Here is a 56,563-nt window from a genome sequence, read left to right as displayed (position 1 = left end):
ACTATCTGCTGCGCGAATGGAAGTACAAGCCGGCCGCCATTTTCAGCTATGGCGGCGTCTCCGGCGGCCTGCGCGCGGCGCAGGCGCTGAAGCCGCTTTTGACGTCGGTGGGGATCATGCCGATCCCGGAAGGCGTCGCACTGCCGATGTACCAGAAGCTGCTCGACGAGAACGGCGCCTTCAACGCCAGCGAACAGGTGACCGGCGGTGCCAGGACCATGCTGGACGAGCTATCGCGCTGGAGCGAGGCGTTGAAACCCATGCGCGCTGCCTGAAAGAGCCGTCCTCGGCCAAACGCCCCGGCTTGCCCGCGCCATAAAGAGGTGGAATGGTCGGCAAAGGACTGAGCCGGGGGCGGTTCGACTTGCGCTTGCTGTTTGCCTTGCTGCTGATGATTGCGACCACCGCCACCGCGGTGGCGGAACGGCGCGTGGCGCTGGTCATGGCGGAGGACGACTATCGGCTGGTCCGGCCGCTGGCCAACCCCATCCATGACGGCGAGGCGATGGAAGCCGCACTTAAGAAGCTCGGCTTCGAGGTCGTGCTTGAAACCAACCGGGACCTTCGGCGCATGCGGCGCGCGCTCGACGACTTTCGCGAGGATGCCAAGGGCGCCGATGTCGCGCTGGTCTATTTCTCCGGCCATGGCGTCGAAATCTCAGGCGACAACCGGTTGCTGCCGGTCGACGCCGACGCGTCTTCGCTCGATCAACTGAACAAGACCAGCCTGCCGCTGGAGGAGGTGCGCGATGCCGTCGCCGCGACCGCCAAGGTCGGGCTGATCGTGCTCGACGCCTGCCGCAGCGATCCTTTCTCGGCAAGCGCCGGCGAAGGGCGTGGCGCGACTTCGCTGGCGAAGGATGTCGCCGACAAGGTCAAGCCGGGCCTCGGCCGCGTCGGCCGCGCGGAGAATATCCTGTTCGCCTTTTCGGCCGCACCTGGGGAGACGGCCGCCGATGGAAGCGGAGAGAACTCCCCCTTCACGACGGCGCTGACCAAATATCTTGGCACGGACGGGTTGGAGATCCGCTCGGTGCTGACGCTGGTGCAGCAGGAGGTCTATGACCTCTCGCGCGGCAAGCAGTTGCCCTATGTCGAAAGCGGCCTGCCGAAACTGTTCTTTGCCGCCGCGGCCAAGGAACAGCTGCCAGAGCGCGAGCGGCTGCTGCTCGCCATGGCCGACGTGACCCCCGAAATGCGCGGTGAGGTCGAACAGATCGCCAGCGATGCCGATATGCCGCTGGCGCCTCTCTATGGCGCGCTGATCAGTTCCGACACCAGCCATCTCTCCGCCGACAGCCTGAACGCCCGGCTGCGCGAGGCCGCCGACGCCTTCGTCAAGGTGCGCAGCGAAATGAAGACACTCGCCTCCGACGATCCGCAAGTGACGGAACTGCGCCGGCAAGCGGAGGAACAGCTTTCGCTGGGCGCCTTCGACGGCGCTCGCGCTCTTCTGGCCAAAGCGGCCGACATCGACAATGTTTCGCGCCAGGCGCTGAAGGTCAATTTCGTCAGCCGCACCCTGTCCGAGGCAGCGACGCGTTTCCTATCCGGTGGCGCGGCGCGCGCCGACCTCGACTACGCCACGGCCATTGGTGACTATGAATCGGTACTGGCGCTCTATGGCGAGGCCGGGCAAACCGCGCTCAACCTGGAACAGGCCGACCGCCAGAGCCGCACGCTGGAGGAACTCGGTATCCTTTATACGACAGTGGGCAATGTCGAGGCGGCCGGCCGCGCCTTTACCGCGCTGTTGGCCAACCTCGAGCAGCGGTCGCGTCAGGAAACCGACCCCAGCGTCAAGCGCGATCTTGCCATCAGCCACATCAAGCTCGCCAACACTGAGATGGTGCAAGGCGACCTGCCGACTTCCCTGGAGCATTATGAGGCGGCCCGGGACATGCTGCAGGACCTGACCGCAAGCGTGCCGGACGAGAAAGGCTGGCTCGGTGATCTTGCCATGGCCAATGACAAGATCGGCAACGTGCTGGCGACGCAGGGCGATGTGGGTGCGGCGGCCAAGGCCTACCAGCAAAGCCTGTCGATCAAGCAGAAATTGGCCGATGCCGAGCCTTACAACGCCTATCTGCTTCGCGACCTGACCATAACCTATGATGAAATCGGCGACCTTGCCCGGACCGCCGGACAGTTGGACAGCGCCCAGGCGGCCTTTGAAGAGAGCCTGAGAATTCGGCTTGTGCTGGTCGAGAACAAACCCGATGACTCCGAGCGCCAGCGGGCTGTTTCTGTCAGCCATGAGAGGATCGGGGACCTGCTGCGCCAGCGCGGGGACGCGGCCGGTGCGCTCGTGGCCTACAACAAGAGCCAGGCCATCGCCGAGGAACTGGTGCGCCGTGACCCCAACGATACCGACTTGAAGCGCGACCTGTCGATCAATTACGCCAAGGTCGGCAACGCGCTCAACGACCAGGAGAACTGGCCGGCGGCGCTGGCTTCCTATCAGCAAGCGCTGGCCGTAGCGCGTGAGCTTGCCGCTGATGACCCTGGCAACACCGAGTGGCAGCGCGATCTGTCGGTCTGCCTGGAAAAACTTGCCGGTGTGCTTGATGCCCAGGGCGATGTCAGCGGCGCACTGCAAAACTATCAAGACAGTTTTGCCATTGCCGATCGGCTGGCCAAGCTTGACCCCGCCAATTCCGACTGGCAACGCGACCTGTCGATTACGCTCTCGGAAATCGGCATGCTGGAGGTCAAACAGCACCATTTTGAGGGCTCCAAGAAGGCCTTCGAAGCCAGCCTCGGCATCCGCCAGCAGCTGGCCCAGTCCGATCCGAACAATGCCACCTGGCAATTTGATCTGGTGCAGGCCTACATCAATTATGCGTATGTCGCGAAGGATCCGAAGGCTGCGCTGACCAAGGCGCTAAACCTGACGCTGGAGCTCGACCGCACCGGCCGGCTGGCGCCAAGAGACAAACCGACGATCAAATATTTGCGCGGCCTTCTCGCCAAATTCAACGCCCGGAAAAAATAGCCGACTGCCGGCTCGGGATTTGGGCCGGAAATGCCCGCAAACCTTGGAAAAACCGCCTTTAGCGCCTATATCTACGCTATATCAGACGCGCGATTCGGGGCCGATTTTTCGCGCTGTACAAGCGGCATCTAGACAATAGGTTTTCATGAGCGACCAGACCGAGAACACCAACGGCGCCGAAGCCGAATACGGCGCCGATTCCATCAAGGTTTTGAAGGGCTTGGACGCTGTCCGCAAACGCCCCGGCATGTATATCGGCGACACGGACGACGGTTCGGGCCTGCATCACATGGTCTACGAGGTGGTCGACAACGCCATCGACGAGGCCCTGGCCGGCCACGCCGACCTCGTCACCGTGACGCTCAACCCCGATGGTTCGGTGACGGTGATCGACAATGGCCGCGGCATTCCGACCGATATCCACACCGGCGAAGGCATTTCGGCGGCCGAAGTGATCATGACGCAGCTGCATGCCGGCGGCAAGTTCGACCAGAACTCCTACAAGGTGTCGGGCGGCCTGCATGGCGTCGGCGTCTCGGTGGTCAACGCCCTGTCGGCCTGGCTGAAGCTCAAGATCCGCCGCAACGGCCAGATCTTCGAAATGAGCTTCACACATGGCAATGCCGATGCGCCGTTGAAGGCGACCGGCAGCTACGAGCAGGACAAGCAGCCGGGCACCTATGAGGGTCGCAGCGGCAGCTCGATCACCTTCTTCCCGTCGGCCGAGACCTTCACCATGGTCGAGTTCGATTTCGGTACGCTGGAACACCGGCTGCGCGAGCTCGCCTTCCTCAATTCCGGCGTGCGCATCATTCTGACCGACGCCCGCCACGCTGATATCGTGCGGCATGAACTGCATTACGATGGCGGTCTCGAGGAGTTCGTCAAATATCTCGACCGGGTCAAGAAGCCGCTGATCGAGAAGCCGATCGCCATCAAGGCCGAGCGCGACGGCATCACCGTCGAAGTGGCGATGTGGTGGAACGACAGCTACCACGAGAACGTGCTGGCCTTCACCAACAACATCCCGCAGCGTGATGGCGGCACCCATTTGGCCGGTTTCCGTGGCGCGCTGACGCGCCAGATCACCGGCTATGGCGAGTCTTCGGGCCTGACCAAGAAGGAAAAGGTCTCGCTGATCGGCGACGACTGCCGCGAAGGGCTGACGGCGGTGCTGTCGGTCAAGGTTCCCGATCCGAAATTCTCCTCGCAGACAAAGGACAAGCTGGTTTCCTCCGAAGTCCGCCCGGTGGTCGAGGGATTGGTCAACGAGGCGCTCGGCACCTGGCTGGAAGAGCATCCGACCGAAGGCAAGGTGGTCATCGACAAGGTGATCCAGGCCGCGGCGGCGCGCGAAGCCGCGCGCAAGGCGCGCGACATTACCCGCAAGAGCTCGCTCGGCGTCACGTCCTTGCCCGGCAAGCTGGCCGACTGCCAGGAACGCGATCCGGCGAAATCCGAAATCTTCATCGTCGAGGGTGATTCGGCCGGCGGCTCGGCCAAGGGCGGCCGTTCGCGCCAGAACCAGGCCATCCTTCCCCTGCGCGGCAAGATCCTCAATGTCGAGCGGGCGCGTTTCGACCGCATGCTCGGCTCCGACATGATCGGCACGCTGATCACGGCGCTCGGCACCTCGATCGGCAAGGACGAATTCAACGCCGACAAGCTGCGCTACCACAAGATCATCCTGATGACCGACGCCGACGTCGACGGCGCCCATATCAGGACCTTGCTGCTCACCTTCTTCTTCCGGCAGATGCCGGAGCTGATCGAGCGCGGCCATCTCTACATCGCCCAGCCGCCGCTCTATAAGGTGACGCGCGGCAAGAGTTCGCAATACATCAAGAACGAGAGCGCCTTCGAGGAGTTCCTGATCGAGTCCGGGCTGGAGGAAGCTTCGCTGACGCTGGGCTCGGGCGAAGTGCGGACCGGGCAGGATCTGCGCGGTGCGGTCGACGATGCGCTGGCGGTGCGCCAGCTCATCAACGGCCTGCACACGCGCTACAACAGGGGCGTGGTCGAACAGGCGTCGATCGCCGGCGGGCTCAACCCCGACGTCTTTAGCGATCTGGGCCGTGCCAACGCCATGGCGGAGCGGATCGCGCAACGCCTCGACATCATTGCCGAGGACACCGAGCGCGGCTGGACCGGCCGGATGTCGACCTCGAATGACGGCAGCGGCGGCTATGTCTTCGAGCGCACCGTGCGCAGCGTCAAGGAGTACGCCCATCTCGACATGGGGCTGATCAATTCGGCCGACGCCCGCCAGCTCGACCGCTACGCGCAGCGCCTCACCGAGGTCTACGGGGCGCCGCCGGTGCTGCGCCGCAAGGATGTGTCCGAAACCGTCTCGGGGCCGCTGGCGCTGCTCAACGCGGTTTTTGCGACCGGCCGCAAGGGCCTGACCATGCAGCGCTATAAGGGTCTCGGCGAGATGAATGCCGAGCAATTGTGGGAAACCACGCTCGACCCGAACGTGCGCTCGCTGCTGCAGGTCAAGGTCAACGATGCGACCGATGCCGACAGCCTGTTCTCGCGGCTGATGGGCGACGAGGTCGAGCCGCGGCGCGAATTCATCCAGGACAACGCGCTGTCGGTGGCCAATCTGGATATTTGATCTCGGTATCTGGCAATTGGCGCGCCACTGCGCGCCAATTGTTCCATCGCAGGCAAACAAAATCATTTTATGGCCCTGCGGAACGGAAGGTCTCTCGGGACATTGTGACAACATCGATCACAATTCCTGACAGGAGGTCTTCATGGGACGTGGCATTTTGCTCTGGTTGCTCGGTATTCCGATCCCGATCATCATCCTCATCATGCTGTTCGTACGGTAGGGGGCGTTGATGCAGCCCACCGTATCGACTATCGATCTGTCCGCTTCAGAAGAATCCTCCGCTACGGCCGTCAGCTGGGGTCCGATCATTGCCGGCGCCTTCGCGGCCTCGACCTTGACCTTCATCCTCATGCTGCTCGGCTCCGGGCTTGGGCTAAGCATGGTTTCGCCCTGGTCGGGCTCCGGCGCGTCGATCACCACCTTCGCGGTATCGACCGCGGTCTGGTTGGTCATCGTGCAGTGGCTGTCCTCCGGCGTCGGCGGCTACCTTGCCGGACGCCTGCGCACCAAATGGGTCGGCATCCATACCGATGAGGTCTATTTCCGCGACACCGCTCACGGCTTCCTTGCCTGGGCGCTGGCCACCTTGCTGGTCGTCGGCGTGCTTGGCTCGGCGCTCTCCGCAGCAGTTGGTACAGGCGTGCAGGCGGTGTCGACCGTAGCGTCGGGCGCCGCCATGGGTGCATCGGCTGGTGCCCCAGCCAATGCCGGCGGCGCATCCGCCGACAATGCGACCTCCTACCTGGTGGATTCGCTGTTCAGGCCGGCCGATCCAAGCAAGCTCGCGGCAGCCAGTGCGGACAGCAATGCGGCCGCGGCTGGGCAGGCCTCACGCATCCTCGTCGCCAGTGCTGCGACGGGCGAGATTTCGGCCGACGACAAAGCCTATCTGTCGCAGCTGGTTGCCGCCCGTACCGGCCTTTCCGAGCCCGACGCCAAGGCCCGCGTCGATGCCCTGGTCGCCAAGGTCGAGGACGCCAAGGTCAAGGCCAAGCAGGCGGCCGACACCGCCAGGAAGGCCAGCGCGACCTTTGCCCTGCTCGGCGCCTTGTCGCTGGTCATCGGCGCCTTCATCGCCAGTGCGGCGGCCGCACTCGGCGGCAGGCAGCGCGACGAAGAGGAAGCGGTTTTCCTGACCAACCGCTGAACGCGGCCCTGCGCCAGAAGTGAAAGAGCCCGGCTCCAAAGCCGGGCTCTTTGCTATTTCCGCATATCGGCCGGATCAGTGATCCATGGCCTTGACGATTTCCTCGGTCATCTTCTTGGCATCGCCGAGCAGCATCATGGTGCCGTCCTTGTAGAACAGCGTGTTGTCGATGCCGGCATAGCCGGAGCCGAGCGAGCGCTTGACGAATAGGCAGGTGCGCGCCTTGTCGACGTCAAGGATCGGCATGCCATAGATCGGCGACGACTTGTCGTCGCGCGCGGACGGGTTGGTGACGTCGTTGGCGCCGATGACATAGGCGACATCGGCCTGCGCGAACTCCGAATTGATGTCCTCGAGCTCGAACACTTCGTCATATGGCACGTTGGCTTCGGCCAAGAGCACGTTCATGTGGCCGGGCATGCGGCCGGCAACCGGGTGGATGGCGTACTTCACGTCGACGCCGTTGGCCTTGAGCTTGTCGGCCATCTCGCGCAACGCATGCTGCGCCTGGGCGACCGCCATGCCGTAGCCCGGCACGATGATGACTTTTTGGGCGTTCATCATCAGATATGCTGCGTCGTCGGCCGAGCCCTGCTTGACCGTGCGCTCGATGCCGTCGTCGGCCGCTGCCGCCGTTTCACCACCGAAACCGCCGAGGATGACCGAGATAAAGCTTCGGTTCATGCCCTTGCACATGATGTAGGACAGGATCGCGCCGGACGAGCCGACCAGCGCGCCGGTGATGATCAGCGCCAGATTGCCGAGCGTGAAGCCGAGTGCTGCCGCCGCCCAGCCCGAATAGGAATTGAGCATCGAGACGACCACCGGCATGTCGGCGCCACCGATCGGGATGATCAAGAGGATGCCGAGCACCAGCGAGGCGGCGACGATCAGCCAGAACACCAGCTTCGATTCCGTGGTGACCAAAAGCACGATCAGCACGATGAGCGCGACGCCGAGGGCCGCGTTGATGAAGTGACGGCCGCCGATCATGATCGGCTTGCCGGACATGCGGCCATCGAGCTTCAGGAAGGCGATGACCGAGCCGGTGAAGGTGATGGCGCCGATGGCGACGCCGAGGCTCATCTCGATCAGAGCCTGGGCATGGATGTCGCCGGCGGTGCCGATGCCGAAGCTTTCCGGCGCATAGATGGCCGCCGCCGCGACCATGACGGCGGCGAGACCGACCAGCGAGTGGAAGGCGGCGACCAGCTGCGGCATCGAGGTCATGGCGATGCGCCGCGCGGTGACGGCGCCGACGCCGCCACCGATGGCAAGGCCGAGCACGATGAGGCCAAAGCGGCCCGCGGACGGGGTTGCCAGCGCCAGCGTGGTGGCAATGGCGATGCCCATGCCGACCATGCCATAGAGATTGCCCTGGCGGCTGGTGGTCGGATGCGACAGGCCGCGCAGCGCCATGATGAACAGGACGCCGGAGACGAGATAGAGGAAGGACGCGAAGTTGGCGTTCATGGCGCTCTACTTGTCCTTCTTCTTGTACATGGCCAGCATGCGCTGGGTGACCAGGAAGCCGCCGAAGATGTTGACCGAGACCAGCATCAGCGCGACGAAACCGAAGCCGGCGGCGACACCAGAAGCGGCGATGCCGACGGCGAGCAACGCACCGACGACGATGACCGATGAGATGGCGTTGGTGACGGCCATCAGCGGCGTGTGCAACGCGGGGGTCACCGACCAGACGACATAGTAGCCGACGAAGATTGCCAGCACGAATATGGCAAAGCGGAAGACGAAGGGATCGATTGCGCCACCGGACAGAGCATGCGCGGCATCACCCGCCGCCTCGGCGCCGCCTGGCGCATTGGCGAGATTCTGCACCGCCAGCCGGACAGCGGCGGAGGCCTGGTCGAGCTGGTCGAGGGCTTTCTGCAGGGTCTGATCCATCACGCGGTGCCTTTCGACTTGGGCGAGGACGATTTGGATGCGGCGGTTTTCTTGGGTGCGGCCTTCTTGGGCGCAACCGAGGCATCGGCGACCATGGTCGTGGCCGGGATCGCGGCCGGTTCGACATAAGGCTGCTGGTCCGCCTTGGCGAAGGCCGGATGAACCACCTTGCCGCCATCGGTCAGCATGGTGGCCTTGACCAGTTCGTCATCGCGCTTGATGGCCAGCGTCTTGGTGGTCTTGTCGACCAGCGTCTCGAGGAAGGCGAACAGGTTCTTGGCATAGAGCAGCGAGGCCGATGCGGCGACACGGCCTGGCACGTTGAGGTGGCCGACGATCTTTACGCCATTGGCCGTCGTCACCACCTGACCCGGCTGAGCACCTTCGACATTGCCGCCACGTTCGACGGCGAGGTCGACGAGCACCGAGCCCGGCTTCATCGAGGCGACCATCGCCGCCGAAACCAGCTTCGGCGCCGGCCGGCCGGGGATCAGCGCCGTGGTGATGACGATATCCTGCTTGGCGATGTGCTCGGCGGTGAGTGCCGCCTGCTTGGCCTGGTATTCCTTCGACATTTCCTTGGCGTAGCCGCCGGCGGTCTCGGCCGCCTTGAACTCGTCGTCCTCGACGGCAAGGAATTTCGCGCCGAGCGAGGCGACCTGTTCCTTGGCGGCGGGGCGCACGTCGGTGGCGGTGACAACGGCACCAAGGCGGCGCGCCGTGGCGATCGCCTGCAGGCCGGCGACGCCGACGCCCATGATGAAGATTTTCGCCGCCGGCACCGTGCCGGCCGCGGTCATCATCATCGGCAAGGCGCGATCATATTCCGAGGCGCCGTCGATCACCGCCTGATAGCCGGCTAGATTGGCCTGGCTGGACAGCACGTCCATCGACTGCGCGCGGGTGATGCGCGGCATGAATTCCATCGAGAAGGCGGTGACACCGGCCTTTGCCAGCGCGGCGACGGCGGCATCGTTGCCGTAGGGATCCATGATGGCAATCACGGCGGCGCCGGATTTGTAGCTCTTCAGCTCGGCATCCGTCGGCCGGCGGACCTTCAGCACGACATCGGCCTTGCCGGCATCCGAGGCCTTGCCGATGACGGCACCTGCCTTGGCGAACTCTTCGTCGGGGATGCGCGACCTCGTGCCGGCGCCGGTTTCGACTATCACGTCGAAACCAAGTCCCGCCAACCGCTTGACCGTATCGGGCGAAGCCGCGACACGCGGCTCGTTCGCCTCAAGCTCACGAGGGATGAAAACCGTCTGTCCCACCGCATGATCCTTTCGGCTGGAACCTGTTTGCGCAAAGTGTCGGCCGGAATATCCGGCAACGTCAATGGCAACTGGGTTTTGGAAGGTCTATCGCAGAATGAAGGCGCCGACGGCCATGATCAGGGCGAACAGGATAAGTGCCGAGAAGAAACCGCCCGCGAAGAAGCCGAAAGCCATCGCCAGAAGCAGCGCGCCGCAGAAAAGCGATCCGTATTTGGCCAGAGCGAGAAAGCCCGCATAGGTGCGGTCATGCTCGGCATAGTCCATCTTCGCGCCCAGTTCGACAGGACCGGTCGGCGAGTGATCAGCCATAGGAATACCCCTTCGAAGACATCTTTCTGGCACATAGCGAAAAGCCGGGCCGAGAGCAATGGCGCTATTGCCGCATTGGAGCCGACAACTGCCTCAAGGGAAAATTGAAACTGCCGGCCAGTTCGGCGAAGGGAGGCTTTTGCGGCAGGCTTGCCCGGCAGCCCTCAGCCGGCGAGGTGCGGGAAAAGCCCGAGCAGTCCAACGACGATCAGATAGAGCGCGACGATGTAGTTCAGCAGCCGCGGCATGATCAGGATCAGCACGCCGGCGATCAGCGAGATAAGCGGTGTGAGCGCGAGCTGGGAAATGTGCATGTCGGGGTCCTTCTGGCATGCCGCCGGGATGACAAAGACGGAGCGACGGCGCTCCGCCGTCATCAGAACGCGAATCTGGCCGGAAGGCTCCAGACGCCTCGCAAAAAACGAGGGCCTCAGGCGGCGGCGCGATAGTATTTCGCGGTCGGCACGACCGACAAGGGTGTCAGCCGGTTGATGGCCGGATTGCCGAACATCAGCCGCTGTTCCATGGGCGTCGACCTGAAGAAGGGGAACCGTTCGAGCGTCAGGCGCATATTTTCGCCGGCAGGGATTTCGAACAGGGCGATGCGGGTGAGAACGCCCGGAAACTCCTTGGCCTCCGTCCTCTGCACCGCATTGAAATAACGCGAATAAAAATTGGAATGCTCGACCTTGACCGGCGTCAGCACCGAGTCCTGGCCGAAATAGAGCGAGGCCACCATGGCAAGCCTGAGCGTCAGGAACGGCAGCACTCCTGGAGCGGGCGCCGCGTCTGGATCGGTTGCAAACCGGGTTCCGTCGATAAAGGTTTCTCCGCGGGCAAGTCGCTCGATCAGTATCTCCGGATAAGCATCGACGGAGGGCGAATTCGGGTGCTCGCGAGAAATGTAATGGAAGCGGATCGTGCTGACCAATTCGCCGTAGCAATAGACACCGAACCGGTAGGAATTGGGCAGATTGTCCCAGCGATCCTCGAACATCCCGCTGGCGATTGGGCCGCACATGCCCGAGCGCAGATAGGATTTGTAGCGAAGCCGGTAAATCGCCTCCAAATCCTCGCCTCCGGTAATAAGGCGATAATCGACATGCTCCAGCAGTTGCATCATCGATCGATTCAACACGGAATCGCCGGCAGACGCATTCCTTGCAGCCGTTGCAGCATCCATCATCTGTCCTCGAATTCCGCCTGTGAATACGTCTATTCGAGTCAAAATGAGACACAAGCCGAAATTTGGATGTTGTTGATTTACCTTATGTTAACCTTAACAACCAAACTCGGCATCACTTGGTTCCAGCGGCTGAGTTCAATCCATTCCCCAGCGAGCTCTGAACGACCCTTCTCGGCGGCATTGCGCAAAAGCAAATCGCAGCGGGCGGATGACCTGAGCAAGTCGCCTGAGGTCGATATCAAGGACGGTGCTTGAAACGAAAGGAATTATACGCGCGGCGAAATGACGGAGCTAAACGGCTGTCCGTTTGCCGGCGCGACGCAGGTCGGCGGCGAATGGCCAGGTGACATTCGACATCGTCTCGATACCCGACGCACTGAGCGCGGCACCGAACAGGAAGCCCTGCACGAGATCGGGTTTGACCTGCAGGGCCAGGATCTTGAGCTGCTCGAAGGTCTCGACGCCTTCGACGGTCACGGAAAGCCCCAGTGGCCGTGACAGATTGACGATGCCCTTGAGCAGTTCCAGCGAACGCGAGCTCTGGGTAACGTCCATCAGGAACGAGCGGTCGATCTTGATCTTGTCGAGCGGCAGCTTGTGGAGGTAGCTCAGGCTCGAATAGCCGGTGCCGAAGTCGTCGAGCGCTATGCGAACACCGATCTGCTTCAGCTCCTCGATATACTGGCGCGTCAGCGACTTGTCGTCGAGCAGCGCCGTTTCGGTGACCTCGATCTCCAGCCGGCGGGCGGCGAGGCCCGAACTCGCCAGCGCATCGCGAACCTTCTGTATGACGTCGCGGCTGCGGAAATCCTTGGCCGAGAGGTTGACCGAGACGCTTGTCTGATCCGGCCATTTGGCGCATTCGGTGCAGGCTGCCTGCAGCACGAAAGTGCTGATCTCGGATATGATGCCCATTTCCTCGGCCAGCGGAATGAAGATGCTCGGCGAAATCGGTCCAAGGTCGGGATGATCCCAGCGGCACAGCGCCTCGCAACTGGCGATGCGCATGGTGTTCATCGCCACGATCGGCTGATAGACGACGCGCAGGCTCTTGCTTTCCACCGCGCTGCGCAGATCCGCCTTCATCAGCTGCCGATTGCGGAACGCGGCGTCCATTGCCGCCTCGAACAGCCGCCAGCCGTTCTTGCCAAGCTCCTTGGCCTTGTAAAGCGCCAGATCCGCCTTGACGATCATGGCGTCGACATCGCTGTCCCTGACCCGTGCCAATACCGCACCGCCACTGGTCTGGATGCGCAGCCCATGGCCGGCGACGTCGACCTCGCCCTGCAATGCCGCGAAGATCTCGTCGATCTGCGTGGTCAGATGGCTCTCATCCTCGATGCGGTCGAAGAAGATCATGAACTCGTCGCCGCCGAAACGGCTGACGGTGATCCCTTGCCCGGCAACGGCGGCAAGACGCTCGGCGACCGCGTAGATCAATCCGTCGCCGATCGGATGGCCGAGCGTGTCGTTGACGCTCTTGAAATCGTCGAGGTCGAGCACGGCCAGGCCGCAGAAACGGTCGCGATCGCCTGAAGCCATCGCCTCGCCGACCAGTTCGTGGAAATAAGCGCGATTGGGCAGGCCGGTGAGGTTGTCGTAACGCGCCATGAAGCGGATCTTGTCCTCCGCCTCGACGCGCGCCGTCACATCCTCGAAGGTGATGACACCGAGTTCCTGGCTGCCTTCGCGGGCCGAGAATTCATAATGCTGGCCATTGGCCAGCGACACCAGAACCTTGCGGTCGCGGCCCTCGCGCAAGGCCCGCGTCAGCTGGGCCTCGATGTAGCGGCAGTCCTTCGGCGCCAGCATGCCGCCGGCGACGCCGCGCATCAAAAGACCATGGATCGACCGCCCGAGCAGCGCATTCGCGGACTTGAGCGACATCAGATGGGCAGCTTCGGCATTGGCCACCGCCACCCGGCCATTGGGACCGAGCATGACAAGGCCGTGCGACATGGTGTTGAGGGCGCGGTCGAACCTTAACGCGAGCTTCCTCGCTTCCTTGTGGCCGATGACCGCCGAGAAAAGCACGTTGCGGACGTGGTCGGCGCTGTTGATCGTGATGAAAGTCAACGGAATGATCATCAACCCGAGAACGACCGAGGGGACATCCATGCGCAGCAACAGCGCGAGTGCCGCCGGACCAATGAACGTCACGGAAAAAATCCGCACCATGAGCGGAGAGCCGTAGTTGCGGCCTACAACCGTCACCAAGGTTGCGATGGCCAGCGACGTCGCGGCCAGTTCGGCAAAGGGATCGGGATATACATAGATTGATAGGAAACACAGCGCGCCCAGGCCGAGCCCCTGCAGACTGCCCTTCAGGATATAGGTGCGCTCCCACCGCCGCGCCTCTTCGACATTGGCTATTACGCCGCCCGCCTTCCGGAAGCCGCGAATGCCGGAGTAGCGGAAAAGGCTGATGGACAGCAGACCAAAAGAAAAACCCAGGAACAAAGGGTTGTGCGTACGCAAGTAGATCATGAATCCGAGGATCCAGTAGCATACGCCACCGATCACCAGCATGTGGGCGTTGTCGAACAACGACCGCACGAACTGGATATAAACATCCGCTGGGATGTTCTCGGTTTTTGTTCTGCCCATATTGTCGGCCCAACGCTAAGCCTTGTCATGTCACACCCGCCTTAAGAAAGGCTTAGAAGAGTGACTTCGACTGAGGTGCCAAGGGTCCGCAAATGCCGGACAGGCCAGGAAAATCAAGCTTCAGGTAAACAAGGCGTATCCATCACTCCGCGGCCTGGAGTTCCGCCCGCGTCGGCGGGCTCGACAGGCGATCGAGCAGCCTTTGACGCTCGCCCGCGGCCTTTTCCGCACTGGCCTGCCGAACATGGCCATAACCACGGATGAGCGCGGGGACCGAAACGAGAGCGACCGCCGCATCGGCCTTATTAGGCGCCAGCGACCTGGCGACGAGCTCAAGATCGCTCTCATATTGCGCCAAAAGCTGCCGTTCCATGCGCCTTTCGGCGGCATAGCCGAACAGGTCGAAAGCGGTGCCGCGCAGGCCCTTCAGCGCCGCCAGCAGCCGAAAACCCTTCATCATCCAGGGACCGAAGCTCGACTTCCTCGGTTTGCCGTCATTGCCGCGACGGCCCATGATCGGCGGGGCGAGATGGAATTCGAGTTTTTCATAGCTCTGGAACTGCTTGCCAAGCTCGGCGGCGAAGGAGCCGTCGGTATAGAGCCGCGCCACCTCGTACTCGTCCTTGATCGCCATCAGCTTGAACAGGTTCCTGGCCGCCGCCTCGGTCACGGCGGTCGAGCCGGGCACGGCCCGGGTCTCGGCGGCGCGCAGCAGCGCCAGCCTGTCGGAATAGCGCTTGGCATAGGCGGCGTTCTGGTAGGCGGTCAGGAAGGCGACACGGCGGGCAATGATCTCGTCCAGGGTCTGCGCGACCGGGGCGGTCTCTCCCGCCTTGCCCGGCTGGGCGACGAGACCGCGCACGAAATCCGGCTGGTGCGCCGCGCGGCGGCCCCAGCGGAAGGCGGCGATGTTCATCGCCACCGCTTCGCCGTTGAGCTCGATCGCCCTCTCGACAGCCTCGGCCGACAGCGGCAGGCCGCCATGCTGGAAGGCAAAGCCAAGCATGAACATGTTGGCGCCGAGCGAATTGCCGAACAGCGCCGTGGCGGTGCGGGTGGCGTCGAAGAAATGCGCCCTGTCGTCGCCGGCGGCGGCGCGGATCGCCTTCTTCAGGCGTTCGATCGGCAAGGAGAAATCCGCCGAGCGGGCGAACTCGCCAGGCATGATCTCGGCGGTGTTGGCGAGGAAGATCGTATGGCCCTCGCGCACCGCGGTCAGCACTTTCTTGGCGCCCGACACGACGAGGTCGCAACCAAGCACGAGGTCGGCCTTGCCCGCCGAAACGCGGATGGCATGGATGTCGTCCGGCGTGCGGGCGATGCGGACGTGGGTGAACACCGAGCCGCCCTTCTGGGCGAGGCCGGCCATGTCGATCATGCCGCAGCCCTTCTCCTCGAGATGGGCCGCCATGCCGAGCACGGCGCCGACGGTGACGACGCCAGTGCCGCCGACGCCATCGATGATCGCTGCCCAGCCTTGCTCGCCAAGCGGGAACTCGGCCGGCGTCGGCACTCCGTCAAGCGGATCGGTCTTGCCGGCAAGGCCCTCGGCCTTACGGATCTTGGCGCCATGCACAGTGACGAAGGACGGGCAGAAGCCGTTGACGCAGGAAAAGTCCTTGTTGCAGCTCGACTGGTCGATCTTGCGCTTGCGGCCGAATTCGGTCTCGACCGGCTGGATCGAGACGCAGTTCGACTGCACGCCGCAATCGCCGCAGCCCTCGCAGACCAGCTCGTTGATGAAGACGCGCTTGTCGGGATCGGGAAAGGTGCCGCGCTTGCGGCGCCGGCGTTTTTCGGCCGCGCAGGTCTGGTCGTAGAGCAGGATCGAGACGCCTTTGACGTCGCGTAGCTCGCGCTGGACGAGATCGAGGTCGTCGCGGTGGTGGATGGTGGCGCCGGCCGGGAATTCAGCCTTGCCGGCATATTTGTCCGGCTCGTCGGTGACGATGGCGATGCGGTCGACGCCCTCGGCTCGCACCTGCCTGGCGATCATGTCCACCGTCAGGCCACCTTCATGCGGCTGGCCGCCGGTCATTGCCACGGCATCATTATAGAGGATCTTGTAGGTGATGTTGGCCTCGCTCGACAAAGCGAAGCGGATCGCCAGCGTGCCGGAATGATTGTAGGTGCCGTCGCCAAGATTCTGGAAGATGTGGCCGCGCTTCGAGAACGGCGCCTGGCCGACCCATTGCGCGCCCTCGCCGCCCATGGCCGTGAAGCCCAGCGTGTTGCGGTCCATCCAAAGCGCCATGAAATGGCAGCCGATGCCGGCGGCGGCGATCGAACCGTCCGGCACCTTGGTCGAGGAATTGTGCGGACAGCCCGAACAGAAGAAGGGCGTGCGGGAACCAATGTCGGTGGCGTCCGCCAGCATCGCCTGGAACTGGCGCAGCTTGCCCACCCGCGCCGAGATCTCCTCTGACGGGCCGATGGTCTTGACGATCCTCTCGCCAAGGGCAATGGCGATCTCGTTGGGATCAAGCGCGCCCTTGGCCGGAAACAGCCAGTCGCCGCGCTCGTCCTTCTTACCGACGATGACCGGCTGCGAGGCTGTGCCGTAAAGGCTTTCGCGCAGCTGCACCTCGATCAGCGAACGCTTCTCCTCGACGACGACGATGGTATCGAGGCCACGCGCAAAGTCGGCGATGTGATGCAGGTCGAGCGGCCACGGGCAGCCGACCTTGAACAGCCGCACGCCGATGCGGTTGGCGGCGGCCTCGTCGATGCCGATATCCTCCAGCGCCTGGCGGACATCGAGGTAGCTCTTGCCCAGCGTGATGATGCCGAGCTTGGGGTTGCGGCCGCCCGAATAGACGATGCGGTTCAGCCCGTTGGCATGGATGAAGGCGGAGGCCGCGGCGCGCTTGTATTCGTGCAGCCGCTCCTCCTGGCCCAGCATGTCGATCTCGTGGCGGATGTTGAGGCCGCCCGGCGGCATGTCGAACTCCGGCACGACGATGTTCAACCGCTCGAGCGAGGCATCGACCGAGGCCGTCGATTCGATGTTGTCCTTGACGCATTTGATCGCCGCCCAGGTGCCGGCGAAACGCGACATGGCAAAGCCGTACAGCCCGTAATCGATGATCTCCTGGACGCCGGCCGGGTTGAGGATCGGAACCATGGTGTCGACGAAGAGGAATTCGGTGGCGTGCGCGTTGGTCGAGGATTCGGCCATGTGGTCGTCGCCCATGAGCGCGAGCACGCCGCCATGTTTGGACGAGCCGGCGAGATTGGCGTGACGGAACACGTCGCCGGAACGATCGACGCCCGGGCCTTTGCCGTACCAGACGGAAAAGACACCGTCATGGGTGCCCTCGCCCAGCAACTCCGTCTGCTGCGTTCCCCAGCAGGCGGTGGCGGCAAGCTCCTCGTTGAGGCCGGGCTGGAAGACGATGTCGGCCCCGGCGAGCTGCTTCTTCGCCTTCCACAGCTGCATGTCGAGGCCGCCTAGCGGCGAGCCGCGATAACCGGAGACGAAGCCGGCCGTGTTCAGGCCGGCGCGACGGTCGCGCTCGCGCTGCATCAGGAGCATGCGGATGACCGCCTGCGCGCCGGACAGGAAGATGCGCTCCTTCCCGAGGTCGAACTTGTCGTCGAGCGCGACATCATGCAGCGTCATCAGGCATTTCCTCTGCGAAGGCCGCGTGGGAGCAGGCAGCCAACGTCGGGGTCGGATGACGCATCCTTTCTCCCCTTGCAAGTGAGGTCAAACAAAATCGCAGGGGCCAGGCAACGCGCAACAAACAGTCCGGCGGGTGCTGGAGCGCGCACGAAACCGAGCGCCGAAAGCGCTGCGGCGCACGAAAACTCCGGCCGGAACCGGTGCCCTCGGAAGGCGTCAGCCGGCTTTCGAGCAGTCCGGCTTCGGCTCGCCAGGCAGCTTGCCGTCGGGATGGCCGGCGAGGTCGGGATTGGCGGTATAGAGCTGGTCCATGACCAGCGGCCGGTCGGGCAGGATCGACTGGTCTTCCGTCGACATCAGCGTGGTGTCGATCTTCTGCAGGACCGCGCCGTCGGCGCCCTTGATGCTGATGGCGATGGCATAGGGCTTGTTCTTGACGACGCAGGTCAGCGCCGGGCTCTCCAGGCTGACCTTGTCGAGCTTCGGCCAGACCTTCTGCTCGACCACCAGGGGCGCGCCGCCGGCGGGATTCTGGAAGCTGGCGACCGCCACCTGACCCTCGCCCATCGGCTGCAAGGGCCTCAGCGTCACGACATAGGTCGCCCTTGCGAGACGGTAGTTGAAGACGAATATCTTGCCGGAAACCTCGAACAGCTTGCCCTCGCCGCCGGTGTCGCGGCAGGCGCCGAGGCTCGCTGCGGCAATCAGCATGGCGCCGGCAACGAGCGCGCGTGAAAATCCTCTAGGCATCCCTGACCTCATGGGCCGCCATGCGACGGCGGCGATAGTGACGACTTGCCTTCTGCCGGTTGCCGCACACCGCCATGTCGCACCAAAGCCGGCTGGAATTGCGGCTTCGGTCGACGAACAGCCAGGTGCAGTTGGGGCAGATCCTGAGCCGCGCGACCGTGTCGTCGCGCAGCAGCGAAAGGGCCGAGACCGCCAGCGCCGCCTCGAAAGGGATCGGCACCAGGGGATCGCCGAACGGCCTTCCCGGCGCGCCGATCTCGGTCCGGCTGCCGGCCAGGCCCTCGGCGCAGGCGCGCAGGAAATCGGGCAGGTCGGCGGTGGCGACCGCGCCATTCGACACAGCGCCGCGAAACAGCCGGTCGGTCGTCTCGCGGATCGACAGCACGACAGGCGCGATTGCCGTCGGCGAAGACACCGTCAGCCGCCGGTCACCGAGTTCGGCGGCGCGAAAGCCGCTGGCCGCGTCGGCGAAGCGGGCGATTTCGGCCGGATCGTCGAAACGGTCGAACGTGCGCTCCGGATCGCCGCGCAGCACGACGGTGTTCGCCGTATCGAGCGCAAGCAGGCCGCCGGTGAAGCGGTGTGGGGTCCAGGCAACTGTCATGGCTCAAAATCTAACCGATAAATCGCATTTGACAAGTTAGATTCAGCGATGCAAACCTCCGCGGCGCACGGTATCGTCGCGTTTGTCTCGAGCATTCCGTCGTCCCAAACCGCTGTCGGCGAGATGCTTTTGGTGTTGTTGAGCATGCTCTATTTCTTCCAGCAGGTGCTGAACGGGCTGCATTCCGGCGCGCTCTATGCGTTGCTCGCCTTCGGCTACGTGCTGATCAACGGCATCCTGCACCGTACCAACCTCGCCTATGGCGCGCTGTTCGCCTTCTGCGGCCAGGCAATGATTCTGAGCGTCGCCTTCGGCTACCAGGTGCTGTGGCTGACCCTGTTGGCGTCGGTGCTGTTCGGCGTCGTCGCGGCATTCCTCTATGCGGCGCTGATCAGCCATGTCCTGTCGCGCAGCGTCTTCGAACCGCTGGCAGACCGCTCGCCCAACGCTATCGTGGTGACGACGCTCGGCATCCTGATCGTCCTATCGGAAGCAAGCCGCATCGCGGCCGACACGCATGATCTTTGGCTGCCGCCAATGCTGGCACAGCCCATCGTTTTCGCCGAAGGCGGCGGCTTCAAGGCGACGCTGACGCTGATCCAGGTGCTCGACTGCGCGGTGGTGCTGGCAGCGGTCGCACTCGCCACATTTGCCTTTGCCCGCTCCAGCTTCGGCCGGCGCTGGCGCGCCGTCTCCGACGACCCGCGCGCGGCCGCACTGTGCGGTGTCGATGTGCGCGGGGTGTTCCGCCATGCCGTGCTGCTCGGCGGCTTCTGCGCCGCGCTGGCCGGCGTCATGGCCAGCCTCTACTACGGCAATGTCAGCTTCGGTTCCGGCCTCGTCTATGGCTTGAAGATCCTGTTCGTGACGGCGGTCGGCGGCTATCTCTCGCCGTCACGGGCGGCCCTGGGCGCCGCCGCCTTCGGCATGGCCGAATCACTGTGGGCCGGCTATTTCCCGCTCGAATGGCGCGATGCGTGGATGTATCTGTTCCTGGTGGCCATGCTGATCCTGATCGGTGCCGGCCGCGACACCGGCAAGGTCGTCTGAACCATCAGACTTTGGTTGCATGACGCCGGGGCAGCCCCCCAGTCTGCGCCCCTCGCCTTCAGTTGACGCTGTTTTGTTGCTCCCATCCTTGTTGACCCGTCAGTCCACGCGCGGCATACCGTTGGACCAAGCGGCGTGACGGAATAAGGGGGAGCCGACACGCCTCCGACAAAGGGAGGAATGCATGGCAGGGCTTCTCGCTCTATCCAGGGCGATCGATCGCGCCAACGAATTCATCGGCAAATCGGTATCCTGGCTTATCCTGCTGGCGATCCTGGTGAGTGCGGCCAACGCCGTCATCCGCAAGATCTTCGACATTTCGTCGAATGCGTGGCTGGAGCTGCAGTGGTACCTGTTCGGCGCCGCCTTCATGCTGGCCGCCGCCTATACGCTGAAGCAGAACGAGCATATCCGCATCGATGTCGTCTACGGCCTGTTTTCACGTCGCGTACAGCACTGGATCGACCTTCTCGGCCATCTCCTCTTCCTGATGCCGTTCGTGACGCTGATGGTCGTCTATTTCGTTCCCTACGTGTCACTGTCGTTCCGCAGCGGCGAGATGTCCAACAATTCCGGCGGCCTTATCATCTGGCCGGCCAAGGCCATCCTGCTGGTCGGCTTTTTCCTGCTGGCCCTGCAGGGCATCTCCGAAATCATCAAGAAGATCGCCATCATGCGCGGCGACATGGACGACCCCAATCCGTTCATATCGGCACATGAGCAAGCCGAGCTCGAAGCCAAGGCACTGGCCGACGAGGTGCGCTCATGATGGAATTCATCGCCCAGAACATGGCGCCGATCATGTTCGCCTCGCTGATCATCTTCCTGCTGATCGGCTACCCCGTGGCCTTCTCGCTGGCCGCCAACGGCTTGATGTTCTTCTTCATCGGTGTGCTCCTCTCGCCCTATTCCGGTGGATCGATCAATCTCGCCTGGCCGCTTCTGCACGCACTGCCGGATAATTTCTACGGTAGCCGGGTGATGTCGAACGACACGCTGCTGGCCATTCCGTTCTTCACCTTCATGGGCATCGTGCTCGAACGATCAGGGATGGCCGAGGATCTGCTCGACACGATCGGCCAGCTGTTTGGACCGATACGCGGCGGCCTCGCCTATGCGGTGATCTTCGTCGGCGCGCTGCTGGCGGCGACCACCGGGGTCGTGGCGGCATCCGTCATCGCCATGGGGCTGATCTCGCTGCCGATCATGCTGCGCTATGGCTATGACCGCCGGCTGGCGTCCGGCGTCATTGCCGCCTCCGGCACGCTGGCCCAGATCATCCCGCCATCGCTGGTGCTGATCGTGCTGGCCGACCAGCTCGGTCGCTCCGTTGGCGACATGTATGCCGGCGCGCTGATCCCGGGCCTGGTGCTCACCGGTCTCTACGCGCTCTACATCCTCATCGTATCGATCTTCCGGCCGAAAATGGTGCCGGCGCTGCCACTCGAGGCACGCACGCTCGGCCACGGTGTTCTGTCGCTGCTGGTGGCGCTGGTGGTGGCGGTGGCCATCTCCTATGCCGCGTATCGCTATCTCGCCCCAGCCCATGGCGACAATGCCGACATTCTCGGCGCCACCGTAGGGGTGCTCTTCATCTACATCGTGGCAATTGCCGACAAGCGCCTGAACTTCAACATGATGTCCAGGCTGGCGCAGCAGGTGGTCATCGTGCTGATCCCGCCGCTGGCACTGATCTTCCTGGTGCTTGGCACCATCTTCCTCGGCATCGCCACCCCGACCGAGGGCGGCGCCATGGGTTCTGTCGGCGCGTTGGTCATGGCGGCGGCAAAGGGTCGGCTGTCGCTGGACGTGATCAAGCAGGCACTGACCTCGACGACGCGGCTGTCGTCCTTCGTGCTGTTCATCCTGATCGGCGCGCGCGTGTTCTCGCTCACCTTCTACGGCGTCAACGGCCACATCTGGGTCGAACACCTTTTGATCTCGCTGCCGGGCGGCGAAGTCGGCTTCCTGATCGGCGTCAACATCCTCGTGTTCTTCCTGGCCTTCTTCCTCGATTTCTTCGAACTGGCCTTCATCATCGTGCCGCTGCTGGCGCCGGCGGCCGACAAGCTCGGCATCGACCTGATCTGGTTCGGCGTGCTGCTCGGCGTCAACATGCAGACCAGCTTCATGCATCCGCCCTTCGGCTTCGCGCTGTTCTACCTGCGCTCGGTCGCCGCCCGCGTGCCCTATCTCGACCGGCTTACCGGCAAAAAGATCGAACCGGTGACGACCGGCCAGATCTATTGGGGCGCGGTGCCCTTCGTGCTGATCCAGGTGGTGATGATCGGGCTGACCATCGCCTTCCCGCAAATGGTGATGCGCTACAAGGGCACGGTGATCGATCCAGGCACGATCGACTACAAGGTGCCGGAAGTGCCCGGCCTGTCGCCGCTCGGTACACCGCCGGCTGGTGGCACGGCCCCTGCCAATGGCGGCAGCGCACCGGCCGCGCCCGGCACGCCGGATCTGTCGCAACCACCGAGTTTCGGCGATGCGCCGCCGGCCAAGCCGGCGGCACCGGCGCCGGACCTTTCGCAGCCGCCGAGCTTCAACTGATGGGGACGGCGCCATGAAAGCCGTGCGGCTGGAAGCGGTTGGCAGCATCGCGCTGCGCGAGGTCGACAAACCTGTCGCCGGCCCGGACGAGCTTCTGGTGCGCATCGAAGCCTGCGGCGTCTGCGGCACCGACCGGCATCTTTTCCATGGTGAATTTCCGTGCCGGCCGCCGGTGACGCCCGGACATGAATTTTCGGGCATCATCGAGGCGATCGGCAACGCCGTCTCCGGCTTTGTCGTCGGCGACCGCGTCACCGGCGATCCCAACATCGCCTGTGGACGGTGCCCGCATTGCCATGCCGGCCGGGTCAATCTCTGCCGCAATCTCAACGCCATCGGCATCCATCGCGACGGCGGCTTTGCCGAATATGTGATTCTGCCGCAGGAACAGGCTTTCATCCTGCCCGCCGAATTGCCGCCGACGCATGGCGCCTTCTGCGAGCCGCTCGGCTGCTGCCTGCATGGCGTCGACCTTGCAGAAATCAGGCCGGGCAGTTCGGCGATCGTGCTGGGCGGCGGTGTGATCGGTCTGCTGACCGTGCAATTGGCAAGACTGGCCGGCGCCACGACCATCATCCTGTCGACCAGGCAGGCTTCCCGGCGCGCGCTTGCCGAGTCGCTCGGCGCGACGGCGACGGTCGATCCCGCTGCCGGCGACGTCATTGACGCCATCGCGGGAGCCGCAGGCCTGATGCCCGGCGGCGCCGACGTGGTGTTCGAATGCGCTGGCGTGCGCGACACCGTCGAGCAGTCGATGCGGCTGGCAAGGGCCGGCGGCACGGTCGTCATTGTCGGCGTGACGCCGCAAGGCATGAAGGCGGAATTCGAGCCATTCGACCTGCTGTTTCGGGAATTGAAGGTGGTCGGCTCGTTCCTCAATCCGTACACGCATCGCCGCGCCGCCGAATTGATCGCTTCCGGCGCGATCGAGATCGACCGGCTGATCTCCAGGCAGGTGCCGCTCGAAGAGGCGGCCGATGTGATCGCCAACCCGCCGGCGCCCGGCGAGGTCAAGGTGCTGGTGGTGCCGTGACGGGGTTGAGCCAAGGACCGGTCGCGCCGGACCCGCTTGCCGTCACGCTGCCGATCGGCTATCCAGCCGGCGCCGAAAAAGACATGACCGGTAAGGTAGTCCGGTCTCTTCCGTTCCAGGACGGAGGCCTGTTCGCCGCATGAATATGCGGGAGAACCCGCGGCCGGCAAGCGAGGCGAAAGCCCGTGGGCCGGTTGGGTCATGTCCGGATTTTCTGATGTCACGGTCCCGCCGGTTCCCGGTCCGCAGCCAAGCCTGTCCGCGTTTCAACCGCAACAGGACAAAGACCATGAAACTGAACCATCTCAACCTCATCACATCGGAAGTCGCGGCTCTTGCCGCCTTCTTCGCCAGCCATTTCGGCTTCGAACTTGTCGCCATGCGCGGCAAGGATGCCTTCGCCATCCTGCGCGGAGCCGACGGCTTTGCCCTCAACCTGATGACGCCGGGCAAGGGAAAACCCTCCGCGTATCCGGACGGCTCTCACGTCGGCTTTTTTGTCGGCAGCCCAGAGCTTGTACACGCCAAGCAGGCCGAATTGACCGAAGCAGGCTTCGCGCCGGGCGAAGTCGAGGACCTGACGCGCGGCGGCTTCAAGTCCACAACCTTCTACTGCCATGCACCGGGCGGAATACTGGTCGAGGTCGGTTCCGCACAGGCCTGAAAAGAAAGACCCCGGGCGTGTCGCCCGGGGTCTCTTCAACAAACGCGGTGGGCCAGTTTTACAGCTTGCCGTTGCGCTGCTGGACCATCATGAAGGTGTCGTAATTGTACTCGGCCACCTGCGCCCAAAGGTAGTGCTCCTTGCGGAAGCCCTTGATCGATTCCCAGATCTTCTTGAACGGCGCGTTCGAGGCCTCCATTTCGGCGTAGACCTCGTTGGCCTTTTCGAAGCAGGCGGCCATGATCTCCTGGCTGAACGGACGCAGTTTCGCGCCGCCGGCCACCAGCCTTTTCACCGCCGCCGGGTTCACATAATCGTATTTCTGCAGCATGTCGGCATCGGCGGCTTGCGCGGCGGTGCGCAGCAGCGATTTGTAAGCCGGCGAAAGCTCTTCGTATTTCGCCTTGTTGAACATCAAATGCACGGTCGGGCCGCCTTCCCACCAGCCGGGATAGTAGTAATAGGGCGCGACCTTGTAGAAGCCGAGCTTCTCGTCGTCATAGGGGCCGACCCATTCGGCGGCGTCGATCGTGCCTTTTTCCAGTGCCGGATAGATGTCGCCGCCGGCGATCTGCTGCGGCACGACGCCGAGCTTCTGCACCACCTTGCCGGCGAAGCCGCCAATGCGCATCTTGAGGCCAGAGAGGTCGGCGACCGTGTTGATTTCCTTGCGGAACCAGCCGCCCATCTGCACGCCGGTATTGCCGCCCGGCAGGCCGAAGAGACCTTGCGTGGCGAGGAACTCGTTGAACAAGTCAATGCCGCCGCCATGGTAGTGCCAGGCATTCATGCCGCGCGCGTTGAGCGAAAAGGGAACTGCCGCGCCGAGCGCCCATGTCGGGTCCTTGCCCCAGTAGTAATATGCCACCGTGTGGCAGGCCTCGACCGTGCCGGCCGTGGTGGCGTCGGCGGCCTGCAGGCCGGGCACGAGTTCGCCGGCGGCAAAGACCTGGATCTGGAAATTGCCGTCGGTGGCTTCCGACAGCATCTTGGAGAACACCTCGGCGCCGCCATAGATGGTGTCGAGCGACTTCGGGAAGGACGACGCCAGCCGCCATGTCACCTTGGGATTGGACTGGGCGATTGCCGGGGCCGCCAGCGTTGCCGCCGCCGCCGCGGCGCCGACGCCGGTCACACCTGCCTTGCGAATGAATGAACGACGATCCATGCAGTTCCTCCCTTTTGGATCAACAGACCGACATCCGGGAAATCCTCGGGCTCCCGCATCGGTTGGCCGAAACAATACACAGCCGAGAAGCCTAGTCCAGCACGGCGGCCTGATTTGGTGACCAAGCCATGCGACCCTGCAACTATAGTCTAACAGGGGATTTCGTGGCCCATGCGACACGCCGAAACTTGGCATGGAAAAATGCCCGGGGATCGCCTATTTTGGAGGCAGGACATCCCTTGGCCAGATGGAAAACAGACCCAAAATGCACCAGCCGCTCGTCGCCATATCGACCGACGTCCGTCAGTTCGACAACTACACTTGGCATGCCGCCCCGCAGCAATATCTCGAAGCGGCGGTTGCCGGCGCCGGCGTGTTCCCGCTGCTGGTGCCGTCGTTCGGCGACAGGCTCGACTTCGACGAACTCCTGTCCTCGGTCGACGGCGTCATGGTCACCGGGTCGAAATCCAACGTGCACCCCTCGCTTTACGGTGGCGATGCCAGCGAAGCCAACGGTCCCTATGATCCGGCGCGTGACGCCACCACGCTGCCGCTGATCCGCCGGGCGATCGAGCGCGGCGTGCCGCTGCTCGCCATTTGCCGCGGCATCCAGGAGCTCAATGTCGCGCTCGGCGGCACGCTGGGCACCGAGATCCACGAGCGCGAGGGTTCGCTCGACCACCGCGCGCCAGTGAGCGACCACCAGGACGAGCGCTTCGCCATCCATCAGACCATTTCGATCAAACCGGGCAGCTGCCTGGCCGGCGTGTTCGGCGCCGGTGAGATCAAGGTCAATTCACTGCACCGCCAGGCGATCGACCGGCTCGGGTCGAAGCTCGAGATCGAGGCTGTCGCCACTGACGGCACGGTCGAAGCGGTGTCGGTCAAGGGCGCCCGCGCCTTCGCCGTCGGTGTCCAGTGGCATCCGGAGTACTGGGTCAACTCGGACAGCAACTCGGCCAAGATATTCCGCGCCTTTGGCGACGCGGTGCGCCTGCATGCCGCCGCCAAGGCTGGCTCGCGGGCAGCGGCGGAGTAATCAGTCGCCGGTCCTGTGCTCGCCCGCCAGCGACAGCAAGGGCGCGGCGGGCGCATAGGATTCGTAGCCGTCGCCGTCGGCCACGGCGAAGGTGACGATCGGATCGATGCCGTTGACGCTGAAGGCGACCGTGCCGTCATTCTGCTCGCGCCAGAACTTTGCCTGTTCAATGCCGGGCATCAGACGACGGCATGTCGGAGCAACTGTAAGCAGGGACAGGCCATCCGAAATTTCAGCCCCGCGGCTCACCGCGCAGGCTCCCTCAGCGCCATTGGCGACCAGCCTGTAGGTGTTGGACGGCGTGACCTCTTCGGCGACGCTTTCGCCATTGCCGTCATGAAACAGTTGAACGCCGCCAAACAAGGCTGCGGCGGCGATCAATGCGAAAAGCGTTTTCATTCTGCCTCATCCACACACAAGGGCAGGATGGAGAATGATTTCAAAGGGTTAAGCTGGCGTTAATAAATGTGGCAAACTGCCACTCAGCCGGGAGCCTTCACATGCGCCGTCTCCGGCACCGGCGTCCGCGGCCGGCGCTCGGTGAACCAGGACACCAGATTGTCGACGCACAGATCGGCCATGGCGCGGCGCGTGTGCTCGGAGGCCGAACCGACATGCGGCAACAGGGAGGCGTTGGGGGCGTCGAGCAACGCCTTGGGCACGTTCGGTTCGTCGGCGAAGACGTCGAGCCCGGCGGCGGCGATGGTGCCGTCGGCAAGCGCCGCTGCGAGCGCCACCTCGTCGACCGTGCTGCCGCGGCCGATATTGACGAAGACGCCGTTGGCGCCGAGCGCCGACAGGATCTCGGCATTGACCGCCTTCTGCGTCGAAGCCCCGCCAGGCGCCACCGAAATCAGCGTATCGACCGCTTCCGCCAGACCCTTCAGCGTCGGATGATACTCGTAGGAAAGACCCTCGACCCGACGCCGATTGTGGTAGGCGACGGGCAGTCCGAACGCCTCAAGCCGCCGGGCGATGGCCTGTCCGATGCGGCCCATGCCGAAAATCCCGACGCGGCGCGCGCGCAAGGTCAGCCGGCTGAGCGGATAGTTGCCCTTGCGCGCCCAGCTGCCGTCGCGCAGCCAGTTTTCCGCGCGTGGCAGGTCGCGGATCGTGTTGATCAGCAGGCCGATCGCCGTGTCGGCGACCTCCTCGGTCAGCACGTCGGGCGTGTTGGTGACCATGATGTTCCTCGCAGCCGCATGGCCGACATCGACCGAATCATAGCCGACACCGAAGGAGGCGATGAGTTCGAGATTGGGCAGCGCGTCCATCATCGCCGCGCTGATGCCGGCAAACGACGCGATGCCACGCACGGTGCGGCGCATCTCCTCGGTGACCAGCGCCGGATCGGCGCGCTCGATCCTGATCTGTTTGAAGGTACGGTCGATGCGCCTGACGGCATGGTCGCTGAAGTCCGCCGGCACCAGAATGGCGACGGCTTGCAGCTCTTCGGCCTTGGTCATGCCCGCTCCACCGGCTTGCCGGTCGACTGGCGTACATGCAGTTCCGGCTTGATCAATTCCTGCGAGGGCCGCACCGTCTGCCCGTTGAGCTTGTCGAGCAGCGCGCTGGCGGCGCGGCGGCCGACCTCGCGCTGGCCGTTCCAGACGGTGGTCAGCGCCGGCGTGGCGATCGCCGCCTCCTCTAGATCGTCATAGCCGGTGACGGAGATGTCGATGCCCGGCACCAGGCCGGCGCGCGCAATGCCGTTCATCAGGCCGATGGCGACGAGGTCGTTCCAGCAGCAGGCGGCGGTCGGTCTGTCCTTCAGCGCCAGGAACTGTCCGGCGGCCTCGAAGCCGGCCTGCTTGGTGCGCGGGCCGGCGATGCGCCAAGACGGCCTGACCTCGAGCCCGGCCGCCTCCATGGCGTTGACATAGCCCTGGTAGCGATCGCGGCCGGTCGAGGTCTGGTCGGTACCGCCGATCATGGCGATGCGCTTGTGGCCGAGCGAGATCAGATGGTTGGTGGCAAGCCCGGTGCCATAAGCGTCGTCGCCGCGAAACACCGGCACGTCGGCGCCCTCGACGGTGCGGGCGATGAGCACCGCCGGCAGGCCGTTCTCCTCGGCCATCAGTATGTCGGCGGCCGGGGTGCCGATGGCCGGCGACATGATGACGCCGTCGGCGCCGAGCTGCAGCAGCGTGTCGATGAAGGTGCGCTGCTTCTCGAGCTGGTCGTAGTGGTTGGACAGGATGAAGGTCTGCCGGCTGCGGTCGAGCTCGCTCTCGATCGAACGCAGGATCTCGGCGAAGAACGGGTTCATGATGTCGTGGACGACGACGCCGACAATGCCCGAGCGCGAGGTGCGAAGGCTGGCGGCGCGGCGGTTGTAGATATAGCCGATGGCGCGCGCATGTTCCTTGATGCGGTCGCGCGTCGAACCGGCAACCAGCGGGCTGTCGCGCAGCGCCAGCGACACGGTGGCCGTGGACACGCCAAGTGCATCGGCGATCGTCGAAAGCTTGATTTTTTGTGCCAGCGCCTTGCGCCCCCCGAACGAGCTGAATTGCGACCTAAACAGTTTAAAGGCGGCGTTATGCCACCGATCGGGGGCAAATCAAAGTTTTTTTGCCAGCGCCTCGGCCTCGACATCGGAGGCCGCGCGGCTCTGCAGCCGAAGCCGGTGCTCGCGATGGACGATGTAGAGGCCGCTGGCGACGATGATGGCGGCGCCGACCAGCGTCCAGCGATCCGGGAACTGCTTGAAGACGATCCAGCCGGAAATGATCATCCACACCATCTGCGAATAGGGATAGGGGGCGAGCGCCGTGGTCGTCGCCAGCCGATAGGCCTGGACCAGTAGCCAGTGCCCGACGCCGCCGAACACGCCAAGCATAAGCAGCACGAACCAGTGCCAGCCGTCATGCGGCAGCGAAAAGGAAAACGGCAGCATGGGCAGAAGCAGCACCGTCGGCGCCAGCGCTGAAAACAGGATCAGGCTTTCCGACGTCTCGGTCGACGACATGCGGCGCGTCATGATGACATAGAAGCAGTTCGACAGCATCGAGCCGAGTGCGAAGAGATGGCCGATGCCGAAGACGCCGACACCTGGCCTCGTGATGATGAGGACCCCGGCGAAGGCGGCCAGGATGGCCAGCCAGCGCCGCCAGCCGGCCCATTCGCCAAGCAGCGGGCCGGCAAGTGCCGTGATCACCATCGGCCCGAAGAAATAGATCGACGTCGTCTCGGCCAGCTGCAGGGAGCGCAGGGCCAGGATGTTGCACATGGTCGAGCCGAACAGGAACACACCACGCAGCACATGCGCCGGCAGGTTGACCGGGCGAAACCGCACCGGATCGCGCCAGCCGCGCAGGAGCGTGCCGACCAGCACGACATGCACGGCAAAGCGCACCCAGGCAACGATCAGCGCGGAAACGCCGGCAAGGACGAGATATTTGCTCGAGGTGTCGAGGAAGGTGAAGAAGACATAGGTGGAAAGCATGCACAGGATCGCCACCGGCGGCGTCGCGCTTTCGACATATCTTTTGGAAGCATTCACGTGCAGGCCGGGGAAAAGCTGGGCTAGAGCGCACCTTTGCGGGAATTGCCGCTTGCCGGCAAGCCAATTGTCGGCCGCTGCCGCGCACCTGAGCTCGCTGGCACAACAATAGCAGCCGCCAGGCTTAGTCCAAGCCTCCCCCCTAAGCCTGCATGCGGGCGCCCTTGGTGATCTTGTCGACCACCTTCTTCTCGGCGCGCAGCGCGATGCCGACCACCTTGGCGTCTTCAGGCGCGAATTGTGCAAAGACGGCGCGGTTGGCGGCGTCGAAGCCGGTGGAAAACATCTCCTCGACATAGAGCGAGGTCGTCACGCCGCGTTCAAGCGTGCGCCGGTGGATCGCGGCCAGCGACACCTGGTCTGCCGACAGCACGATGACCGGCTGGATCGAAAGGGGGTTGTAGAGATTGCCGGAGCGGTCGCGATAGGGCTCGCCGATGATGTCGGGAAACTGTGCGACTATGCCACTAGTCAGAAATGCGGTGACGTTGAGTTTCTGCCAGACGGGCAAGTCTTCCCGCAGGACGATTGCAAATTTCGTATCGAACATGAGAAAAGGGACCATTCGAGGTTGGGCCTCGATTGCGAGGCTGAAGGAGACGATGTCGTTCGAACTAGACCGGCAGGCCTCTAGGGGTCTTGGACGTTTGTGCGCGGATGCGGCGGAGAACTGCATCATCTCCGCGCCCGACCCCGCCGGCATGGAGCGGATCGAGGCGCGCTTTCATGGCAGCGCCTTCGATCTGCATCGTCATGACACCTACGCGATCGGGGTGACTCTGCATGGCGTGCAGACCTTTCGCTATCGCGGCGCGACGCGGCTGAGCCTGCCCGGCCAGATCATCGTGCTGCATCCCGACGAACTGCATGATGGCGGCGCCGGCACCGAGGACGGGTTGCGCTACCGGATGCTCTATCTCGAACCGTCGCTGATGCTGGACTGCCTTGGCGGCGCATCGTTGCCCTTCGTCAGGGATGCCGTGGTGAGGGACGACGCCTTCTGCGCCACGCTGCTTTCGGCGCTGGGGCCGCTACAGCAGGAACTCGACGAGCTGTTCGTCGACGATTTTCTCACGCAACTGATGCACGGCCTGGCGCGCCATGCCGGCCAGCCGGCGAAGCCGATGGCCCGGACGGCGTGGCGGGCGGCGGCGCTGGCGCGGGATTATCTGACCGAGAACGCAACGCGTCCCGTACGCTCCGGCGAGCTGGAAGCCGTCACCGGACTGGACCGCTACGCCTTATCGAGGCATTTCCGCGCCGCCTTCTCGACCAGCCCGCATCGTTTCCTGGTAATGCGCCGGCTTCAGCGCGCGCGGCGGATGATGGCCGCCGGCGAACCCCTGGCGCAGATCGCGGTCGAGGCGGGCTTCACCGACCAGAGCCATTTCAACAGGCAATTCAAGAAGGCGTTCGGCATGACACCGGGGCGCTGGTCCTCGCTGATCCAGGGCTCAACCCCGGCAGCGGCCTGATCAGTCGTCCGACTCGGCGTCGTCGTCGATCAGCTCCAGCTCCTCGTTGGAGAGGTTGGCCTCGATGCGGGCCAGCAGCTTGAACAGCGCCTTCTGGTCCTTCTTGTCGAGGCCCTTCAGCGCCTGCTTTTCAGTCTTCTTCACCGATTTCTCGATGGCGTGGATGATATCGCGGCCAGTGTCGGTGAGAAAGATGTGCGCCTGGCGGGCATCGGCCTCGGACGCGCGCTTTTCCAGAAAGCCCTGCGCCTGCAGCCGGTTGATGGTCTTGGTGATGGTCGGCGGGCGCACGCCGAGGCGGCCGGCAAGATTGCCAGGCGTCTGGCCGTCCTCTCGGTCGAGCGCCAGCATGATCTGGTCCTGGCCAGCGTAGAAGCCATGCGCCAGGAGCCGGGCCGCCAGCGCCGTTCTTGCCAGCCTTGCCGCCGAATGCAGCCGGCTCATTGTCGCAGTCTTGTCCGCCTTGGCCATGGTCATCCCTCTTCGGCCATACCGGTAGCGACAGCATAGACGCAGCCGGCCGGTTGGCAATCGACGATAAAAAGAATCCGGCGCGTGAAACAGCTTTGCCGGCAAGCATTGCGGTGCCCGCCGTGGCTAATGCCAGATGTTTATTTCAGTTAGATGACAAACGACTTTTCGCCGCACAGGAATCAACGCCAAGACAAGGCGCGCGTGGCATGAAAGGCGCCTTGCTCGCCACAGGGGCGCGCTCCCGCAGTCATCCGGCATGCCGATATTACAAGTAGCCAGGCCGAGAGCTTTGGCCCATCGGTTTGCCCCGTGCAAAAGCCCTGCACACATCCTATATGGAACCGACAATCCCTTTTTCGAGGCCTGGATTTGAAGGCCCAGTCATCTCGAGGCAAGCCATGAGCGACGCACAGACGCAGATCCCCGTAACCGTTCTCACCGGCTATCTCGGCGCCGGCAAGACGACGCTGCTCAACCGCATCCTGTCGGAGAACCATGGCAAGCGCTACGCGGTCATCGTCAATGAATTCGGCGAGATCGGCATCGACAACGACCTGATCGTGGAATCCGACGAGGAAATCTACGAGATGAACAATGGCTGCGTCTGCTGCACGGTGCGCGGCGACCTGATCCGCGTCGTCGAGGGCCTGATGCGCCGGCCGGGGCGCTTCGACGCCATCGTGGTCGAGACCACCGGCCTCGCCGATCCGGTGCCGGTGGCGCAGACCTTCTTCATGGACGACGACGTGCGCTCCAAGACCAAGCTCGATGCGGTGGTGGCGCTGGTCGATGCCAAGCATCTGCCGCTCAGGCTCAAGGATTCCAAGGAAGCCGAGGACCAGATCGCCTTCGCCGATGTCGTCGTGCTCAACAAGACCGATCTCGTCACCCCGGAAGAACTCGCCAAGGTCGAGGCGACGATCCGCGCCATCAATCCGGCGGCAAGGATCCATCGCACCACGCGCGCCGGCGTCGCCCTGTCGGAAGTGCTCGACCGCGGCGCCTTCGACCTGTCGCGGGCGCTGGAGAACGATCCGCATTTCCTCGAGGCGCATGACCATGATCATGATCATGATCACGAGTGTGGCCCGGACTGCGATCACGACCATCATCATCATGACGGGCATGACCACCATCATCACCATGATCATGCGCATCCTTCCGACATCCATGACGTGACGGTGAAATCGGTGTCGCTGCGCGGCGGCGAGATGGACCCGAAGAAGTTCTTCCCCTGGATCGAGAAGATCACGCAGATGGAAGGCCCCAACATCCTGCGGCTGAAAGGCATCATCGCGCTCAAGGGTGATGACGAGCGTTACGTCCTGCAGGGCGTGCACATGATCATCGAGGGCGACCACCAGCGCGCCTGGAAGGACGGCGAGAAGCATGAGAGCCGGCTGGTGTTCATCGGCCGCGAACTCGACGCCGAGCGGCTCAAGAAGAGTTTCGACGCCTGCCAGGCGGCTTGATTTCCTGACTTTATGGCGCTAGCGCTGCCCCCTCTTCCTTCTCCCTGCGGGAGAAGGTGGCCTCGCGAAGCGAGGTCGGATGAGGGGTGTTCCAGCTTGGCAATGACGGTGCTCCGTCACCCACCCCTCAACCGTCTCGGCGCTGCGCGCCGATCCACCTTCTCCCACAAGGGGAGAAGGTGGGCGTCACATCTGGCGGCGCTGGCGCCTTCCCGGGTTGGCGACAAATCTCATTGGAATGGTTCTGATGCCCACAGTTGCCCCTCTCGATCTCGAAGGCCATTGCGTGGCCGCCGTCTTCCTTGGCAACGTGCCGCATTTCGCGCTGGCCGACGGCGCCATTCATCGGCTCGACAATGGCCACAAGACCATCCAGGCCAATGACGGGCTGCTCGCCGCGTTCCACGATGCGGCCAATGACCGGCTGATCACCGGCGGCGAGGACGGCAAGGTGTTTGCCGTGAAAGCGGGCGGCGAAGCCACCGACGTGGCAAGCGCCGGAAAAAAGTGGGTCACCAGCGTCGCCGCCGGGCCGCAGGGCGCCATCGCCTTTGCGACGGGCAAGACTGCCTTCGTGCGCTTCGCCGATGGCAAGACCAGGGAATTTACCCATCCGCGTTCGGTCGAGGGGCTGGCGTTTTCGCCCAAGGGCATGCGCTTCGGCGTTGCCCGCTACAATGGCGCGACGCTGCATTTCCCGGCTGCCGAAGGCAAGCCGGTGGAGCTCGAATGGGCCGGCGCCCACACCGGCATCACCTTTTCGCCGGACGGTGCCTTCCTCGTCACCACCATGCAGGAAAACGCGCTGCATGGCTGGAAGCTCGCCGACGGCAAGCACATGCGCATGACCGGTTATCCCGGCAAGGTCAAAAGCCTGTCATGGAGCGTCAAAGGCAAATGGCTGGCGAGTTCCGGCGCGCCGGCGGCGATCGTCTGGCCGTTTTCGGGCAAGGACGGGCCGATGGGCAAGGCGCCGCTGGAACTCGGCACGCGCGGCAACACGATGGTGACATGCGTGGCATGCCATCCGAGCCAGGACGTCGTGGCGATCGGCTATGAGGACGGCATGGTGATCGCCGCGCGCTTCGCCGACGCCAAGGAAGTGCTGCTGCGCCGGCAAGGCAAGGGCGCCATCACCGCGATGATGTGGGACAAGGAAGAACGCCGCATCGCCTTCGGCAGCGCGGCCGGCGACTGCGGCGTCATCGACATCACGGCCTGAACTCACCGCGTTCGCGCGGCCAGCCGAAGAGGCTTGCGCCGCAGCGACAGCCCGTCGCGCATGTTGAGTGATAGCAGTGCGATATTCGTTGCGCCGGCTACCAGTTCGATCGTCTGGACGATCATGAAGAAATTGTCGAAGCGACCGGCCGCGGCAAAGCTGCTGAGCAGAAAGGCCGAGGGCACGAGCACCAGCAATCCGTTGGCGGCGATGATGCGCATGCGCCACTTCTTGCGTGCCACGACCGGGCTCTTCCAACCCTTGCCGAGCGAAAAGCCCGATGCGCCGGCAATGATCATTGCCGGGATGAGCACCGCCATGCCGGCCAGAACGCAGTTCTTGACCGTTGTGATCGCGGCCGTGTCGCCGAACAGTTCAACCGTGGCCGTCGACAGCCAGAAAGCAGAAACCGTGATGAGCGCGACGGCGCCTGCCGCTGCATGAATTTTGGTTTTCATTTTGATCTCCATAGCAAGCTATATATCATTGCATAGCATGCTATTCAACTATTATCTGGCGGGCATGACCTTTCAGAAGGAACGATCCGCCGGATTCCTGGCCAACCATATGGCGCGGTTGTTCGCCAACGGGCTGCAGCAGCGCATCCGGCCGCTCGGCCTGGCGCCCGCCCAGTTCATGACGCTGCTGGCGCTGTGGGATGAAAATGGCCTGACGCAACGCGAACTCGTGCAGCGTCTCAACGTGGAACAAGCGACGATGGCCAACACGCTGATCCGCATGGAACGTGACGGGCTGATCGAACGGCGCCTGCACCCCGAAGACGGGCGCTCGCAGTCGATCCATCTCACCGCGAAAGCCGTGGGCCTGCGCGAACCGGCGATGCAGGCCGCGCGCTCACAGAACGAGGTCGCCCTGACAGGCTTCAGCGAGGACGAGCGGCTGGTGTTTCTCGACCTGATGCGACGCGCCATCGCCTCGATGCAGGCAGGCTGACACAACCGATCGGCGAGGCTACTCAGCCCCGCACGACACCGTGCCCGTCAATTCAACCGGCTTGCCATTCTTGTCGGTGTCGGCGGCATTGTCGTAGACGGCAAGCGTGTATTGCCCGTCATAGACGCCTTCGTCGCTGGCCTTGGTCAGGATCGTCAGTTCGACCGAATTGAAGGCGTTCGCCACCTCGTGCTCGTGGTAGATGTTCAGCCGCAGTTCCTTGTCGTCCAGCCAGTACTGGGTCAGGTTGGAATCTCCGAACACTGTCTTGCGCAATCCATCGCCAGCCGGCCTCGCCTTGATCTCGAGATCGCCGCGGAAGTTGAAGGTCGGGCCGCCCATGCCCCTGGTGACGCCGGCGCCGACGTCGAATGTCACCGCCGTATCGTCGACGTTGCACCAGATGCCGCCCGAGGCGAGGGCCGTGCCGGCCGACGCCAGAAGAATTGCCACACAGGCGATCGTCCGCATTCTTGTTCCCCCACCTCAATTCCCGCTCATATTGGCGCTGACTTCGGCAGCACGGTCAAGCGCCGCTGGAAAAGGCTGAGCCAATGCAGGGCGGGCGCGCGGCCAATTGCGGTTGCGGACATGGATTGGCTAAGAGGGACGGACGAGAGGGGTTTTCATGCGCAGCAGCGACAGTTCAAAGACGTCCATCGGCGGCATCAGCCGCGACCGCATCGCGCAACTGCGCGAGACCGAAGGCGCGGCCTTCCGCAAGGCGCGGCCGAAATCGCAGGCCAAGGTCGGCAACGGCCTGCCCGGCTTCTTCGGCGGCGTGCCGATGCATTGGATGAACGACTGGCCGACGCCGTTTCCGATCCTGGTCGACAGCGCCAAGGGCGCTGCGATCACCGACATAGACGGCAACAGGCTCGACGATTTCTGCCTTGGCGACACCGGCTCGATGTTCGGCCATTCGCCGCCGCCGGTGGCGCGCGCCATCCGCCGCCAGGCCGGGCGCGGCCTGACCTACATGCTGCCTTCGGAAGACGCGCTTGCCATCGGGCCGCTGCTGCAGCAACGCTTCGGCCTGCCGTTCTGGCAGATCGCGACGACGGCGACCGACGCCAACCGCTTCGCGCTACGCGTTGCCCGCGCCGTCACCGGTCGCGAAAAGATCCTGGTCTTCAACGGCTGCTATCACGGCTCGGTCGACGAGACGATGGTGCGGCTGATCGACGGCAAGCCAGTCAACCGGCCAGGACTGGCGGGCGAGTTCCGTGACCTGACCCGCACGGCCAAGGTGATCGAGTTCAACGACGTCGCCGCGCTGGAAGCGGCATTGAAGGACAAGGACGTGGCCTGCGTCATCGCCGAACCGGTGCTGACCAATTCCTGCATGGTGCTGGCCGACCCTGGCTTCCATGACACGCTGCGCCGACTGACCCGCGAGACCGGCACGCTGCTGCTGATCGACGAGACGCACACGATCTCGACCGGCCCGGGCGGCTACACCAGGAAATACGGCCTGGATCCGGACTTCTTCGTGCTGGGCAAGCCGATCGCCGGCGGCGTGCCGGCAAGCGTGTGGGGCATGAGCGACGAGGTTGCCTCGCGCTACGCCGACTACAACAGGACCAAGGAGCCCGGCTATTCCGGCATGGGCACGACGCTGTCGGCCAACCCGCTGCAGTTCGCTGCCATGCGCGCCACGCTGGAAGAGGTGATGACGGCGGAGAATTATGACCACATGGACCATCTGGCGCGGCGTCTGGATGCCGGGCTGACCGGCGTGATCGACCGCTATCGCCTGCCCTGGCATGTCGCCCGCGTTGGCGCCCGTGTCGAGTTCATCTGCGCACCCGGCCCGTTGCGCAATGGCGCCGAAGCGGAGACCGCGCACGCGCCGGAGCTCGAGGCCGCCATCCATGTCGCGCTGGTCAATCGCGGCGTGCTGATCGCGCCCTTCCACAACATGATGCTGATCTCGCCGGCGACGTCAGGCGCCCAGGTCAACCGGTTGATCAGCGCCTTCGGCGCGGTTGCGGCAAAGCTTGCGGCATGAGACAAGCGGCCATGGACAATGCCATCGTGACCTCCCCTTCGGGGTCTTCGCCCACCGAGGCGCAAGCCTTTCTCGACGCCCATCCCGAGATCGAGGCCTTCGATATCGTGCTGACCGACGCCAATGGCGTCGGCCGCGGCAAGATCGTGCGCCGGCATGAACTTAAAAGCATTTTCGAGGGCGGCCGGCATATGCCGATCTCGATTCTCGGCCTCGACATCACCGGCGAGGATGTGCACGAGACCGGGCTGATCTGGACGACCGGCGACGGCGACCTCAGGGCCTGGCCGATCCCCGGCACGCTGGTGCCGCTCTACGGCACCAATCCGCCGCGCGGCCAGGTGCTGATGGCGATGTACCATCTCGATGGCCAGCCGATGTCGTCGGACCCACGCCTGGCGCTGGCCCGGCAGGTCGACATATTGGCGGCCAAGGGGCTTTACCCGGCCGGCGCCTTCGAGCTGGAATTCTTCCTGCTGGCCAATGAGCGCGATGCCGACGGCAAGGTGCAGCCGGCGCGCGCGGTGCTCGACGGCCGCGTTTCGGGCAAGACGGAGGTCTATTCCGTCGACCATCTGCACGGCATGGAGCCGCTGTTCTCCGACATCTACGCCGCCGCCAAGGCGCAAGGCATTCCGGCCGAGACGGTGATATCGGAATATGCACCGGGCCAATACGAACTGACGCTGAACTACCGCAAGGATGTGATGCGGGCGGCAGACGACCTCGTCATGCTGAAGCGGCTGGTGCGGGCGCAGGCGCGACGCCATGGCGTGACCGCCTGCTTCATGGCCAAGCCAATCGAGAAATATGCCGGCTCGGGCATGCATTTCCACGTCTCGCTGCAGGACAGAGCCGGCCGCAACGTGTTTGCCGAAGCCGGCGGCGAGAGCTGGTCGCTACCCCTGTTGCAGGGGCTCGGCGGGCTGATCCAGACAATGGCGGAATCGATGCTGGTGTTTGCGCCGCACGCCAATTCCTGGCGGCGCTTCGTCTCGCAATCCTATGCGCCGGTGGCGCCGACCTGGGGCGTCAACAACCGCTCGGTGGCGCTGCGCGTGCCGGCGGGTGACGCCAGGAACCGGCGCATCGAGCACCGGCCGTCCGGCGTCGACGCCAATCCCTACCTGATCGCCGCGACTGTGCTGGCCGGCATCATCAAAGGCCTCGACGAAGGGCTCGATCCGGGTCCGGAAACGACCGGCAACGGCTATGAAGCGGCCGTCACCCGCACGACGATGCCGGCGGATTGGCGTGCCGCGATCGAAGCGGCCAAGGCCTCCAGCTTCCTGAAAGGCGCGCTCGGCGAGGATTTGCACCGCACCTTCGTGGCGATCAAACAGTCCGAATATCTGCGCGTGGCACGCACGGTCAGCGAACTGGATTATCATCTCTACCTGCACGAGGTGTGACAAACCTTGTGATGGGCGGCGATCACTTTTTTCGCCGCCTATGTCAAATGAGGTAGCGCGGCGGCAGCCTAGAACATATCATGAACAGATGAGCGCTCTCACCGTCCGTGAAAAGCTGGCGATCCTGTCCGACGCCGCCAAATATGATGCCTCCTGTGCCTCATCCGGCTCGGTGAAGAAGGATTCGCTGAAATCCGGCGGCATCGGCTCCACCGAAGGCATGGGCATCTGTCATTCCTATGCACCGGACGGCCGCTGCATTTCGCTCCTGAAGATCCTGCTCACCAATTTCTGCATCTATGATTGCAGCTATTGCATCAACCGCTCGTCATCGAATGTGAAGCGCGCACGCTTCAGCATCGACGAGGTGGTGAAGCTGACCATGGATTTCTACCGGCGCAACTATATCGAGGGCCTGTTCCTGTCCTCGGGCGTCATCCGCTCGCCCGACGAGACCATGAGCGAGATGGTCGAAGTGGCAAGGCGGCTGCGGCTGGAGGAGAAATTTTCCGGCTATATCCATCTCAAAACCATTCCGGAAAGCTCCGCCGAACTGGTCGAAAAGGCCGGCCTCTATGCCGACCGCCTGTCGATCAATGTCGAGCTGCCCACTGATGAGGGCGTCAAGAAACTGGCCCCGGAAAAGAAGCCGGAAACGATCCGTCTTTCCATGGCGAGGCTGCGCCAGAAGATGGAGGAAAAAGCCGAACCGACGCTGAGGACCAAGAAGCGCGAGCGCTTCGCGCCGGGCGGGCAGTCGACGCAAATGATCGTTGGTGCCGACAAGACATCCGACGACGGCATATTGCACACCAGCGCGCGGCTCTATGGCAGCTACCATCTGCGGCGCGTTTATTACTCGGCCTTCAGTCCGATCCCGGACTCGTCATCGTCGCTGCCGCTGCAGAAGCCGCCGCTGGTGCGCGAGCATCGGCTTTACCAGGCCGACTGGCTGATGCGTTTTTATGGGTTCTCGCAGCCGGAAATCCTGGCCGGCAGCAGCGATGGCATGCTCGACCTCGCCATCGACCCCAAGCTCGCCTGGGCGCTGCGCAATCGCGGGCAGTTTCCAGTCGACATCAACCGGGCAGATCGCGAGGCGCTGCTGCGCGTTCCCGGTCTCGGCACCAAGGTGGTGGCGAAAATCCTGGAGACGCGGCGCCACCGGCGAATGCGGCTCGAAGATGTCGGGAGAATTTGCCAGTCGATCGCCAAGCTCAGGCCATTCATCATTGCCGAAGGCTGGTCGCCTGGCGCTGTCACCGACAAAACCGGCCTGCGCGACACCATCGTGCGTTCCTGCGAACAATTGTCGTTGTTTTGACCATGCCGCCGGCCGAACTCAAACTTGCCCGATACGGCGTCTTGCTTGAAAGCGAGACCGACTTTGCCGGTTGGCGCGACGCGGCCCGGCGCCTTGCTCTGAACGAGGTGAGGCCCGAGGACATCAGCTGGCACGTCGCGGCCGGTTCAGGGCGGCCGCCGAGCGATTTGCCGGCTGTGCCTGACGGTGTACAACTCGTGGTGCCGCGCGACTTCATCGAGCACGCCGAAACCGCATTCTGCCATTCCGACCCCAGCCGGTTCGCCTTACTTTACCGGATGCTGTGGCGGTTGCGCACCGAGCCGAAGCTGCTGGCAATCGCATCGGATCCCGACACCAGGCGCCTGGAGGCCATGGAAAAAGCGGTGCGGCGCGACAGCCACCAGATGCATGCCTTCGTGCGCTTCCGGAAGATCGGCGATGGCGACGAGGAGCGCTATGTCGCTTGGTTCGAGCCGGATCATTTCATCGTCGAGCGCAATGCGGATTTCTTCGTCAGGCGCTTCACCGGCATGCGCTGGACGATCCTGACGCCGCACACCTCCGCCGACTGGGACGGTGAGAGACTGGCGATCGGACCGGGCGCGGCCAAGGGCGATGCCCCTGAACAGGACGACACCGAGGCGCTGTGGCGCACCTATTTCGAGAACATCTTCAATCCGGCGCGGCTGAAGGTGAAGGCCATGCAGAAGGAGATGCCGAAGAAATATTGGCGGAACCTTCCCGAGGCCTCGCTCATTCCAGAGCTGATCGCAGGAGCGGACAAGGCCGCCACGGAGATGATTGCCAGAATGCCGACAATACCCGCCCCGCACCACGCCAAGGTGCAGGCAAAGCATTGGCCGAAGCGTGAGCCTGCCGAGGTGTCCCAAGGTGACGAAGCCAGCAGCATTTCCGAGCTGCGCGAGGCCGCGAAAGGTTGCCGTCGTTGCCCGTTATGGCGCGATGCGACCCAAACCGTGTTCGGCGAAGGACCTGATGATGCCAAGGTCATCTTTGTCGGCGAGCAGCCCGGAGATCAGGAGGACCTCGCCAGCAAACCTTTCGTCGGTCCGGCCGGCAAGGTGTTCGACGCGATCCTCGATGACGCGGGGGTAGATCGCCAAAAAGTCTACGTCACCAATGCTGTCAAGCACTTCAAATTCGAACCGCGCGGCAAGCGCCGCATCCATTCCAAGCCGAATGCCGGCGAGGTGCAGGCCTGCCGCTGGTGGATCGACAGGGAATTCACACTGATCAAGCCGGATCTTGCCGTGGCACTCGGCGCAACGGCTGCCTTGTCTTTGCTGGGTAAAGCTATTCCTGTGACGAGAATGCGCGGCCAGGTGATCGAGCGGGAGGATGGGCTGCGCGTGTTCATCACCATCCACCCGTCCTTCATCCTGCGCATTCAAGAAGCTGCGGAGAAGGACGCCGAGCGCGAGAGGTTTCTGACCGATATGAGGCAAGTGAAGCGGCTGATGACGACCTGAAGGGTCGCCTATCGGATCAGGATCGCCCTGAGATCGTTCACATTCGTGCCGGTTGGCCCCGGCACAAAGAGGTCACCCACCGCGTTGAACGCCGTCCAGGCATTGTTGCCGGCCAGCATCGCCTTGGCGTCGACGCCGGTCGCGAACATGCGTGACACGGTCGAACCGTCGGCGAAGGCGCCGGCGTTGTCTTCAGAGCCGTCGATGCCGTCGGTGTCGGCCGCGAGGGCATGAATGCCTTGCATGCCGTTGATGCCGATGGCGAAGGCGAGCAGGAATTCCGAATTGCGGCCGCCCTTGCCTTTGGCGCGCAAGGTCACTGTGGTTTCGCCGCCGGACAGGATCAACACCGGCTTCGCAAATGGCCGGTTACGCGTCGCCACTTCGCGCGCGATGGCCGCATGGACGCCGCCGACCTCGCGCGCTTCGCCCTCGATGGCATCGGAGAGGATGACGGCCTCCATGCCTTGCCGCTTGGCTTCCGCCGCTGCCGCTTCCAGCGACACGCCGGCCGAGGCGATCAGATGCACTTCGTTGCGCGAAAAACGCTCATCTCCAGGGTTTGGCGCATCGGCGGCCGGCGAATTGATATGCGCCATCACCGAAGCAGGCAGCTTCATGCCATAGGCCGATATCGAGGCCAGCGCGTCTTCGCGGCTGCCAGTATCGGGGACCGTCGGACCGGAAGCGACAAGCGCCGGATTGTCACCCGGGATATCGGAGACCACCAGCGACACCACCTTGGCCGGCCAGGCGGCGGCCGCCAGCCGGCCGCCCTTGATGGTCGAGACATGCTTGCGGATGGTGTTCATCGCCGCGATCGGCGCGCCGGAGGCAAGCAGCGCCTCGTTGACGGCGATCTCGTCGGCCAGCGTCAGGCCGGCCGCAGGTGATGGCAGCAGCGCCGAACCGCCGCCGGAAATCAGTGCCACGACCAGATCATCCTCGGTGAGGCCCTGGACCTTGGCGAGCAGACGGCGTGAGGCCTCTAGGCCGGCGGCGTCCGGCACCGGGTGCGCCGCCTCTATGATCTCGATGCGTTCGCATTTCGCGCCATAGCCGTAGCGGGTGACGACCAGCCCGTCGATCGGCCCGTCCCAGACCTTCTCGAAGGCTGCCGCCATCTGCGCCGAGCCTTTGCCGGCGCCGATGACGACAGTGCGGCCCTTCGGCTTCGCCGGCAAATGATCCCGGATGGTCCGCTCCGGATCGGCGGCTGCAACGGCGGCGTCGAAGATGGAGATGAGGAAAGCCTTGGGGTCGAGCACGGTCATTCAGCTTCCGAAGCCAGTGCCAGCCCACGCTTGTCGACACCCAGATGATCACACAGCGCATCGACGACCACGCCGTGATCCTCGCGTTCCGGCAGCCCGGAGACCGCGATCACGCCAATGACGCCGGCGCCCTTGACCGTCACCGGAAAACCGCCGCCGGCGAGCACATACTCGGAGATGTCGAGGCCCTCGCCGATCTTGAAGGCGCGGTCAGGGCGCTGCTGCTCCAGCACCATGCGATAGGTGCTTCTCAGGAACCGTTTCACCACATTGATCTTGCGGCGCGCCCAATCGGGATTGGAAGCGTTTGATCCCGGCATGGCCGCGTAGAACAGCGGCCGGTCCCACAGCCTGATGTCGACGATGATGGGCAGGTTTTCGGCGAGCGCACGCTGGCGGATGGCTGAGCCGATCTTGAAGGAGATGGCCTCATCGAAGGCCGGGAAGACCAGCGTCTCTTCCTGTTTCCGGATCAGAGCGATGTCGTCCGCAGCGGCCATGTCGTTCCCCTGTCAACTTCGCCGCACGCTTTGACCGATGGCTGCCGCCGGGTCAAGCAATGAACGCATCCGTGCTTAATTCGCCATGTCGCTCTTGGCCGCCCGGCCCGCGACATAGACCTCGCGCACGGCGCGGTCGTCGCCCAGCGTCTGCAGCAGGAACAATTCCTGCGCCAGCGTCTGCACCGTTTCCATCCTTAGCCGCATCGCCGGCGTCGCCCTGGCGTCGAGCACGACGATGTCGGCGTCGGTGCCCTGGTCCAAGGTGCCGATCTTTTGCACCACCGACAGCGCCTCGGCATTGCCGCGCGTGATCTGCCAGAAGGACTGGAACGGGTTGAGCTTCTCGCCATTCAGCGCGATCACCTTGTAGCCTTCGTCCATGGTGCGCAGCATGGAGTAATTGGTGCCGCCGCCGACATCGGTGGCGGCGGCTATGCGCAACGGCTTCTCCCGATGCCGGAAGCGCTGGTAGTCGAACAGGCCGGAGCCGAGGAACAGGTTCGAGGTCGGGCAGAACACGGCCACCGAGCCGCTCTGCGACAGCGCGTCGGCCTCACGTTCCGACAAATGGATGCAGTGGCCGAACAGGCTCTTTTTGCCCAGCAACCCGTAATGCTCGTAGACATCGGTATAGTCGCGCGACCAGGGGTAAAGCTGCTGCGTGAAGGCGATCTCGGCGTGGTTTTCCGACAGATGCGTCTGCATGTGCAGGCCGGGGTGCTCGCGGCACAGCGCGCCGGCCATCTCCATCTGCTCCGGCGAGGAGGTTATGGCGAAGCGCGGTGTAATGGCATAGTGCTGGCGCCCCTTGCCGTGCCACTCCTTGATCAGCGCCTTGGTGTCGTCATAGCCGGATTGCGGCGTATCGAGCACGCCTTCGGGCGCATTGCGGTCCATCATCACCTTGCCGGCGATGTTGAGCATGTTGCGGTCATGCGACTCGGCGAAAAAAGCTTCAGCCGAGGCCTTGTGCACCGAGCAGTAGGCGACAACCGTCGTGGTGCCGTGCCGCACCATCTCGTCGAGGAAGAGCCGCGCGATGCGGCGGCCATGCTGGGCGTTGGCGAATTTCGTCTCTTCGGGAAAAGTGTAGGTGTTCAGCCAATCGAGCAGTTCGGCGCCGTAGGACGCGATGACCTGCATCTGCGGGAAATGCACATGGGTGTCGACGAAGCCCGGCAGCAAAAGATGCGGCCGGTGGTCGATTTTCTTGGCCCCCTCACCGGCCTGTTCCTCGACTTGCGCATAGACGCCTGAGGCGACGATCCGACCGTCGCTTATCAGCAGGCCGCCATCTTCCTCGTAACGCCAGGCCGAATGGTCGTCGATGGTCTCGGGCCAGCGCACGAAGGACAGCGTGCGGCCGCGCAGAAGTGTCGAGGTCATGCTATTTCCCCGCGCCTTCGAACCAGGCCACCAGCAATGCCCGTTCCTTGTCGGTGATCTGGCTGACATTGGCGGGCGGCATGGCATGGCTGCGTCCGGCCTGCAGATAGATCTCGCGGGCGTGGTTGGCGATATCAGCGTCGGTGTCGAGCATCACCCCCTTGGGCGCATGGTAGATGCCTTCATAGCCCGGTTCTTGCGCATGGCACATCGAGCAGCGGCCGAGCACGGTGTCGCGCACCGCCGGGAAATGGGCGGAGGCGATGTAGATGTCCGCCGAGGCGGAAGCCTTGGGCTCACCGGTCAGCACCTTGGGCACGGTCGACAGCCAGATGATGATGATGAACAGGACGAGCGCGCCAAGCCAGGTCCAGTGCGGGTTGCCGGCCCGCTTGTGCACGGTGTTGAAATAGTGCCGGATCAGCACGCCGATGATGAACACCAGCGAGGCGATGACCCAGTTGAACTGCGTGCCGAATGCCAGCGGATAGTGGTTCGACAGCATCAGGAACAGAACGGGCAGCGTCAGATAGTTGTTGTGGAGCGAGCGCTGCTTGGCGATCTTGCCGTATTTCGGGTCGGGCTTGCGACCGGCGATCAGGTCGGCGACGACGATCTTCTGGTTGGGGATGATGACCATGAAGACATTGGCCGACATGATCGTGGCGGTGATGGCGCCCAGATGCAGGAAGGCGGCGCGGCCGGTGAACAGATGCGTCAACCCCCAGGCGATGAACACCAGCACGCAGTAGAGCACCAGCATCAGGCCTGTGTCGCTTTTGCCCAGCGGCGAGCGGCAGAGCAGATCATAGACCACCCAGCCGACGCCGATCGTGGCCATGGACAGAAGGATACCGACCGGCACCGACATGGGCAGCACGTTGGGATCGATCAGGAACAGGTCGGCGCCGGCATAGTAGACCACGCACAGCATGGCGAAGCCCGACAGCCAGGTGGCGTAGGATTCCCATTTGAACCAGGTCAGGTGCTCCGGCATTTCGGCCGGCGCCACCAGATATTTCTGGATGTGGTAGAAGCCGCCGCCATGCACCTGCCATTCCTCGCCGAAGGCGCCGACCGGCATGCCCGGACGCTGGCGCAGGCCGAGATCGAGCGCGACGAAATAGAAGGACGAGCCGATCCAGGCTATGCCAGTGATGACGTGCAGCCAGCGCACGGCAAAGCTCAGCCAGTCCCAGAAAATCGCGAAATCCATCATTGAAGTCGTCCCTGCCGATTGGCTGACTTTACGGTGTCGCACGCAAACGGAAAGAGGCGAGGCGTACGATGACTTTCAAAAAAAAATGGAAAATACTAGGCTAATCGCTGCAAACCGGCGAAGGTGCTCTGCATGGCCTATCTCGACAACATCGCCGTCTTCGTCCGCGTCGTCGAACTCGGCAATCTGTCGGCGGCGGGCCGCGACATGCGCATTTCGCCGGCGGTCGCCTCCAATCGCATCAAGGAACTGGAGAAGCACCTCGGCGTGCGGCTGTTCAACCGCACGACGCGGCAATTGATGCCGACCGAGCATGGCACGGTCTTCTATTCGGGCGCCAAGCAGGTGCTGGAGGCGATCACCGAAGCGGAAGCCGCGGTATCGGCACTTTCCGGCCAGCCGCGCGGCACCATCCGCGTTACAGCGCCACTCGGCCTCGGGCGCAGGCTGGTGGCTTCGGGCATCCCCGATTTCCACGACAAATATCCCGATATCGAGGTGCGGCTGAGGCTCTCGGACCACAATGTCGACATCATGAAGGAAGGCATCGACGTCGCCTTCCGGCTCGGCATCATCGAGGATTCCAGCCTCAGGATGCGCGGCATCATGGAATGCGAGCGCGTGCTGGTGGCGGCGCCGAAATATCTCGAGGCGCGCGGCGAACCGGCCGAGCCGCAGGAACTGATCGGCAAGAAGCACGACTGCCTGATGTTGCGCTATTCCGGCGCGCGCGAATATGTCTGGACGCTGCAGACCTCCACAGGGCCGCAGAAATTCGAGGTGCACGGACCCTACGACACCGACGATGGCGATGTGCTGACCGGCTGGGCGCTGTCTGGACGCGGCATCATCAACAAGCCGCGCTTCGAGGTCGAACCGTTCATCCGCGACCGGCGGCTGCAGGTGATCCTGGCCAACACGCCACCGACGCCGGTGCAGTTCGCCGCCGTCTATCCGCACAAGAAGCTGCAGGATCCCAAGGTGCGGCTGTTGCTCGACTTCATGGCCGAGCGCTGCCAACGGCTGATCAAGGATATCCTGGCGGGTAAGTAGGCTAGCTTTGCTTCGGGATTGGCCGATTGCCTCCACGACGTCGTCATCCACGGCGGAGCGACGCGAAGCGGAGCGCAGACCCGAGGATCCATTCCGTGACCTTCGACGGGGACGCAGCGGCGTAGAATTTTGCACCGTCGCAACGCTTCAGAGTCACGGCATGGATTGGGGGTTCAGGCTCATTGCCGAAGTATGCGGCCACCAACGCAATATTCGGGCCGGCAGGACTTCCACCCCAAGCGACGCGATGCCTGGCCGGCAAGTGACAGCCCGGTGGCCCACTGATGCCCGTTGCCTTGCGTGAAAGCGAGCCTAGGTTGGTAGCCGGATGGCTGCACGACGCCGGTCGCAGCCGAATGGGCCGCCTGCATGCATCTCGCCATTTCGCTCAACATCGCCGCCGCCACCGGAGAGACCGTGCTGGATTTCAGCCGGATCAGCAAATTCGTGCGACAGGCAGAAGCGGCCGGCGTCGACATGATCGTGAGTTCCGACACCGCGGACGGACCATCGAGCAGCCCGTTTGAGGCCACGACGCTGCTGGCCGCGCTGGCAACGGTGACCGACAGGATCGGTCTCGTCGCCAGCGCCTCCACGCTCGCGCATCAGCCCTACAATCTGGCACGTCGTTTTGCTTCGCTCGATATCATCAGCCACGGTCGCATCGGCTGGCATGCGACGATGGCGCAGGACTCCCGCGAAGCCGCCAATTTCAGCCGGCCGGAAGGGTTTTCCGACACGGACTTTCGCCGCCGCGCCGAGGAGTATATCGGCATCGTTCGAGGCCTGTGGCAGGGCTGGGACGCAGATGCGCTGCTGTTCGACAAGACCGGCGGCCGCTTCCATGACCCGGAAAAGATGCACCTGCTCGACCACAAGGGAGAGTTCTTTTCGGTGCGCGGACCGCTGAACGTGGCACGCTCGCCGCAGGACACCCCGGTGCTGGTGCTGTCCGGCCTGTCCGAGCCCGACCTCGATATTGCGGCCCGCAACGCGGATGTCATTTTGCTGGAGAGCGGGTCGGCCGAGAGCGCGAAAATACGCTTCGATGATCTGAGGCGCCGCGCCACGGCCGCTGGGCGCGATCCGGACGCCATGAGGGTGCTGACGAATATTTCGTTCGCCCCCGATGATACGCGGGCCGCCACAGCGGACAGGCTGGAAAGTCAATTCCGGACGAGAAGCTGCGACGGATTTAACATCCAGGTGCGGTGTTCGATGCTGGACGAATTTACCGATCTTGTTCTGCCGGTGTTGCGGCAACGCGGCCTTGTTCGAGAAGGCTATCGCGGGACAACGTTGCGCTCGCATCTTGGGCTTGCCGGCGGAGGTGACCGATGACCGCGCAGATGAAGCTCGGCGCCTTCCTGTGGGCGACGGGTCATCACATCGCCGCCTGGCGCCACCCGAAGGCGCATGTAACGGCCGGTGTCGATATCGACCATTACGTCCAGCTGGCGCGCGCGGCGGAGGCGGCCAAGTTCGACATGATCTTCTGTGAGGATGCCGCGGGCCTGCGCGAAGCCAATATCGGCATCGCCAGCCAGACGTCGCGCTCGATCGGCTTCGAGCCGATAAGCCTGCTGTCGGCGCTGGCCGTGCAAACCAGCCGCATCGGCCTCGTGTCGACGGCGTCGACAAGCTACAACGAGCCATACGGGCTGGCGCGGACTTTCCTGTCGCTCGACCATCTGAGCAGCGGCCGGGCCGGCTGGAACCTGGTCACCTCGGCCAGCCCGATCGAGGCCGCCAATTTCGGCTCGACGGGTCTCAAGCCCCATGCCGACCGCTACGAGCGCGCGCGTGAATTCGCCGAAGTGGTCACCGGGCTGTGGCACGGCAAGGCGTCCGGCCATGACGGCCAGAGCTTTTCGGTTCGCGACCCGCTCGACCTGCCGCGTTCGCCACAGGGCGCGCCGGTCATGGTCCAGGCCGGCGCCTCGGATGTCGGCCGCGACCTTGCCGCCCGCACTGCCGATGTGGTGTTCACGGCAGCGCAGACTTTCGATGAAGCCAAAGCCTTCTATGACGATCTCAAGGGACGCATGGCCGCCTATGGGCGCGAGCCTGACGACATCAAGATCATGCCGGGCGTCTCGCCCGTGGTGGCGGAAACCGAGGCCGAGGCCCGCGACAAGCATGAGGAGCTGCAGGAACTGATCCCGGACGATGTCGGCGTGGCGCTGCTTTCCAGTTATCTCAGCATTTCCGATCTCTGGCGCTATCCGATCGACGGGCCGCTGCCCGAACTGCCCGAGAGCGAAGGGATGAAAAGCCGGCAGGCGCTCGTCGTCGAGCAATCGCGCCGCGACGGCCTTTCCATCCGCCAGCTGGCCCGCCACTTCGCCGGCGCGCGTGGCCACTGGCGCATCGTGGGAACGGCAGCGCAGGTGGCAGACGAGCTGCAGGCGCGGTTCGAAGGCGGCGCTGCAGACGGCTTCAATGTCATGCCGTCCTATTTCCCGGGAGAGCTCGATGCCTTTGCCACGCTGGTCGTGCCGGAACTGCGGCGGCGCGGCCTGTTCCGCAAGGACTACGAAGGCCGAACACTGCGCGACCACCTGGGCTTGAAGCGGCCGGTTTAGCCGCAGCGCAAGCTTAGCCGGCCATCACCCTGTCATGCGGACGGTCGGCATTCGGCGCAGCGGTGTGCACGACCAGCGCCGTCATGATCTCGGCGGCCGCAAGGGCGGCAATCACCTGAGGGCGCTTGTCCTTGACGGCGTCGCCGCCGATCGGAGAGACGAGGCGGGCGAATTCCGCGTCGGTGCCTTCAGCCGATTTCAGGAACCAGTTCCTGAAAGTGGCTTTCTTGGTCTTCGAGCCGATCATGCCGACATAGGCCGCGTCGTCGCGTTTCAAGGCTTCGGCGACGATCAGGAAATCCAGCGCATGGTCATGGGTCAGGATGGCGAAAGCCGTGCCGGCGGGCGCATTGCGCACCTCGGCCTCGGGCATTGGCGTCAGCCGCGTCTCGACGGTTTCCGGCATGCCGTCCAGCGCCTCGGCCCGCGTCTCGATGACGACGCCATGCACGGGAAGGAGCGCGATCGCCGACGCCAGTGCCTGGCCGACATGGCCGCCGCCGAAGATATAGACATGCGGCAGATGCGCCTCTTCGGCTTCCGCCGCCGCAACCAGTTTGTTGGCAAGATCGACATCGACGAGCCGGATCAAGACTTCGACGCGCCCGCCACAGCATTGGCCAATCTCCGGCCCGAGCGGCACGTCGAGCGTGGCGCAGACTTCATCGACCTCGATGCGAGCTTCTTTGCCCGGCTTGCGGGGAGGCAAAGACGCCACCATCTGCCGCGCCTTGTCGATCGCCATATACTCGAGCTGGCCACCACCGATCGTGCCAAAGATCGCCTCCCTCGAGACGAGCATGAAGGCGCCCTTCTCGCGCGGCGTCGAGCCTTTGGTGCCCGCCACTTCGACCAAGGCGATGCGACCTTGGCCAGCCAGGAAGTCTTTCAGGCTTTGCACTTTCGAAGTCATCATTCGCATTCCCGTGCGGGAAACATAGGGTTTTTCGGCCTGAATTGCACCTTTTACCGGATTCAGGCCTTTGCCTCGCCTTTCAGCCGCTCGATGGCCATCAGGACGCGCTCCGGCGTCGCCGGCGCGTCAAGGCGCGGACAGACCCTGTGATCGGCGACGCTGGCCACCGCATCCGACAGCGCGTGAAGCACGGACATGCCGAGCGGAAAGGGCGGCTCGCCGACCGCCTTGGAGCGGTGGATCGTCGGCTCGAACGCTTCCGGCCAGTCTGCCAAAGTGACGTTGAAGATCTTCGGCCGGTCGGAGGCCAGTGGGATCTTGTAGGTCGACGGCGCGTGGGTGCGCAGCCGGCCCTTGTCGTCCCACCACAATTCCTCGGTCGTCAGCCAGCCCATACCCTGGATGAAGCCGCCCTCGATCTGGCCGAGATCGATGGCGCGGTTCAGCGAACGGCCGGTCTCGTGCAGGATATCGGTGCGCTCGACGATGTATTCGCCGGTCAGCGTGTCGACCGAGACCTCCGAGCAGGAAGCACCGTAGGCGAAATAGTAGAAAGGGCGACCCTCACCCTTGTCGCGGTTCCAGTGGATTTTCGGCGTCTTGTAGAAGCCCGCGGCCGAGAGCTGGATGCGCGCCATATAGGCCTGCTTGACGAGGTCAGCGAAGGCGATCTCCTGGTTGCCGATGCGCACCCGGTTGGGCAGGAACACCACCTGATCGCGCGGCACCTGGTATTTTTCGGCGGCGAAATCGGTCAGCCGGTCCTTGATCTGGCGAGCGCCATTCTGCGCCGCCATGCCATTGAGGTCGGAGCCGGACGATGCCGCGGTGGCCGAGGTGTTGGGCACCTTGCCGGTGGTGGTCGCGGTGATCTTCACCTGGTCCAGATCGATCTGGAATTCTTCCGCCACCACCTGCGCGACCTTGAGGTAGAGCCCCTGCCCCATCTCGGTGCCGCCATGGTTCAGATGCACCGAACCATCTGTATAGACATGCACCAGCGCGCCGGCCTGGTTGTAGTGCGTTGCGGTGAAGGAAATTCCGAACTTGACGGGCGTGAGCGCCAGGCCGCGCTTGATGAAACGGCTGTTTGCGTTGAAGGCCGATATTTCGCGCCGCCGCCGCGCATAGCTGGCGCTCTCCTCGAGTTCGGCGACGATGCGCTGGATGATGTTGTCCTCGACCGTCTGGTGGTAGGGCGTGATGTTGCGGTCGCTGGTGCCGTAGAAGTTCTTCTTGCGAATCTCGAGCGGATCCTTGCCGACCGCGAACGCGACCTCGTCGATGACGCGTTCGGCGCCGACCATGCCTTGCGGGCCGCCGAAGCCCCGGAAGGCGGTGTTCGACACGGTGTTGGTGTAGAGCGGCGCCGATTGCGCGTGCACCGCGGGCCAGAAATAGGTGTTGTCGCAATGGAACAGCGCGCGATCCGTCACCGGGCCCGACAGGTCCGACGAGAAGCCGCAACGCGCGGCGAACATGAAATCGACGCCGAGAATGTTGCCCTCGTCGTCGAAGCCGACTTCGTAGTCGACGAGGAAATCGTGACGCTTGCCGGTGGCGATCATGTCGTCGTCGCGGTCGGGCCGGATTTTGACGGCGCGATGGTGCTTTTTGGCGGCTATGGCCGCCAGCGCGGCAAACTGGTTGCCTTGCGTTTCCTTGCCGCCGAAGCCGCCGCCCATGCGGCGGATCTCCACCGTGATGGCATTGCTGGGCACGCCGAGCGCATGGCTCACCATGTGCTGGACTTCGCTCGGATGCTGGGTCGAGGAATAGATGGTGACGTCCTGATCCTCGCCGGGAACGGCCATGGCGATATGGCCTTCAAGATAGAAATGCTCCTGGCCGCCGACGCGCATCTTTCCCTTCAGCCGGCGCGGCGCCGCCTTGATCGCTGCGGCGGCATCGCCGCGCTTCAAGGTAAGCGGCGGCGTGACGAGCTTGTCCTTCCTCGGATCGAGTTCGCCGATGTCGGTGACGAAAGGCAATTCCTTGTATTCGACCTTGGCCAGCCTGGTGGCGCGGCGCGCCTGTTCGCGGGTCTCGGCGATAACGCAGAAGATCGGCTGGCCGAAGAACTCGACCTTGCCGTCGGCGAGCACCGGCTCATCGTGCCGGCCGGTCGGCGAAATGTCATTCTCGCCCGGTACATCCTTTGCCGTGAGCACATCGACGACTCCGGAGGCAGCGCGCACCGCCGAAAGGTCCATGCGGGTGATCGTGGCGTGCGCGGCGGCGGAGAGCCCGAGGCAGCCATGCAGCGTGCCTGATGGTTCCGGCATGTCGTCGATGTAGACGGCGGTACCGCTGACATGCTTGTGGGCGGAATCATGCCGCTGATCGGTGGCGACGCCGCCGATAATCTTCTCAGCCTTGAGATTTGATGTGGCGTGCTTGTTCATCATGCCGCCTCGTTGCGTGACACCTGGAAGGGCGCCCCGGTGCCGGTGGTTTCGACAAAGAAGCGCAACAACAGGTTCCTGGCCGCCAGAGCCCGGTATTCGGCTGACGCCCGCATGTCGGTGAGCGGGGTGAAATCCCTGGCGTATTGCGCCATCGCCGCCTCGACCGTCTCTTCGGTCCAGGGCTTGCCGAGCAGCGCCTTTTCGACAAAAGACGCCCGCTTCGGCGTCGCCGCCATGCCGCCATAGGCGATGCGCACATCGGCGACCGTGCCGTCCTTGCCCAGCGTCAGGGAAAAAGCGCCGAGGGCCGCCGTGATGTCCTCGTCGCGGCGCTTGGTGATCTTGTAGACGGCAAAGCTCGTCCCCTTGGCCGGCACGGGCACGTGCACGGTCTCGACGAATTCGCCCGGCTGCCGGTCCTGCTTGCCATAGGCGATGAAGAAGGTCTCCAGCGGGATCGTGCGCCGCTTCTTGCCCTTGCGCAGCGTCAGGCGCGCGCCGAGCGCGATCAAGGGCGGCGGCGTGTCGCCGATCGGCGAACCGTTGGCGATGTTGCCGCCGATCGTCCCCATGTTGCGCACCTGTTCGCCGCCGATGCGGTCAAACAGCGGCCCGAGCGCCGGGATCCGTTTCGACAGCGTCGAAAAGGCTTCGGTGTAGGTGACACCGGCGCCGATCGAAATGACGCCCTTGTCTTCGGCGATGGTGCACAGCCCGTCGAGATTGCCTATGAAAACCGCCGGAGAGATGTCGCGCATATGCTTGGTCACCCACAGGCCGACATCGGTGGAGCCGGCAACGATGGTGGCGCCAGGTTCCTTGTCGAGCACTGTGGCGAAATCGTCGACATCGGCAGGCACGATAAGCCGCGCCCTGGCGGAACCGATCTCGATCCGCGCGCCGTCCCGCAAGGCTTCCAGCCTCGCCGTGATCGCCTTGCGCTCCGCCGCCAGCGGATCCTTCGCCGCCTTGCCATAGCTGGAAATGGCGTGGGCAGCACGCATGATCGCTTCATAGCCTGTGCAGCGGCAGAGATTGCCTTGCAGCGCCTTTTCGATCGCCGCGTTCGAGGGATCCGGCGACTTCATCCACAGGCCGTATAGCGACATGACGAAGCCAGGCGTGCAGAAGCCGCATTGCGAGCCGTGGAAATCGACCATCGCCTGCTGCACCGGATGCAATTGCCCGGGCTGACCACGCAAATGTTCGACCGTCACGACATGGGTGCCGTCGAGCGAACCGAGGAAGCGGATGCAGGCATTGACGCTTTCATAGACCAGCCCGCCAGCCGAAAGTTTGCCGACCAGAACGGTGCAGGCGCCGCAATCGCCCTCGGCGCAGCCTTCCTTGGTGCCGCGCAGCGAACGGTCGAGCCGCAGCCAGTCGAGCAGGGTCGCATCAGGCGCCACCGACGACAGCGCGACGTCCCTGCCATTGAGGATGAAGCGGATCTCGTTGCGGATAGTGACCTTGGCCATGCCTCAGCTCCCCCGGTAGGTCGAATAACCGTAGGGCGAAATCAGCAATGGCACATGATAGTGCACCGCTTCCGCCATGCCGAAGCGGATCGGCACGCTGTCCAGGAAAGCCGGCTCGGGCAGTTTCGTGCCCTGGCCGCGCAGATAGTCGCCGGCCGCGAACACCAGTTCATATTCGCCGGCGCGGAACTCGCCGCCCGCCAGCAGCGGCGCGTCGCAGCGGCCATCGCCGTTGGTCGCGACCGTCTTCAGATGCGTCCTGGCCGAACCGTCGAGACGATAGAGCGCGATCGACAGCCCAGCCGCCGGCTTGCCGGTCGCGGTGTCGAGGACATGCGTCGTCAGACGCCCGCCATCGGCTTTCGACGTTTCTGCCATTGGCCGCCTCCCATCCAGGTACATCAGAACAATAGTGATGAATTGTGCGCCAATTAAAGGCGATGCATAAGTCCCGGTCGAGCGGAGTGCGACAAAAACACTTTCAAAAATTTTCGGGGGAATGCGAGAAGCACCCTTTCGATATCCTGATCACAGTTCGGGCGACGCCCGGCAGGAGGGGCAATGCGTTACATCAGAGACATGCGCGGCTACGGAGCCAACCCGCCGGATCCGAAATGGCCTGGTGGGGCGCATGTCGCCGTGCAGTTCGTCGTCAACTACGAAGAGGGCGGCGAGAATTGCGTGCTGCATGGCGACAAGGCGTCGGAAGCCTTCCTGTCGGAGATCGTCGGCGCCGCGCCCTGGGTGGGACAGCGCCACTGGAACATGGAATCGATCTACGAGTATGGCGCACGGGCCGGCTTCTGGCGGCTGCTGCGCCTGTTCAGCGAATCCCAAGTCCCGGTGACCTGCTACGGCGTCGCCTCGGCTCTTGCCCGCTCGCCCGACCAGGTCACGGCCATGCAGGACGCCGGCTGGGAGATCGCCTCGCATGGGCTGCGGTGGATCGACTACCGCGACCACAGCGCCGAGGACGAGCGCCGCGACCTCGAAGCCGCGATCAAGCTGCATTATGAGGTGACCGGACAGCGCCCGACCGGCTGGTACACGGGCCGCACCTCGGTCAACACGGTGCGGCTGGTGGCCGAGGAAGGCGGCTTCGACTACGTCTCCGACACCTATGACGACGAACTGCCCTACTGGTTCGAGCATGCCGGCGGCACGCAGCTCATCATTCCCTATACGCTCGACGCCAACGACATGCGCTTCGCCACGCCGCAGGGCTTCAACTCGGGCGACCAGTTCTTCGCCTATCTGAAGGACAGTTTCGACACGCTCTATGCCGAGGGCCAGGCAGGGCGGCCGCGCATGATGAATATCGGCCTGCATTGCCGCCTCGTCGGCCGGCCTGGCCGGGTCGCGGCGCTGAAGCGCTTCGTCGACTATGTGAAGTCGCATGACAAGGTCTGGCTGGCGCGGCGCATCGACATCGCCAAACACTGGCAGGAGAACCATCCCTACAAGCCGGCGGCGCTGCGCCCCTCGAAGATGGAGTTCGAAACATTCGTTCACACTTTCGGCGGCGTGTTCGAGCATTCGCCCTGGATCGCCGAGCGGGCCTACGAGCTGGAGCTGGGCCCGGCGCATGATACGGCGGGCGGCCTGCACAATGCGCTCTGCCGCATCTTCCGTTCCGCCAGCGAGAGCGAGCGGCTGGGCGTGCTCAACGCCCATCCCGACCTTGCCGGCAAACTGGCCAAGGCCAGGCGGCTGACGGCGGAATCGGCGAGGGAACAAGCCTCCGCCGGCCTCGATGCGCTGACCGACAAGGAGCGCGAACTGTTCTCCAAGCTCAACGCCGCCTACGTCACCACCTTCGGTTTCCCCTTCATCATCGCGGTGAAGGGCAAGACCAAGGAGGAAATCCTCGCCGAGTTCGAGGCGC

50 protein-coding genes (2 of these 50 running past the window's edge) are annotated in these 56,563 nt (G+C 63.9%); 23 read left to right on the top strand and 27 right to left on the bottom strand.

Features of this window, described 5'->3' with window-relative positions:
* From QQK95_RS24395 to QQK95_RS24380, 4 genes are all read left to right on the top strand, one after another.
* Positions 1–275, top strand: the 3' end of a protein-coding gene (locus QQK95_RS24395) for an NADPH-dependent FMN reductase (RefSeq protein WP_284276939.1). The gene continues 295 nt to the left of window position 1, outside the view; the window shows 275 of its 570 coding nt (coding positions 296–570); its start codon lies beyond the left edge, outside the window; it ends in the stop codon at positions 273–275.
* A gap of 53 nt (positions 276–328) precedes the next feature.
* Entirely contained in the window at positions 329–2,995 is a 2,667-nt protein-coding gene (locus QQK95_RS24390; RefSeq protein ID WP_284276938.1) for a caspase family protein, read from the top strand.
* Positions 2,996–3,140: 145 nt separating this feature from the next.
* Positions 3,141–5,612 (top strand): DNA topoisomerase (ATP-hydrolyzing) subunit B, encoded by a 2,472-nt coding sequence (gene gyrB / locus QQK95_RS24385; protein WP_284276936.1) that lies wholly within the window; start codon positions 3,141–3,143, stop codon positions 5,610–5,612.
* A gap of 229 nt (positions 5,613–5,841) precedes the next feature.
* Positions 5,842–6,759, top strand: coding sequence for a hypothetical protein (locus QQK95_RS24380; protein ID WP_284276935.1), 918 nt, complete (start codon positions 5,842–5,844; stop codon positions 6,757–6,759).
* Positions 6,760–6,834: 75 nt separating this feature from the next.
* Here QQK95_RS24380 and QQK95_RS24375 read toward each other — a convergent pair whose 3' ends face one another.
* The 6 genes from QQK95_RS24375 to QQK95_RS24350 all read right to left on the bottom strand — a co-directional run bounded on the left by QQK95_RS24375 (position 6,835) and on the right by QQK95_RS24350 (position 11,373).
* Positions 6,835–8,232, bottom strand: coding sequence for an NAD(P)(+) transhydrogenase (Re/Si-specific) subunit beta (locus QQK95_RS24375; RefSeq protein WP_284276934.1), 1,398 nt, complete (start codon positions 8,230–8,232; stop codon positions 6,835–6,837).
* A gap of 6 nt (positions 8,233–8,238) precedes the next feature.
* Positions 8,239–8,664, bottom strand: coding sequence for a proton-translocating transhydrogenase family protein (locus QQK95_RS24370; protein ID WP_032919126.1), 426 nt, complete (start codon positions 8,662–8,664; stop codon positions 8,239–8,241).
* Positions 8,664–9,938 carry a Re/Si-specific NAD(P)(+) transhydrogenase subunit alpha gene (locus QQK95_RS24365; protein WP_284276933.1) on the bottom strand — a complete coding sequence of 425 codons (1,275 nt, stop codon included), beginning with the start codon at positions 9,936–9,938 and terminating at the stop codon, positions 8,664–8,666. The genes QQK95_RS24370 and QQK95_RS24365 overlap by 1 nt, the downstream gene beginning before the upstream one ends.
* Positions 9,939–10,025: 87 nt before the next feature.
* On the bottom strand, positions 10,026–10,250 hold the full coding sequence (locus tag QQK95_RS24360) for an aa3-type cytochrome c oxidase subunit IV (RefSeq protein ID WP_284276932.1): 225 nt from the start codon (positions 10,248–10,250) through the stop codon (positions 10,026–10,028).
* A 164-nt stretch (positions 10,251–10,414) separates the two neighbouring features.
* Positions 10,415–10,564, bottom strand: a complete 150-nt coding sequence (locus tag QQK95_RS24355) for a DUF3096 domain-containing protein (protein ID WP_019862764.1) — start codon at positions 10,562–10,564, stop codon at positions 10,415–10,417.
* A gap of 116 nt (positions 10,565–10,680) precedes the next feature.
* Positions 10,681–11,373, bottom strand: coding sequence for an N-acyl amino acid synthase FeeM domain-containing protein (locus QQK95_RS24350; protein WP_284276931.1), 693 nt, complete (start codon positions 11,371–11,373; stop codon positions 10,681–10,683).
* Here QQK95_RS24350 and QQK95_RS24345 point away from each other — a divergent pair.
* On the top strand, positions 11,353–11,691 hold the full coding sequence (locus QQK95_RS24345; RefSeq protein ID WP_284276930.1) for a hypothetical protein: 339 nt from the start codon (positions 11,353–11,355) through the stop codon (positions 11,689–11,691). The two genes, QQK95_RS24350 and QQK95_RS24345, sit on opposite strands and share 21 nt — an antisense overlap.
* A gap of 36 nt (positions 11,692–11,727) precedes the next feature.
* Here QQK95_RS24345 and QQK95_RS24340 read toward each other — a convergent pair whose 3' ends face one another.
* The 4 genes from QQK95_RS24340 to QQK95_RS24325 all read right to left on the bottom strand — a co-directional run bounded on the left by QQK95_RS24340 (position 11,728) and on the right by QQK95_RS24325 (position 19,022).
* Positions 11,728–14,043, bottom strand: coding sequence for a putative bifunctional diguanylate cyclase/phosphodiesterase (locus QQK95_RS24340; RefSeq protein WP_284276929.1), 2,316 nt, complete (start codon positions 14,041–14,043; stop codon positions 11,728–11,730).
* A gap of 142 nt (positions 14,044–14,185) precedes the next feature.
* The gene (locus tag QQK95_RS24335; protein WP_284276928.1) at positions 14,186–17,665 is read right to left on the bottom strand and encodes an indolepyruvate ferredoxin oxidoreductase family protein; all 3,480 of its coding nucleotides are present in this window, start codon (positions 17,663–17,665) and stop codon (positions 14,186–14,188) included.
* Positions 17,666–17,884: 219 nt separating this feature from the next.
* The gene (locus tag QQK95_RS24330) at positions 17,885–18,418 is read right to left on the bottom strand and encodes a hypothetical protein (RefSeq protein ID WP_284276927.1); all 534 of its coding nucleotides are present in this window, start codon (positions 18,416–18,418) and stop codon (positions 17,885–17,887) included.
* Complete coding sequence (locus tag QQK95_RS24325) at positions 18,411–19,022, bottom strand: CGNR zinc finger domain-containing protein (RefSeq protein ID WP_284276926.1); 612 nt, start codon at positions 19,020–19,022, stop codon at positions 18,411–18,413. Before QQK95_RS24325 ends, QQK95_RS24330 begins: the two co-directional genes overlap by 8 nt.
* Before the next feature lie 144 nt (positions 19,023–19,166).
* On the opposite strand from QQK95_RS24325, the gene QQK95_RS24320 reads away from it, so the two are divergent.
* The 5 genes from QQK95_RS24320 to QQK95_RS24300 all read left to right on the top strand — a co-directional run bounded on the left by QQK95_RS24320 (position 19,167) and on the right by QQK95_RS24300 (position 24,328).
* On the top strand, positions 19,167–20,072 hold the full coding sequence (locus QQK95_RS24320; protein WP_284277065.1) for a branched-chain amino acid ABC transporter permease: 906 nt from the start codon (positions 19,167–19,169) through the stop codon (positions 20,070–20,072).
* A gap of 184 nt (positions 20,073–20,256) precedes the next feature.
* On the top strand, positions 20,257–20,841 hold the full coding sequence (locus QQK95_RS24315; RefSeq protein WP_284276925.1) for a TRAP transporter small permease subunit: 585 nt from the start codon (positions 20,257–20,259) through the stop codon (positions 20,839–20,841).
* Positions 20,841–22,631, top strand: coding sequence for a TRAP transporter large permease (locus QQK95_RS24310; protein ID WP_284277064.1), 1,791 nt, complete (start codon positions 20,841–20,843; stop codon positions 22,629–22,631). Before QQK95_RS24315 ends, QQK95_RS24310 begins: the two co-directional genes overlap by 1 nt.
* A gap of 13 nt (positions 22,632–22,644) precedes the next feature.
* The gene (locus tag QQK95_RS24305; protein WP_284276924.1) at positions 22,645–23,664 is read left to right on the top strand and encodes a zinc-dependent alcohol dehydrogenase family protein; all 1,020 of its coding nucleotides are present in this window, start codon (positions 22,645–22,647) and stop codon (positions 23,662–23,664) included.
* Positions 23,665–23,953: 289 nt separating this feature from the next.
* A complete protein-coding gene (locus tag QQK95_RS24300) occupies positions 23,954–24,328 on the top strand; it encodes a VOC family protein (protein ID WP_284276923.1) in 375 nt (124 codons plus the stop codon).
* A gap of 58 nt (positions 24,329–24,386) precedes the next feature.
* On the opposite strand, the gene QQK95_RS24295 is transcribed toward QQK95_RS24300, so the two are convergent.
* Positions 24,387–25,496: a TRAP transporter substrate-binding protein gene (locus QQK95_RS24295; protein WP_038651600.1), complete on the bottom strand. Its 1,110-nt coding sequence runs from the start codon at positions 25,494–25,496 to the stop codon at positions 24,387–24,389.
* Between the two features lie 265 nt (positions 25,497–25,761).
* On the opposite strand from QQK95_RS24295, the gene QQK95_RS24290 reads away from it, so the two are divergent.
* Positions 25,762–26,535, top strand: a complete 774-nt coding sequence (locus tag QQK95_RS24290; RefSeq protein WP_284276922.1) for a gamma-glutamyl-gamma-aminobutyrate hydrolase family protein — start codon at positions 25,762–25,764, stop codon at positions 26,533–26,535.
* Here QQK95_RS24290 and QQK95_RS24285 read toward each other — a convergent pair whose 3' ends face one another.
* The 5 genes from QQK95_RS24285 to QQK95_RS24265 all read right to left on the bottom strand — a co-directional run bounded on the left by QQK95_RS24285 (position 26,536) and on the right by QQK95_RS24265 (position 30,590).
* Entirely contained in the window at positions 26,536–26,934 is a 399-nt protein-coding gene (locus QQK95_RS24285; RefSeq protein ID WP_284276921.1) for a hypothetical protein, read from the bottom strand. It lies immediately after the preceding gene.
* 83 nt (positions 26,935–27,017) lie between these two features.
* A complete protein-coding gene (locus QQK95_RS24280; protein ID WP_284276920.1) occupies positions 27,018–28,001 on the bottom strand; it encodes a 2-hydroxyacid dehydrogenase in 984 nt (327 codons plus the stop codon).
* Positions 27,998–29,020, bottom strand: a complete 1,023-nt coding sequence (locus QQK95_RS24275) for a LacI family DNA-binding transcriptional regulator (RefSeq protein WP_199646143.1) — start codon at positions 29,018–29,020, stop codon at positions 27,998–28,000. Before QQK95_RS24275 ends, QQK95_RS24280 begins: the two co-directional genes overlap by 4 nt.
* A 78-nt stretch (positions 29,021–29,098) precedes the next feature.
* The gene (locus tag QQK95_RS24270) at positions 29,099–29,983 is read right to left on the bottom strand and encodes a DMT family transporter (RefSeq protein WP_407660605.1); all 885 of its coding nucleotides are present in this window, start codon (positions 29,981–29,983) and stop codon (positions 29,099–29,101) included.
* A gap of 199 nt (positions 29,984–30,182) precedes the next feature.
* A complete protein-coding gene (locus QQK95_RS24265) occupies positions 30,183–30,590 on the bottom strand; it encodes a DUF2000 family protein (RefSeq protein ID WP_284276918.1) in 408 nt (135 codons plus the stop codon).
* A gap of 52 nt (positions 30,591–30,642) precedes the next feature.
* On the opposite strand from QQK95_RS24265, the gene QQK95_RS24260 reads away from it, so the two are divergent.
* Positions 30,643–31,515 carry an AraC family transcriptional regulator gene (locus QQK95_RS24260; RefSeq protein ID WP_284276917.1) on the top strand — a complete coding sequence of 291 codons (873 nt, stop codon included), beginning with the start codon at positions 30,643–30,645 and terminating at the stop codon, positions 31,513–31,515.
* Here QQK95_RS24260 and QQK95_RS24255 read toward each other — a convergent pair whose 3' ends face one another.
* Positions 31,516–31,986, bottom strand: a complete 471-nt coding sequence (locus tag QQK95_RS24255; RefSeq protein WP_284276916.1) for a MarR family winged helix-turn-helix transcriptional regulator — start codon at positions 31,984–31,986, stop codon at positions 31,516–31,518.
* Between the two features lie 401 nt (positions 31,987–32,387).
* Between QQK95_RS24255 and QQK95_RS24250 the strand changes: the two genes are divergently transcribed.
* Both QQK95_RS24250 and QQK95_RS24245 read left to right on the top strand, forming a co-directional pair.
* On the top strand, positions 32,388–33,461 hold the full coding sequence (locus QQK95_RS24250) for a CobW family GTP-binding protein (protein ID WP_284276915.1): 1,074 nt from the start codon (positions 32,388–32,390) through the stop codon (positions 33,459–33,461).
* Positions 33,462–33,708: 247 nt separating this feature from the next.
* The gene (locus QQK95_RS24245) at positions 33,709–34,683 is read left to right on the top strand and encodes a WD40 repeat domain-containing protein (protein WP_284276914.1); all 975 of its coding nucleotides are present in this window, start codon (positions 33,709–33,711) and stop codon (positions 34,681–34,683) included.
* Between the two features lie 2 nt (positions 34,684–34,685).
* Here QQK95_RS24245 and QQK95_RS24240 read toward each other — a convergent pair whose 3' ends face one another.
* Positions 34,686–35,141 (bottom strand): hypothetical protein, encoded by a 456-nt coding sequence (locus QQK95_RS24240; protein ID WP_284276913.1) that lies wholly within the window; start codon positions 35,139–35,141, stop codon positions 34,686–34,688.
* 64 nt (positions 35,142–35,205) lie between these two features.
* Between QQK95_RS24240 and QQK95_RS24235 the strand changes: the two genes are divergently transcribed.
* Positions 35,206–35,637, top strand: coding sequence for a MarR family winged helix-turn-helix transcriptional regulator (locus tag QQK95_RS24235; protein ID WP_284276912.1), 432 nt, complete (start codon positions 35,206–35,208; stop codon positions 35,635–35,637).
* Positions 35,638–35,655: 18 nt separating this feature from the next.
* Here QQK95_RS24235 and QQK95_RS24230 read toward each other — a convergent pair whose 3' ends face one another.
* Positions 35,656–36,108 (bottom strand): hypothetical protein, encoded by a 453-nt coding sequence (locus QQK95_RS24230; RefSeq protein WP_284276911.1) that lies wholly within the window; start codon positions 36,106–36,108, stop codon positions 35,656–35,658.
* A 157-nt stretch (positions 36,109–36,265) separates the two neighbouring features.
* Between QQK95_RS24230 and QQK95_RS24225 the strand changes: the two genes are divergently transcribed.
* The 4 genes from QQK95_RS24225 (at position 36,266) to QQK95_RS24210 (ending at position 41,856) form a co-directional block, all read left to right on the top strand.
* On the top strand, positions 36,266–37,648 hold the full coding sequence (locus QQK95_RS24225; protein ID WP_284276910.1) for an aspartate aminotransferase family protein: 1,383 nt from the start codon (positions 36,266–36,268) through the stop codon (positions 37,646–37,648).
* Between the two features lie 11 nt (positions 37,649–37,659).
* On the top strand, positions 37,660–39,060 hold the full coding sequence (locus QQK95_RS24220; RefSeq protein WP_284276908.1) for a glutamine synthetase family protein: 1,401 nt from the start codon (positions 37,660–37,662) through the stop codon (positions 39,058–39,060).
* Positions 39,061–39,148: 88 nt separating this feature from the next.
* On the top strand, positions 39,149–40,384 hold the full coding sequence (locus QQK95_RS24215; protein ID WP_284276907.1) for a putative DNA modification/repair radical SAM protein: 1,236 nt from the start codon (positions 39,149–39,151) through the stop codon (positions 40,382–40,384).
* A 2-nt stretch (positions 40,385–40,386) separates the two neighbouring features.
* Positions 40,387–41,856: a UdgX family uracil-DNA binding protein gene (locus QQK95_RS24210; RefSeq protein ID WP_284276906.1), complete on the top strand. Its 1,470-nt coding sequence runs from the start codon at positions 40,387–40,389 to the stop codon at positions 41,854–41,856.
* An 8-nt stretch (positions 41,857–41,864) separates the two neighbouring features.
* Here the strand turns inward: QQK95_RS24210 and QQK95_RS24205 are convergent, their stop codons facing one another.
* The 4 genes from QQK95_RS24205 to QQK95_RS24190 form a co-directional block, all read right to left on the bottom strand.
* A complete protein-coding gene (locus QQK95_RS24205; protein ID WP_284276905.1) occupies positions 41,865–43,130 on the bottom strand; it encodes a glycerate kinase type-2 family protein in 1,266 nt (421 codons plus the stop codon).
* Positions 43,127–43,630: a heme-degrading domain-containing protein gene (locus QQK95_RS24200; protein WP_284276903.1), complete on the bottom strand. Its 504-nt coding sequence runs from the start codon at positions 43,628–43,630 to the stop codon at positions 43,127–43,129. The genes QQK95_RS24205 and QQK95_RS24200 overlap by 4 nt, the downstream gene beginning before the upstream one ends.
* 75 nt (positions 43,631–43,705) lie before the next feature.
* A complete protein-coding gene (gene guaD / locus QQK95_RS24195) occupies positions 43,706–45,019 on the bottom strand; it encodes a guanine deaminase (protein WP_284276902.1) in 1,314 nt (437 codons plus the stop codon).
* Between the two features lies 1 nt (position 45,020).
* Complete coding sequence (locus QQK95_RS24190; RefSeq protein WP_284276901.1) at positions 45,021–46,238, bottom strand: urate hydroxylase PuuD; 1,218 nt, start codon at positions 46,236–46,238, stop codon at positions 45,021–45,023.
* A 132-nt stretch (positions 46,239–46,370) separates the two neighbouring features.
* On the opposite strand from QQK95_RS24190, the gene QQK95_RS24185 reads away from it, so the two are divergent.
* The 3 genes from QQK95_RS24185 (at position 46,371) to QQK95_RS24175 (ending at position 49,876) form a co-directional block, all read left to right on the top strand.
* Complete coding sequence (locus QQK95_RS24185; RefSeq protein WP_284276900.1) at positions 46,371–47,291, top strand: LysR family transcriptional regulator; 921 nt, start codon at positions 46,371–46,373, stop codon at positions 47,289–47,291.
* Positions 47,292–47,660: 369 nt separating this feature from the next.
* Positions 47,661–48,632 carry an LLM class flavin-dependent oxidoreductase gene (locus tag QQK95_RS24180; protein WP_284276899.1) on the top strand — a complete coding sequence of 324 codons (972 nt, stop codon included), beginning with the start codon at positions 47,661–47,663 and terminating at the stop codon, positions 48,630–48,632.
* Positions 48,629–49,876 (top strand): LLM class flavin-dependent oxidoreductase, encoded by a 1,248-nt coding sequence (locus QQK95_RS24175; protein WP_284276898.1) that lies wholly within the window; start codon positions 48,629–48,631, stop codon positions 49,874–49,876. Before QQK95_RS24180 ends, QQK95_RS24175 begins: the two co-directional genes overlap by 4 nt.
* Positions 49,877–49,889: 13 nt before the next feature.
* On the opposite strand, the gene xdhC is transcribed toward QQK95_RS24175, so the two are convergent.
* The 4 genes from xdhC to uraH all read right to left on the bottom strand — a co-directional run bounded on the left by xdhC (position 49,890) and on the right by uraH (position 55,056).
* Positions 49,890–50,789, bottom strand: coding sequence for a xanthine dehydrogenase accessory protein XdhC (xdhC, locus tag QQK95_RS24170; protein WP_284277062.1), 900 nt, complete (start codon positions 50,787–50,789; stop codon positions 49,890–49,892).
* A 62-nt stretch (positions 50,790–50,851) separates the two neighbouring features.
* Positions 50,852–53,197: a xanthine dehydrogenase molybdopterin binding subunit gene (gene xdhB, locus QQK95_RS24165; protein ID WP_284276897.1), complete on the bottom strand. Its 2,346-nt coding sequence runs from the start codon at positions 53,195–53,197 to the stop codon at positions 50,852–50,854.
* Positions 53,197–54,678 carry a xanthine dehydrogenase small subunit gene (xdhA, locus tag QQK95_RS24160; RefSeq protein WP_284276896.1) on the bottom strand — a complete coding sequence of 494 codons (1,482 nt, stop codon included), beginning with the start codon at positions 54,676–54,678 and terminating at the stop codon, positions 53,197–53,199. The genes xdhB and xdhA overlap by 1 nt, the downstream gene beginning before the upstream one ends.
* A 3-nt stretch (positions 54,679–54,681) precedes the next feature.
* Positions 54,682–55,056: a hydroxyisourate hydrolase gene (gene uraH / locus QQK95_RS24155; RefSeq protein WP_284276895.1), complete on the bottom strand. Its 375-nt coding sequence runs from the start codon at positions 55,054–55,056 to the stop codon at positions 54,682–54,684.
* A 183-nt stretch (positions 55,057–55,239) separates the two neighbouring features.
* Here uraH and puuE point away from each other — a divergent pair, with 183 nt between their 5' ends.
* Positions 55,240–56,563, top strand: the 5' portion of a protein-coding gene (gene puuE, locus QQK95_RS24150) for an allantoinase PuuE (RefSeq protein ID WP_284276894.1). The gene runs 95 nt beyond the window's last position; the window shows 1,324 of its 1,419 coding nt (coding positions 1–1,324); it begins with the start codon at positions 55,240–55,242; the stop codon falls past the right edge of the window.

The sequence above is a fragment of the Mesorhizobium huakuii genome, assembly GCF_030160235.1.
Lineage (GTDB): Bacteria > Pseudomonadota > Alphaproteobacteria > Rhizobiales > Rhizobiaceae > Mesorhizobium > Mesorhizobium huakuii.
Note: the sequence above shows the minus strand (reverse complement) of the source record. Positions and strands in the feature narration are given on the sequence as shown.

What these genes read in the sequence shown, in the direction of transcription:
- QQK95_RS24390 (WP_284276938.1), top strand. Translation starts at nt 329, where the DNA reads ATGGTCGGCAAAGGACTGAGCCGGGGGCGGTTCGACTTGCGCTTGCTG.
- gyrB (WP_284276936.1), top strand. Translation starts at nt 3,141, where the DNA reads ATGAGCGACCAGACCGAGAACACCAACGGCGCCGAAGCCGAATACGGC.
- QQK95_RS24380 (WP_284276935.1), top strand. Translation starts at nt 5,842, where the DNA reads ATGCAGCCCACCGTATCGACTATCGATCTGTCCGCTTCAGAAGAATCC.
- QQK95_RS24375 (WP_284276934.1), bottom strand. Translation starts at nt 8,232, where the DNA reads ATGAACGCCAACTTCGCGTCCTTCCTCTATCTCGTCTCCGGCGTCCTG.
- QQK95_RS24370 (WP_032919126.1), bottom strand. Translation starts at nt 8,664, where the DNA reads ATGGATCAGACCCTGCAGAAAGCCCTCGACCAGCTCGACCAGGCCTCC.
- QQK95_RS24360 (WP_284276932.1), bottom strand. Translation starts at nt 10,250, where the DNA reads ATGGCTGATCACTCGCCGACCGGTCCTGTCGAACTGGGCGCGAAGATG.
- QQK95_RS24355 (WP_019862764.1), bottom strand. Translation starts at nt 10,564, where the DNA reads ATGCACATTTCCCAGCTCGCGCTCACACCGCTTATCTCGCTGATCGCC.
- QQK95_RS24345 (WP_284276930.1), top strand. Translation starts at nt 11,353, where the DNA reads ATGCTCCAGCAGTTGCATCATCGATCGATTCAACACGGAATCGCCGGC.
- QQK95_RS24350 (WP_284276931.1), bottom strand. Translation starts at nt 11,373, where the DNA reads ATGATGCAACTGCTGGAGCATGTCGATTATCGCCTTATTACCGGAGGC.
- QQK95_RS24340 (WP_284276929.1), bottom strand. Translation starts at nt 14,043, where the DNA reads ATGGGCAGAACAAAAACCGAGAACATCCCAGCGGATGTTTATATCCAG.
- QQK95_RS24335 (WP_284276928.1), bottom strand. Translation starts at nt 17,665, where the DNA reads ATGACGCTGCATGATGTCGCGCTCGACGACAAGTTCGACCTCGGGAAG.
- QQK95_RS24330 (WP_284276927.1), bottom strand. Translation starts at nt 18,418, where the DNA reads ATGCCTAGAGGATTTTCACGCGCGCTCGTTGCCGGCGCCATGCTGATT.
- QQK95_RS24325 (WP_284276926.1), bottom strand. Translation starts at nt 19,022, where the DNA reads ATGACAGTTGCCTGGACCCCACACCGCTTCACCGGCGGCCTGCTTGCG.
- QQK95_RS24320 (WP_284277065.1), top strand. Translation starts at nt 19,167, where the DNA reads ATGCTCTATTTCTTCCAGCAGGTGCTGAACGGGCTGCATTCCGGCGCG.
- QQK95_RS24315 (WP_284276925.1), top strand. Translation starts at nt 20,257, where the DNA reads ATGGCAGGGCTTCTCGCTCTATCCAGGGCGATCGATCGCGCCAACGAA.
- QQK95_RS24310 (WP_284277064.1), top strand. Translation starts at nt 20,841, where the DNA reads ATGGAATTCATCGCCCAGAACATGGCGCCGATCATGTTCGCCTCGCTG.
- QQK95_RS24305 (WP_284276924.1), top strand. Translation starts at nt 22,645, where the DNA reads ATGAAAGCCGTGCGGCTGGAAGCGGTTGGCAGCATCGCGCTGCGCGAG.
- QQK95_RS24300 (WP_284276923.1), top strand. Translation starts at nt 23,954, where the DNA reads ATGAAACTGAACCATCTCAACCTCATCACATCGGAAGTCGCGGCTCTT.
- QQK95_RS24295 (WP_038651600.1), bottom strand. Translation starts at nt 25,496, where the DNA reads ATGGATCGTCGTTCATTCATTCGCAAGGCAGGTGTGACCGGCGTCGGC.
- QQK95_RS24290 (WP_284276922.1), top strand. Translation starts at nt 25,762, where the DNA reads ATGCACCAGCCGCTCGTCGCCATATCGACCGACGTCCGTCAGTTCGAC.
- QQK95_RS24285 (WP_284276921.1), bottom strand. Translation starts at nt 26,934, where the DNA reads ATGAAAACGCTTTTCGCATTGATCGCCGCCGCAGCCTTGTTTGGCGGC.
- QQK95_RS24280 (WP_284276920.1), bottom strand. Translation starts at nt 28,001, where the DNA reads ATGACCAAGGCCGAAGAGCTGCAAGCCGTCGCCATTCTGGTGCCGGCG.
- QQK95_RS24270 (WP_407660605.1), bottom strand. Translation starts at nt 29,983, where the DNA reads ATGCTTTCCACCTATGTCTTCTTCACCTTCCTCGACACCTCGAGCAAA.
- QQK95_RS24265 (WP_284276918.1), bottom strand. Translation starts at nt 30,590, where the DNA reads ATGTTCGATACGAAATTTGCAATCGTCCTGCGGGAAGACTTGCCCGTC.
- QQK95_RS24260 (WP_284276917.1), top strand. Translation starts at nt 30,643, where the DNA reads ATGTCGTTCGAACTAGACCGGCAGGCCTCTAGGGGTCTTGGACGTTTG.
- QQK95_RS24255 (WP_284276916.1), bottom strand. Translation starts at nt 31,986, where the DNA reads ATGGCCAAGGCGGACAAGACTGCGACAATGAGCCGGCTGCATTCGGCG.
- QQK95_RS24250 (WP_284276915.1), top strand. Translation starts at nt 32,388, where the DNA reads ATGAGCGACGCACAGACGCAGATCCCCGTAACCGTTCTCACCGGCTAT.
- QQK95_RS24245 (WP_284276914.1), top strand. Translation starts at nt 33,709, where the DNA reads ATGCCCACAGTTGCCCCTCTCGATCTCGAAGGCCATTGCGTGGCCGCC.
- QQK95_RS24240 (WP_284276913.1), bottom strand. Translation starts at nt 35,141, where the DNA reads ATGAAAACCAAAATTCATGCAGCGGCAGGCGCCGTCGCGCTCATCACG.
- QQK95_RS24235 (WP_284276912.1), top strand. Translation starts at nt 35,206, where the DNA reads ATGACCTTTCAGAAGGAACGATCCGCCGGATTCCTGGCCAACCATATG.
- QQK95_RS24230 (WP_284276911.1), bottom strand. Translation starts at nt 36,108, where the DNA reads ATGCGGACGATCGCCTGTGTGGCAATTCTTCTGGCGTCGGCCGGCACG.
- QQK95_RS24225 (WP_284276910.1), top strand. Translation starts at nt 36,266, where the DNA reads ATGCGCAGCAGCGACAGTTCAAAGACGTCCATCGGCGGCATCAGCCGC.
- QQK95_RS24220 (WP_284276908.1), top strand. Translation starts at nt 37,660, where the DNA reads ATGGACAATGCCATCGTGACCTCCCCTTCGGGGTCTTCGCCCACCGAG.
- QQK95_RS24215 (WP_284276907.1), top strand. Translation starts at nt 39,149, where the DNA reads ATGAGCGCTCTCACCGTCCGTGAAAAGCTGGCGATCCTGTCCGACGCC.
- QQK95_RS24210 (WP_284276906.1), top strand. Translation starts at nt 40,387, where the DNA reads ATGCCGCCGGCCGAACTCAAACTTGCCCGATACGGCGTCTTGCTTGAA.
- QQK95_RS24205 (WP_284276905.1), bottom strand. Translation starts at nt 43,130, where the DNA reads ATGACCGTGCTCGACCCCAAGGCTTTCCTCATCTCCATCTTCGACGCC.
- QQK95_RS24200 (WP_284276903.1), bottom strand. Translation starts at nt 43,630, where the DNA reads ATGGCCGCTGCGGACGACATCGCTCTGATCCGGAAACAGGAAGAGACG.
- guaD (WP_284276902.1), bottom strand. Translation starts at nt 45,019, where the DNA reads ATGACCTCGACACTTCTGCGCGGCCGCACGCTGTCCTTCGTGCGCTGG.
- QQK95_RS24190 (WP_284276901.1), bottom strand. Translation starts at nt 46,238, where the DNA reads ATGATGGATTTCGCGATTTTCTGGGACTGGCTGAGCTTTGCCGTGCGC.
- QQK95_RS24185 (WP_284276900.1), top strand. Translation starts at nt 46,371, where the DNA reads ATGGCCTATCTCGACAACATCGCCGTCTTCGTCCGCGTCGTCGAACTC.
- QQK95_RS24180 (WP_284276899.1), top strand. Translation starts at nt 47,661, where the DNA reads ATGCATCTCGCCATTTCGCTCAACATCGCCGCCGCCACCGGAGAGACC.
- QQK95_RS24175 (WP_284276898.1), top strand. Translation starts at nt 48,629, where the DNA reads ATGACCGCGCAGATGAAGCTCGGCGCCTTCCTGTGGGCGACGGGTCAT.
- xdhC (WP_284277062.1), bottom strand. Translation starts at nt 50,789, where the DNA reads ATGACTTCGAAAGTGCAAAGCCTGAAAGACTTCCTGGCTGGCCAAGGT.
- xdhB (WP_284276897.1), bottom strand. Translation starts at nt 53,197, where the DNA reads ATGAACAAGCACGCCACATCAAATCTCAAGGCTGAGAAGATTATCGGC.
- xdhA (WP_284276896.1), bottom strand. Translation starts at nt 54,678, where the DNA reads ATGGCCAAGGTCACTATCCGCAACGAGATCCGCTTCATCCTCAATGGC.
- uraH (WP_284276895.1), bottom strand. Translation starts at nt 55,056, where the DNA reads ATGGCAGAAACGTCGAAAGCCGATGGCGGGCGTCTGACGACGCATGTC.